The sequence below is a fragment of the Bradyrhizobium iriomotense genome, assembly GCF_030160715.1.
Taxonomy (GTDB): Bacteria; Pseudomonadota; Alphaproteobacteria; order Rhizobiales; family Xanthobacteraceae; genus Bradyrhizobium; species Bradyrhizobium iriomotense.
This window is the reverse complement of the sequence record NZ_BSOW01000033.1, coordinates 1-57671: the sequence shown is the minus strand read 5'-3', so window position 1 is coordinate 57671 and position 57671 is coordinate 1. Positions and strand designations below refer to the sequence as shown.

The following is a 57671-nucleotide window of genomic DNA, read 5'->3' as shown; positions in this document are numbered from 1 at the left end:
CTGCGAGTCGGGACGTCAGTCCGGGCACCCTTGCGTGATCCAGTCCTCAATGATCTTGATCGGATCATCCGGTATAAACGGGCCGCCCTTCGGCATGCGCAGCAGAGGACTGTCTATACCCGTCCTGAGATCGATCACTAGGTTGGCGGCGGCGCCGTTTTGGCCAATGACATCGGGTTGTATGAGGCGCTTTCCATGGCCCGACGCCGCGAGGAGATCGGCCTTGGTGTCCCATTTGAACGTCGCGCCGTGGCCCTGCAAGTTAGCCGGCCTGCCTTTGGCTTGGACCCATGTCGTCATCCCTTGATCGAGGATGCCTTTGACTTGATCGAAACCCATTTCGGTCTCCTTGCTATTTCGAGTCGATGACGAACTTCGAGAAGATGTGGCTGACGTTCAGCTTCTTGGCGTTCAATACGACGTTGGCGTTGCTGTCCGTCACTGCCTGCGTATCGTGACAACTGAAGCAGTTGACGAAGCTATTCTGAGTGAAGGACTCCATCGCCATGCTCGAGAGACCATCTTCGCCGGCGACGATCGCAGCCGGATCGTCTGTATCCATGTCGGCCGGATTTACGATAGGCATGTCCACCGTGAGGAGTTGCGGTTTATCCATCCAGATCGCACCCACGAGCCGATAATTGCGCCGCGGGTCATTCGGAGCGCTCTGCGCAAACAGTGACGTCATAGACGTGTTAAGATCGGTGACGTCACCATCTTCGCCTGTACCCATTCCAACCGACTTTGATCCAGCGAACAACCGATAGACAGACGTTTCAACCGGCTTCCCGCCGCTGAGAAATGTTTGGGATTTCTCATCGAACGAGGCCACCATCGCGTCGTCCTTCAGAAAATGGTTCGCCACCGACGCGAGGGTACCATTTTTGTAAAGCGTGAAGTCCTGTGTACTGATCGGTCCGTCGACACCGCCCGGCAGCCCATTGTCGACGGAAGGTTGAGCTGCAGCAGCCGGTGCCAGATCGCGTACGCCGTTTTCATTCACATGTTCGAAGGTCGCCCAGACGAATTCGGGATGTCCTTCGGGTCTGAACACCACGTGAAGCGCAAGTAGCGCGACAGTTTCAGTCCGAGGCGGTGCGGATTCATCGATTTCCAGATGCTGGCCATTACGCTTTAGCGTTGGAACGCTGGCCTCGGTAACCGTGATATAATTCGACGGAATGCTACCCTTCGGAACGACGCGCCAGGCAGATTTAAGTTCGACCGCTCCCGTTGGAAGTTCGAGGTTGGGGTCGGCGCTCTCGATCTCCGCCTTGGTGGTCAGCTTCTTTGCTCGAACGAAGTCGACGAACGTCTGGTTCATATGTATGGCGTAGAAGATCGGTTGGCCGCTCTGATCGATCAGAAGACCTGCAAATCCCGCTTGACGCACCCCTGCGTTTATGGAGCCGGGGGTGCTCGGTCCCGGGAATCTCATCGCATCAGCAGTGAAGTTGTTCGACCCTTTTAACGCGCGGGGCGCCACAGCCAACAGGTTCAGCCTCTTTGCCGCGAATTTCGACGCGATGGCAGGCCCAAATACATCGCCGATCATCGGGTAGGAGAGAAAGGCCGGATTTCCATTCACAGGTTGGGCAGCGAACAAGAAGTTATGCCAGGCCGGCTTGTAGAAAACGCAATCCGGTGCTGGGTGCGGTGGCGGCCTATCGAAGGTCGGCGCCGGCGTTTGCGGTAGCCACTTCGGATCGGCTGGACAATCGGCAATCGCGGCGTGACCGACGATCGTGCAAAAAACCACAGTCGAGGAAAGTCGCAGCAAAATGTTGTTCAGATTATTCGTCATGAACTTACCTCCCGGAAGGAAGTGAAAGTTTGTTGGCAGTCTACGCCTTCAGTAGTCGCAGAAGGGGCAGCAATGAATCGTTTAAGCGGCCGAAGTTAGCGAAGCCGAGTCTTCAGATGGAGCAATGCGTGACGGATCCAAAAGGGTCCTGCGCTCCTGAGCGAACATCGGTGGACCGTCGCGGCGCTTCGCGTCATTTGATCTCGTAGCCAGTCAATGCCTTATTGGATTGGAGAAGCGCAATGAGCTTTGCGACGTTGACGGCCTTGCTTAACATGTCGCATTTGCCATGCGAGTCCTTCTGAAATCCCAGATGGTGGACGCCTACGACGAGGCCATCGTTGTCCAGTGCCGGTGCGCCGGAGCTGCCCCCTTCGGTATCGCAAAGGTGCGCAAAATCAGATTGGAGATTTACGGTGCCCACCGCGGACGCGGCAGCGGTGATACCTTTGCAGTTGAGCGAAATCTGCTTCGAAAGGGAGGCGGGATGGTGAATGATGGATATGGGCTCATCGTTAAGCGGCTTGTTTCGAAGTACTAGTGCCATCGGCGGTACATCCGTTTGGGCGCCCGTAAGTTCGAGTATGGCGAGGTCGTTCGCTGGGTCGCGAAGCACGGTCCGACACCCAAATTCTCGCTTGATCTGGTCTCCGTCCCAAGAGAAGTCGATGACGGCAGTCTCGCATATTCCGGGCGACCACCGATCTTCGGCGCTCCAAGGGCCCCCGCAATGGTCGTTTGTTACGAAAAGCATCTTCGGTGCGCCGGCGATCAAGAAGCCGCTACAACTCCAAACCTTGAACCCGTTCAAGTTCGAGCCGGAATGCGCGACGAGCATTCCTACGGCGTCACCTTTTCGTCGATGAAATGTGTCGACGGTTTCCAGTGGTGACTCGAAGAGATCGACCCACACTTCTTTGTCACCCTGTATCGAGTAATAGGGTCGTTTAGCCGTCGCCGACATGGCGACATATTCGGCCAGTCTTACCTTGGCGACCGGATCAGTGCTTTCGAGGAAGAAATTGAGTTCATTGGTCGGCAAGCGATCCGTCCAGAACGGTCGATCCTGCGCTACAAAGCTGGACGATAAGGCTTGCAGTGGGCGTCCCTTGGCGTCTCTGATCGTCAGGGTCCATTTTGGGCCGGAAGTCTCTGCCTTCACGGCAACTCTAATCCAACGAATATCCTTTCCGAGCATCAGGGCCGTCGAGGGGGCCGAAGGTTGTAGATTTTTGCCCCAAGTCGTATTAGCGCCGAATTCCGTCGCCATCTTGGGCTCATCTTCGCAAGGTGATGAGGCAAGCGAAGGCTGAATTGCAGCTAAGACAGCTGCGAGTAATGGGCTGATGCCTCGAGCCAAGCTCATCGGCAACCCTGGAAGGCTGGAGGAATGCTGCCACCAGCAAGACCCGGGAGCAGAACTTCGACCTCATCGATCTGAATGGGGCGTGACGGAAGGTCAGTCGAACCCTCGACGTAGAATAGCGGCTTATCGGGGCCCCAGGAAACGTCCGTGACGAAGTTGACCAATGGCGATGTGACAGTTGGCTCGCCTTGTTTCAACTGATACTTGATGCGCCAACCGGACCGATTTCCCGCAATCTCTCGATAGATAGCTCGTATCCGTTTGACTGAAATGGGTCCGATTTCGAGAGCATCCTCGTCTGTCAGGTCTTTGAGACGGATGTTCTCGGCGCAGAACCATAGATTTTTCGCACTCTTCACGGTCTCGCCGGCGAGTTTCAACAGTTGCGTATCGGGATCGCGATACGCAAACGTCGCGTCCACGATGCCGGCGGAAACTTTCGAGGACATGTCCCCCGTTGGAGCGGGTTTCGCAATCGCCTCGAGCCGCTGTTTAAGAAGAGATCCGTTCACGTAGCGTTGCGGGTAGCAGCTCGCCATCTCGGCGAGTAGACCAGCGACTAGAGCTGTCGATTGCGAGGTCCCGTAGGCAAGTCCTAGGCTGCTAGCATCGATAGTTGAGGGGATCTGACGGGCGCCTGAACCGCCGGGTGCTGCGACTGTGACCAACCCTTCCGTCGAATAGCTTGCCCAATCCGGAACCGACGCTCCTGTCGCATAACAATTGTCGCATGCGGTTACGACGACTACATTCTTCTGATCACCCAGGTTCATAGGCGAGTCCGCCGTTTTTCGACCGATATCGACCATCGGCTGCTGCCCGGCCGCGACCACCCATAGGCCTTGGCTGGACAACATATCCTCGACCTGCGGCGGCTTATGCCTACGAGTCTCAGACGTCGTGATCGAATAGTCGTTATTGAACTTGCCTGCGTAGACGTAGATCTTCATCCCCGCCAAATTCGCCTTCGTATCCAAAAGCTTCGTTATTGCGGCATCGGCAATCGCCTGGCTGTCGAGGGAAACATTCGGTGCAAGTCCTCTAAAGCCGGTGGCGGCACCTGCGCTGACCATGATTCCGGCGAGATGGGTGCCGTGGTTTTTCGTCTCGTCGTACTTTTTGAATGGGCACCAGTTGTTCGCAGGCGAAATGTTCGGCTTGCGCAACGCGGTGATTAGATCTGGGTGAGGATCGACGGCCTGGTCAACGAGGACGATCTCAGGGCAACTCGGATTACCAGGTTTCGAGCAAGCTGCCGCGCAACTCGGGTTGTCCGTCGCGTTCAGGAGGGAAATGTAGGGAGGTGCCGCAGTCACTGGGATCGGCGGCGCATTACAGCTTTCGGCCCAGTCGATCGGCGTGTTGCTGTATTTCGGATTGGTCGTCGGGTTGCTTTCTTTTGCCACCGCCCGCGTCTCGAATCGGTCGATGTCCTTGTTGAATTTTTCGACGCCTTCGACCCATTTGTAGTTCTCGGGACTCGTAGGCACTTTCAATTCCACTGCGACGCCCTCGAATCCTAGCGTGCGCTGGGTACCGGCGGCTTTCTCGCCGGTTTTTCGCTTCCTCCAGAGCTCTCGGACTTTCACCAGCCGATCGTTGTCTTCCGGAATCGCGCTGTCGAAGGCGGCGCGCCACGGCACGGATTTGGTTATCGGGAGATCCGGATACAGGACCTCCTGGCCGATGGGCGAGGGAGAGGGGAGGGAGGGGTTGAGCTGTTGGATGACTTCCTTCATTCCGTCGGAGCATCCGAGATGATATTTGTCGAATTGAAGCCGTTGCAATACTGCGTTGCAAGGGTCTTGGCCTTTCTCAAGCGTCAACGTACTCGTCGGCACGTCACCAGTCTTCATCAGCGTCAACACCGTCTTGGCCCAATCGGCCGAGGGGTCTTTGCCAAGAAATTCGATCTGGAACGACGACCCTGCCAGGCTTCCCGCGTCGCTCTGACACGCGGCTGGCTCGATAGCCAAGGCGAGTAGCAACATGGCCAGTACGACGGCGACACGCATCGACCGCTCCTTTGTCGCTTGCGCTAATTGCTAACCGGGCAGGCCTTCCCCGTCTGATAGAGACATCGATGTCCGCGTTTGTCTGCATCCCGTAACGCGAGATCGAGGCTTCCTTTGCCTCCACAGAAATAGTGCATGACCGAGTTAGCCGTGTACGGTGTGATCGGCTTCCAGCTCGTACCTTCGGTCGCACAGCCTGGAATGTTAGCAATGTGCTCGTGCCTATATCCCAGGATATGACCGATTTCGTGCCTCAGAACACCGACCGGGTCGAATTGCAGATCCTGCGCGAGGAACGGCTTGTAAACGTAAAGAAACCTGTCTGAAGGAGGTGAGCTAGGAAAGAACGACATGGCAATCGTCCCGTCCGAAGTCGGCTCATACTTGATCTTGAAGAACGGGTTCTCGGCAACTTCGGTGAAAGTGATCCCGCACTCGGGGCACGCCGCGATCCAATCATCCGCAGCAGCGCGGAATTTCGCGCGCGTAAACTGGACGTTGTCAGCGGTCGGGAAAGACTTCTCATCGAAACCGAACGTCAACTTTCGTTGCTCCGGGTTCTTCCAATAGTCAAATTTGCCACCGACCAGATTGACGATGAGCTCATCAGATCTCGAACTGGCGATATCGGGATTTTTGAGCGATTTTAGGTAATCGACTATCTCCTCGCGGGCGATCGAGATATCACCCTCGACTACGTAGCGCCCGGAACCCGCGGGCGTCTCAACCAGGACCTTTAGAAGGCTTTCCACTTTCGCCGAATTGGATGGTTCGGCGACCGCCTCCTGCAGAAGTCGGCGAGTCAATTCGGTAGGGCTTTCTGCATCGGCGAATGCCGCCGAGCACACCAGAACCGTCGTCAAAGCCAAAGCACTTCCCGAAAACAATCTGCGCATAGCAATACCCTCTACGGCTGACGTTGTCTCAGCCGTTCAAAATGTCGTTGTGTTCAAAAATGGCGATTAAGGCGATAGGCTAGATCGCGCGCGGAGACACGTCAAGGTCGTATGACGGAGAATCGCAACAGCGGATATCGCGTTGCGGCAATGACGCTGACCCAAAATGTCGTCGAGCTTGCTCTCTCGCTGGGGTTGTGCCACCTTATTTGCTTTGGGGGCTCTTTCATATGTTGAAGCAGGTTTTGCTGGCGTCGTGTTGCGCCTTGCTAACGTCGTGCGCCACGATGCCGACGGAGTCGATCGACCACGTATCCCTCGCGGCCGTCGAGGAACGCGTCAAATGCGAGATCGGTGCGGCATTTCTCAAATTGAAGGATGATCGACGGTTTCCGGATCTAAGTACCTGGGCGGCGGGTCTCACGCTGACGCTTGCTGTCGACTCCACGGGAGGAGTGACGCCGTCCACGTCGTTGACCGGACCCTTTGGCAGCGTGAGCCCTCTCGATGTGAGTCTCGGTGCATCGCTCAACGCGAAACGTACGGCTCTACTCAATGTTTATGTTGCATTCGTCGAGGCAGCCACACACACCTGTCCTCCCGCCAGCCCCATACTCCTTGAAGGTCAATTGGGATTGGGTGACTGGATCGTTCGTGTATTCGAGGCCCAATATCTCGTGGATCAGAATTCGACGCTTCACTCGGGCTTCAACAACGACAAGTCGATCGGCTACACCATGGAGTTCCTGGTGACGCTGACCGCGGGCGTTACGCCCAATTTCATTCTGGCGAATGCAACCAATACGAAAGTCACCTTCGGCCTAGACTCCAAGTCGACAAACTCGGTCGACATTGCAATGGTGCAAATGGACCCTGCGGACTTCCGGAAGCGGTTCACAGAGGTTCTAATCAAAGGAAAGACCGAGATGCGTCCGAATCCTGAGTTCGGAAAATTTACAGCGGACGAAGCTCGATCGAAGAACATAAAGGAATTTATACCGGTTCAAGTAACGCCTGATCGGATCGAGCGGCGCCCGGCCGGAGTAGAGGCGCGGATCGGTTTCGCGACGAAACTGAAGCTCGATCAAGTGCTGCAACAACTCAACAGCAAGATCCTCATTCAGAGCTTGCGTAGATAAACAGGTGCCGACACAGAGTTTAGTGCAGATTGTGAATGATTCGGCCTACATTACTTCGTCGGCAAGGCGGGCCGGTTCGATCCCGAGAAGTTTGAGGACCATTATGAGACAGCACTCGTCGACCTCATCAATCTGAAGCGCGCCGGCAAACCTATCACTCCGAAAGAACGGCCGAGGGGCGAGAACGTCGTCGATCTGATGGACGCGCTGCGGAAGAGCGTCGGCGGCGCCGTGGCCGAGACTAAGACATCGAAGAAGCCGGCTAAGAAGGCGAAGAAGGCCTCGGCGAGCCAGAAAGAGATGCTGATGCCGATCGCCGGCAAGAAGGCGGCGAAGGAAGCGGCAGCAAAGAAGCCGGCCGCCGGAGCGCGGCGAAAGTCAGCTTAGTTAGCCCCGTAAAGCCGAGTGACGATCTTCCTTCATGAAATTTGTTGGAATTCGCAAAAAAAATACTACCATAGGCTGATTAGGCTTAGGGAGGTTGCACCGCATGAGACGGCGCGACTTGCTTGTTGGCGGAAGCATTGCTCTAGCGCAGCTCTGGGCAGCGAAGAGCCACGCCGATTGCGGCGTTCCGAACACCCGCGCGGCTGTTTCGATAGGGATCAACAAAGCTGGAACGCTGCCCGTCTTAAAGGCAGCGGTCTCTGGTGCTAAGTCGGTCGCCGATTGGCTTTGTGGAGAGGGCTTCGAAGTCAAGCTCATCGTCGACGATGCCGGTCCCGTGACGGCAAAGATGATCAAGGATACTGTCTTCGAACTTGTTGGGCGCGCAACACTCACTCACTTGGTGATCTATTTCTCTGGTCATGGCGTGTGCGTGGGCTTCAACGAATACTGGCTATTGAGCGGGGCACCGGACGATCCCAATGAAGCAGTGACCTTGAGGGAAAGTTGGGAACTTGCTCATCGGAGCGGAATCCCGAACGTGGTCTTCATATCTGATGCGTGCCGCTCAATTCCCGAATACAACGCGAGCCTTTTGACCGGGACGCTCATTTTCCCTAACTCGCCAGCACCACCTGGCAGGAGTGGGAAAGTTGATCGATTCCTTGCTACGGAACCTGGGCAGTCGTCCATCGAAGCAAAGGTCGCGGCGGACGCTTATGCAGGAATCTATACGTCAGTCTTCTTGGAAGCGTTTCAGCACCCTAGCGAAGAGATGGTGAAAACCATCGATGGGAATTTGGTTGTCCCGAACTACTTTCTTGAAGACTACCTGCGCGTTCAGGTCCCTCTTCGCCTTGTGCAGATAGATCTAAAGCACAGGCAAATTCCCGATACTCGGCTCGAGTGCCGCGACAACTTCTATATTGGCCGAGCCTTGCGGCCTGCATCTCCACCTGGCCCAGGCGCAGTCTTTGGAGAACAAAATGCAAAAATCTCCGATGTCGTCAACAGCGCGCTTGCGACCACACAGGTTGGGTCGCTAGGCCCACTTCACAACATCTACGCACAGACATTGTCGCAAGTCGCAACCGAGTCAGGATTTGCCGAGGCGAAGGCGTCGATCTCAACCGCAAAGGGTGCACGCTCGTTCGAGACCGAGATGGGACTCGCTATCAACGGTACCCGGGTCCTTCGAGCAATGAGTCGAAATGACATGGAGATACTTCGCCGATACACGGATCCCGCGTTGGTCAGAGTCTATCCTGCCGATGAGCGTCCTGCGACCGTGGCGCTGATGTTCGACGATGGGTCTGGCACTGTGATTGCGGCGTTGCCGGGTTTTGTCGGCACTATCACCGTCGAGGCAGGGAAAGTCTCGAGCGTCACATACGCACCGTCAGTTGGCGGAAGTCGGTCGTACGGATCTTATGAAGAGAAAGAGAGGCTCGATAGATTGCATGCATTGGTCGGAGCTGCCGCAAAATACGGCGCCTTCCGCATAGAAGGAGATGAAGAAAGCAGAGCGCGCGCGGCTGAGCGCCTTGCGGACCAGATTAGAGTCATGAAGGGAGTGGATCCCACGCTCGGCATCTATGCCGCTTACGCCTACGCAGATGCTAACTTAATTAACCAGGTGCGGTCGGTGCGGGAATTTATGAGAGGCGATCTCAGGGGCGATCTATTTGATGTCGCTCTTCTGGCCAACGCGCTGTCGGACAAGCATGTAGATAACCCGAACGAAGTCACACCCTTTTGTCCAATGCTGTCGCAAGGCTGGCAGCTGCTGCGCGTAAAGAACGTTGTCTTGCCAACGCTGATAGAACAGGCGCGCTTCGACCTTCGTGACGGATTGTGGACGACATTTGGGCCGAAAGGAATGGAGCTCGTATTCAGCTACATGCAGCAGAACGGATTTAAGAATAGCGGATAGCTCGCGCATCTCTTGCGTTCTTCAACCGAGGAGTACGTTACATGGACCGGCGACGATTTCTATCTATCGCAGGTGCAGGCCTCGCGACGGTCGTCGCAACGAAAAGCTTTGCTGGAGACGACCGTCCGGCTCGACTCGTATTCGTCCATGGCCGCTCCCAGCAAGGCTTGGATCCCGATGTCCTGAAGGCAAGCTGGCTCGACACATTGAAGCAAGGGGCCGCCAAGAATAATCGAACTCTTCCGCCTCAGCTCGACGTCGCTTTCCCATTTTACGGCGACAAGCTCGATGATTTCACGCGAAGGTTCGAAATTCCTCTCACGACGGACATTCAAACGAAGGGGGCCGGCGTCGACGCCGACTTTTTGAGCTTCCAAGCCGAAGTTGCCGAGCAAATGCGAAGCAAGGCGGGTATCAGCGATGCTGAGGTGCAGGAACAATTCGGGACAAATCCAACCGAAAAAGGCCCTCAGAATTGGGCTTGGGTTCAAGCGATTATCCGGGCGATAGATCGAAACGCCGGCAGTGTTAGCCAATCCTTCATCGAGAAGTTCATGCGGGATGTCTACCTCTACACATCACAGCCTGGCGTCCAGGACGCAATCGACAACTTGGTCGCGGAAAAGATCGACGAATCTCCATGCGTAATCGTTGGCCATTCGCTTGGGACTGTTGTTGCCTATCACATTTTGCGCACCGACCGACGAGCACTCAAGGTGCGGGCTTTCATAACGGTCGGCTCACCCCTTGGGATCAGGGCAATTCGCGACCGCTTCCGGCCAATTGGATTTCCGGCGAAAATCAAGGCTTGGTACAATGCTTTCGACCCAAGAGATGTGGTGGCGCTCTATCCGCTCGACGGATCGAGTTTTCCTATAAATCCCTCGGTCGAAAACTATGCGTCCGTTCTCAATGCAACAGATAATAGGCATGGAATTGTGGGTTATTTGAACGATCCCCAAGTGGCTAAACACATTCTGGATGCGTTGGGAGCCTAATCACCCCTCCTTGAAGAGATAGAGGAGTTCGCCTACCCACGTCACGAGGCTCTGCAGCTAGCATGAGGTGTTTGGGTTTGGCGAAGATCTGCTCGATCGGATTGAGGTCAGGGCGGAAGGAAGTTGCGGTGGGCGCGGGCGGGTTGGCGAAGTCGCTTTGCCCTCGTGGCTGATCGTCCCCTTGCCTATCGCTAAGGAGCCCAAGTCGAGGAAGTGCGAGGCGCGCCGCTAGGCGGCTTTCTGGATGAGGGCAGAGTGCTGGTTGTCTTTAAGGCGGATGCGAGTTGGGAGCCAGAGAGATGAAGAAAAATACCGTGATTCTGCCGGTGGTTGTCGTCATCGTTGGCATGCTGTGCGCCGGCTGGGCTACTCTGGATGGCGGATGTTTGGGGCACCCAAAAGCTTCCAAAGCCGGGTGAAGGTGAGGGGCTCGGCGGCTGTCGCCGCTTTAGAACATCCGCGGCAGGCTCGGTACAGCGGAAGGGTGGGTCACGCTGCCTCCAACGCGACGTGCTGCCAACATTGGCAGCGGGTTCCGCACGCATGGGGGCAAGATCTTCCTCGCCCTTTTCGATTTCGGTGACGCTATGAATGCAACTCGAATCGGTCCGGCGAATGACCTATTGCAATACTTCGTTTCTCAATTGCTTGGCCTTGTCGATATTGTTATGTCCCGAGTATCGATCATAGAAGGACACTGCCTCTGGCGTGTAGCCGCCTTGTTTCTCGCAGTCGGCGTTCAGTCGCACGATTTCCGACCTAAACTTCTGCACGACTGCTAGCTCTTTGTCACTCAACCATTCGCCGTTCCTCGGCATGTAGTCGTTCAGCACATCAGTGAGTGACTGCCTTTCCAAGTCAGCGCTTGGATCTTCCTTCTGAGTTCGTTTGCTCCAGGCGGAAATGAGCTCCGAATGCTGCATGGCAGCCGCGCTAGCCGTAGTTGCGCCTTTGGCCTCGTGGACATTCGCAATTAGCTTTTGGTTGAGGATCGTAGCGTATTGGTTGAGGACGCCTCGAAATAGGAAAAAGAAGTCCAGCCGGATCATCTTGACGAAGGGGCGCTGAATATCAGCCAGTTCCTCGGGTGATACCTTCAAGTCGGCGAGCTGATTATCAATCTCATCAAGCATGGTCTGCTTCTCCCTCGCTGGTGGGGTCCCTAGACGATTTCCCCAAGCGATCGTCAGATAGCTTGCGCGAGGGCTGATTGACGCCAGCTTGCGAACTCGACCGATTATCTCCTCGGCGCGATCCAAGGTCTCGCGAAGTTCAACTTGGATCTCCCAGACTTTGAAGGTCTTAATCTGGGATAAGAACAAGAAACACGCCACATGCGACAAATGCAACGCCCAAGGCGGAAGCTGATCCGATTTTCCAGGCCTGAAACACGCAGAGAATTAGCGCCGCCATGTCGAGGGCGAAGCAGACAAAGACGTATATCTCCCGAAGCTTTTCCATATCGACGTCGATCACCTTCCAGCCTCGCCAAATAAGAAGAGCCGAGACTCAGTCCCGGTTAATCGACTCAAGGTAGCATCTCAACGAGGACCCGAGACGGTGGGCGGGATGGCCAGCCTTGACGGCAACTGGCACGGCACGGCCGATGAAGATGGGAATCTATTGCTTCGCCGTTGCCCTATGATGCAGCGGCCAGCCACACGCTGCACCCGACTAACTAATCTGCGAGGGCCTGCGATCCTCCACTCCGCTCCGATTGGAGCGATACTCGTGTCTAACTCACATTCGCCCGGCGCTTCTGAGAACCGCGATCGTCCGCAGTGCGATATTGCGCATCAATCCGATCTCAGTCATATCCCGACCGTCGGCGAGCGCTTTCGCAACGAGCGCGAGCTCACGCCAGCACAGATCGGCCTCCGGAGGCGCCTCGTACATCCATAGGGCCGTGCGCAGAACAGTCTCGGCCCATCTGTCGCGATGCCGCGCAAGGGCGCTCTGCAAGAGATAATTGGCAAGCTTCGCGTGATCGCGACCGCGCGCACCTTCCACCGCTTGTGCGACCTGAGGATCGTCCTCGAACCAAGACAGGGCAACGGCATCGAGGTCGGCCAAATCGTCGCTCTTGCGTAACACCGAAGCGAGCGCCGCGGCCTCGCACATCGTCTTCGGGATATCGGCGATCAGCCCGGCAAGCGCTTCACCGAAAGCCATCCGCGCGGGTTGCCAGTCGGCACCGCCGATCGTCTCGGCAACCTGAAGTAAACCCAACGGCGCGGCTTCCCGCTTCTCTGTGCTGAGCGCCAAATGATGCGCCACGGCGCGGTCGAGATATGATCGGGACACCGCAAGCATAGGGGAAGTCCTCCCCGCGCCGGCCAAGTTCGCCTCGATCCGGCGAACCGATTCCGGTTCGCCGCTCCAAGCATCGGCAATCCCGCCTTTGGTCAGAACCGACGATATCCGCTTCTTCCGTCCGGCCGGCGAAACCAGCAGGAAGCCTTGTGTTGTGGAGCCGTCAATGGCTGAGGCGACAACTGCTTCGATGCTACCGGCCTGCCACTGCGCACAATCGATCCCAGCCGCGCGCGCCTTGCGGATGACGGCGTCGACTTGAGCTCGCTCGTCTTCGGGCCGCCAATTGCGCATCGCAATCAGCCGCCGAACATCCGTCTGCGTCAGCGAGGCGGCGACCTAATCAAGCGCTACAGAGACCGCGCAGCGAACGGCAGCATCCGGATCGAGCAGGAACAGAACTGCATTGGCGCGGCCTTCCGGTATCCCCGCGAGCGCCATGGCTCCTGCCAAAGAGCTTCGGGTTTCCACCGGCATGGCGTGGCTGCTCTCGATCAGCGAGCCGACAATCATGAACGGATCGCCGCCGCAGGCTTCGAGGATATCGCCGAGTGCCGCGCGGACGTCGGTCGGAAGCGGCCCGCCCTCGTCCTCATTGTTGGAATGCCTGGCCGATGCGGCGGCAAGCTCCGGCGATGCCGGTATCTTCGATTGGTGCAGCGCTCCTCCGACGAAGGCGAGCATGCGCGCATCGACCTGTCCCGCCTCAACCCGTGTGACGACGTCGGCCTGAAAATCGGCGATGAGCTTGGCCGCATCCGCATAGCCGCAATCGGTCCGATAGCGCAGCTGCTCGAGCAGCCGCTGCAGCACAAACAAATAACCGATGCCGAGCGCCTCATCCTTGCCGGCCGGAGGCATGTGCCGGGTTGCGCCCGCGAAAGCCGTAAATATTTCGCGTGGGGAACTTTCGCAGTACCGATCGAGGTCGTCACTGAACGGGGGTGGCCGGCCCTTGGCTACGGCGCGCGCAATCAGTCTCGCATAGTCGTCCGTCGACGAAGACTTTGGCTGGACTCGAGCCATCAACGTTACCTCCACGAATCATGCGAGGTTAGCCGCCAGGCGCGTCTCGGCTCCTTCAAAGTCATTGAAATCCACAGCTAATGTGCCCTTGTCAGGGCGCAGCAAACGCGGGCGAACTCCTGGCATAGCCTCGCGCACGTGGGCGCGATTACGCGCCCTCCGGAAAGAATGTCGCAGAAAATCGCGAATTGGCGCGCCACTCAAAACAAAATTGCAATATGATTGGGCGGAGCCGGGAATCGAAACAGCGTTATCGGAAGAGATCGCGTTGCACATCTGCCAATGCCTGCGGCTCGACCAGCAGACCCTGTCGTTCGTAACGGCCGCGGGTCCTGCTGAAGCGCACGACGACAGCGCATCTCGTGCTTCTCGCCTTCACGCGCCGCGTAAGCAAGGCTTCGCCCGCCGGCAGAAATTCGAGATCATCGAGGCCAATGCAGCCCAAGCACGCCGGGCCGCGATTCTCCATCATCAACAGATCGTCGGCGCCGCCACACCGATGGCATCTCCACGCGTCGTTCAATGGCTGGATGACCACCAGTTCTGGAGCATGGCTTGCCTTCTTCACCAGACGCTCGTGCTTCCTCTCGGAGAGCTCCGGCGAGACCCAATGAGTCCGATACGACGCGTCGATTGCAGGATTTCCGCTTCGGCTGAAACGGAGTGTCTGCCGTCGCGGCGTACGCGCGACATACACCGTCTGGCTTGCGTTCAGTCCTCTGGTGGTCGCCCATGATCGGAAAAGCTTCATGGCTTCCGAGATGCGCGGCAGGTTGGTCCGGACGACCCTTTCGAGGTGATCGACCTGCCCGCGGCGCCAGCGCTCCACTGCTTCAGGATCAAGCCAGCCGATCCCGACGAGAACGTCGATGGCGCTCACAAAACTCCGGGCGGCAAGCGCCGCTTCCGCCGCCCTGGCGACGCGATCAGCGAGTGGAACCCGATTCTTCCGGCTCATTCCGTGCTCGAATTTGCTGTTCCCTGCGGGACGAGGGCAATGTCATCCGCCCAGCGCTGAAACATTCTCCAGATCCTGCCGGCGCTGCTTTGCGCGCCGTTCGAAGCTGGCCTGGTTCTTGGTGGCGACCAGCGTGTGGGGGCTGCCGCGCCTTTCGGTCGTGAGGTCAAGGTCGCACGCCGCGCGCCGAACGCTTTGCTCGACATGGGTCCTCCGATCCTGGATCGCCTTCAGGCGCCATTGCTGTTGATCCGGCGCAACCAGGAACGCGCCCAGTCCGCGACAGTCGGCGCACGTGCATTTGAGTGGGTTGGTCCTTGCCCAGTTCCGTGGCGCCTCCAGCGGCAGTGCGATGCGCCTGCGCAGATGATCGAGAGACGTCTCTCGGAGCCGCGCCACTGCCGGCCACGCCACGCTTTCCGCCAGTTTAGCAAACGTGCGAGCGGCGGGGACTAGCACCTCGTCCGGCTTGTATGTCTTCGACCAGGCCAGCAGGTGCTCGATCGCACGCGCCGCGAGACCTGCATCGATCCGGCTCGTCGCCGTCAGAAGATCGACAACGAAGCCGGGCGACATGGGCGTTGGCCGGGTCCTGGTGTCGACCTCCTCCCTGGTCGGGGCGCCCGGCAGGGCGTCGATCAGGGCTGCGCCGATCCGCACCAGGTCGCCCGTCGTACCCATCGGCGCCGCAACGCAGCGCCGCAGCAGATCGCCGCAGGCGCCGAGATGGGCCGGAGCGTTACGGCTGAAAATCCGGACCAGCAGCTCCGTTGCACGCGAGGCCGGAAGGAGGGCGGCCGCACGCACGATCGCCTCGTTGTCGGGCGCGCCGTAAATGCCTTCGGCGGACAGGCCGGCGAGAAACGCGTCGATGCGCGCCACATTGCCGAGCCGGACCAGCAAATTGAGCATCCGGCTCGCGTCAATATTGCCCTCGTCGCGCCACACATGACGAGGCCAGGTGCGCAGCATATGCCCGGAAAGCTCGTCGGCCTCACGCCACAACGGCGACTGGATCTCTGCCTTGCTTGTCTCCCAGCGCGCTGTCAGACCTTCGAGATACGGCTGCGTCGTGCGGAGGCCGGCCTGATTCAGCACCGCGAGCCTCCGCGCAATTGGCCACAACACGAATCCGGCGCGGCGATAGGTGCGCTCGAAGGATGCGCCCTCGTTACCCGTCGCCTCATGAAAAACCTGCTCGTCTGGGGCCAGGTCCTCGAAAGCACCAGGCGGGCATAGCTCGTCCTCGGCGAACGGAAACTCGTCGAACTCGGCCTTGCCGCCATCCGGACGCCGCCACTCGGACAGGATCAGCGCCCGGTCAAAGACCTCGGCAACCTCGAATTCGTCGTCCTCCTCCTCGTCGCTACTCCAGCGGCCCCGGCCGTAATAGCCGGTATGTTCGGCGCTGCCGCTTTCCTCGATCGAGACGAGAGCGAGGTGGAGATCGCAGTCCGCCTCCGCGGCGGCCTCGGCCAAGACTGACGCCACGCCGGCGTCAGCCCCCTTGAGGGCACTGAACGACAGCTCCGCCGGCGTATAGGCGTGCTCCAAGGGCAGGATCAGCTTGTCAGGTTCGTCCTCTGCGCTCGCCCAACCCCGCAACAATTTCACGATCCGGCCGTGCTCTACGTGATAATCGGGCGCTTTTAGCGAGCGTCTCGTGCCGGCGAGCCGCAAGTTGAAGATGAGGGTGACGCGAAATCCCGCCTTGACCGGACGCACTTCGTGCACGCAGTCGGCATAGAAAGCCGCAAAACCGATCTCGGACGGTTCCTCCGGACGTGGGTCGAGCGTCACCTCGCGGCCGAGATGCTTTATGACCAATTCGCCACCGCTCTGCGACGAAGGCAGCACGAGCACCAACGTCGCGAACATGCCGGGGACCTTCTCGGTATCGCGGTGGTCGACGAAGAAGCTGCCGGTATCGTAGACTAGAAGCTTGTAGAAATCGGGCGCTACCTGCTCACCCACACCGAGCCCGCGGGCTACGTCGGCGACGAGTCCGGCCAGGGTTTTCTCCCAGTTACGCCCTCCGATCCGAACTTTGGCGGAATCGATCTGCCAGGTTCTCCGGACTTCGCGATCGACCACCGTCTCCTCGCCCCGCCCATAGGGTGCTGCCTCGGCGATTGCGACAAGCCGCTCGGCTTGGACGGGCAGGATAGGAAAAGCGATCCTGCCCAAGCCGTCGACATCGACCGTCGGCATGGAGATCTCCCGAATTCCGCCGACGCAAAAGTCGGTCGGACGCTTAACGGAACGCAGGCTATCGAGCAACGCGGTACCAATCGACGACATGGAAACTCCCCGGCAAGCTGGTCAGCGTTTCGTGGACGATCGAAAAGTCGGCGTGCTGGGCCGTCTAGAAAAGATACGCAGCGAACGCAGGCGTGGCAAATCGCGATCATACGTCACTGAGGCCGCCGCTTTTCACTCTCGAGAATCTGCGCCCTTGGCGGGCCTCCCGCAATTCGCCTGCACTTATCCGGAAGCGCTGCGTATCGCAACCGGTATCTCATCGGGATATAAAGGCCTTACCTGCGTGTCTCAATGAGATACGTATCGCCCGTGATCAGAAGCTTCAAACGGAAATTTGCCGAGCCGATCCTTCAGGGCCGCATTGTTCCGAACGGTTTTCCGGCAAATCTTGCCAAGGTAGCTCGCCGAAAACTGATCATGGTGGACTCCGCCGACCTTCTTGAGACCTTGAACTCGCCTCCCGGCAAATGCCTTGAAGCCCTTAAAGGCGATTTGGCGGGTAAGCACTCGATCCGCATCAATGATCAATGCGGGTCGTGTTTCGGTGCACCGATGCGGGTCCAGAAGACGTGGAGATAATCGACTATCACTAGCTCAGACCGGCCGGATGCGGCCCACATAGGAGATCGCAAGTGGCAAAGAAGCTTCCGCCGGTTCATCCCGGCGAAACCCTGCGGGAGGAATTTCTCGTTCCGCTCAAGCTGACCCCTTACGCGGTCGCGGCCGCGCTGAACCTGCCGCGCACCCGGATCGAACGCATCGCGCGCGAAGAAAAGCCCGTTACCGCCGACACCACGCTACGGCTCGGCAAGTTTTTCAAGACTGGCGCGGCGTTCTGGATGAACATGCAAGCACGCTTCGATCTTCGAAACGGCCGAAGACGTGCTGGCGCCGCAGATCAAGAAGATTACGTCTTATGAGGGCGGTGTGAGAGCAAATCGCGCGCGCCCGCTATCTTGCAACCCCAGGCTTGATCCCCGCCGCAACATTCAAAGCGCGGTCCGGGCGGCCAGATATCCTTCTCGCCACGAATCGCTGTGACTTTTTGCCGTACCAGGCCCAACCGCGAACGGCATCCGCTCATGGTTCGCAGTTTTATCCTGAATGGTGGCGAAGTGGCGCGCCACGGCCGATGAAGATGGGCCTATTGCTTCGCCGTGGCGCGATAATGCCGTGCGCGAGTCCACGCTGTCCTATCCGACAATTTGCTCGTCCCCGCGCGCACCCCGACGGGAGCGCACGTGCCGCTATTCGCTTTCGGTGTCTTCGAGCCACGTCCCGCGCGTAGGCTGTTTCGCGCTTGTTCGATACGGCGCAGAAAGCGCGGGTCATGTTCGAGGCGGTACTCGAGCCAGTCCTCTTCCGACTCGAAGCCGATCAACACGCCTGGGGGCTTGCCATGGCGCGTGATAACGATCTCCTGCGGCTCGGCTTCTCGAAGAAAGCGAGACAGATCATCCTTGATCTCGGACAAAGGAACTTCCTTCACTCCAGATATCCGAATTGTGCGAGCCATGACTCGGCCTCCGATTTGGGCACTATTGCCAGAACCTCGACGGTCGCGCCGGACACATCGTAGAAGACCCGAACCTCGTCTACCCGCAGCCGATACTGCGGACGCAATTGAAGTAGGTCGCCTGGCTGATCCCGGCCTTACGGCAGATCTCCGCCACCGCAACCCCGTCGCTGCCCTGCTTCAGGATGAACGCCTTCTGGGCGTCCGAAAACTTCGAGGCCTTCATCGTTCGTCGCTCCTCCAGCCGAGGGGATTTACGCAGCGAAAACTCTAGCCAAAACTGGTCCAGTTTGCCGACCTCAGATCATCAACGGGTCCGTGCCGACACTGAGAGATATGTTGTTGCCGCAGAACGAGAGGCCGACTTCCTTCTGCGTTGGTAGCCCGCGAATTCGATCCAATCAATGCGAAAACACAAACGAGCGACGCCCGTGCGGACGGCCTGACGAACTTCAACGTGTCGCTGCTTGGGAATAGCAATCGTGGACATTCGTTTGAGGGTAAAGAAACCGACTTATCGAAGCTGCCGCCTGGCGTCATCGGACCAGAGTTGACCGACGCCGAGCGGCGAGCGCTTGTCGAGTATCTTAAGACGCTGTGAGCTGTCTGTTGCCCGTGAAAAGTCAAAGCCGGACGCTCAAAGTCGGGACCCATTGCGCTGGCGTGACCGGAGAGCTAGGGCTCCCGCAATCCGGTTAAGGGCGTTTTTGCTGGAGATAGGGACACCCTGGGAGAGCGGTGGTGCGACGTTGGCTGCTTCTCGTCGAAGCAGTCATCAACGAACCTGGCTCTTGCCTCGGCAACGGCATGTCTCCCGTATAGATCGAGCAAACCGAAGATGGGATCGACCGGGGACGCTGTTTTCGTCGCAGTCCTTTTCGGTCGGTGGCGAGGGAACGTTGACGGCTGTGACGGTTGTAGGGCGAGGGCCCTGGGCGCAGCCTTGGCAGTAGCCTTACGCATAGACCGTTTGGTTGTCCGGCTGGTTATCGCCGGCGCGTTCATTCGGAGACGTCTTGCGTGAGCTGACAACCTTCCTAGATTGCGAAGCAGCAGGATGCCGTTCTCACCCGGCCGGAGGCGGTTCGACGGCTTGTTGAGATTGCGCTGGGCAAGAAGTGACCCGTGCAAGATGTTTGCGTCGAGCTGGCACTTCGCAGCTTGGTGGGGACCGCGCCAGTTTGTGGAATTGCGATTGGCCGAAAAGGGGCGCCCGACTAAAAGGTGTTCCGCTGGAACGAACCGCGCATATGTGCGGCGGTCGGAGACCGGGGCAGCTTCAAGTTATAGGATTCAGCTTTGTCAGGCCGCGATCGCTTTCCTCGCGGCTTGCGCAAGAAAACCGGATCGAGTGAAACCGTGCTGTTCGGCATAGTGGTCGATCTCACTCAAAACGTCGGCGGGAAGAGTGACGTTGACACGCACACTCTTCACCGCTTCCGTAGGCGCTGGAATCAGCACGGCAACGCCGTCTCTATTCTCGGCGCTCGCCATGACCCCCTCGAGAGAGGAGGGTTCAGGTACGGCTTCGCCGTCCTCCGCCAGTCCCTGCAGATGAAGAGCCAGGGCTTCGGCGGCCATAGCGCGCGCATCATCGAGATCCGTACCAGCGGTGATCACGCCGGGAAGATCAGGAAACGAGACGCCGTAATCGCTGTCAGCGTCCTTATGGATCAGGGCAATGTAGTGTCGCATGAAAGCTCCTCTCCTTGGGTGGGCCGATGGCCCTTTCTATGCGCTGTCAATTCAACTTCAAATCGGCTTGCTTCTCAATGCTCTTGAGCGTTCCGATCGGGATATCCCTCTTGGGGTGCGGGACCGTGACGCGGTTGGGTGCTTGAACTGAATGTGGCTGCCTTTCTGGGCGACCTGTTCCCAACCATCGGCCATCGAGGACAGGGGCTGGTGGCTTGCCCGCAATCTACCGTTCGTCGATCACGTCGCCTTGATGGGGCTAGAAGAGACCGGCTTTGCCCATTGTGCGACGTAGGTTTTTCGGTCACACCGCTCGCTTGCCTGCACTCTTTTGCGGTTTTCGATCCGGTGGCTGTCGCTGGCCTGGGCGCCGCTAGCGGGGTCGTCTCTGCCGATTTGGGCGTCGGTGCGTCGTGGCGCACGATGCCCAGTGGATTTGTCGAGATAGGGGTTGGAGATGTAGGCACCATCCATGTGCCGGGCAAAACTACGGTGCTCGCGCTTTTTTCTTTCGAATGACGCGAAAAAGATTGTTCACCGGGCGCGATAGTAAAGCTGCTCGAACATGGGATATGCGCCGAAATTCCGCGATAGATTGAAGAAGTTAGCGAAATCCTGCGCGACAATGCTGGTGTCGTCGGTGTGCTAACGATGGAGGCTCCAATGGTGTTGGCAGCTCCGATTTGAATCGATCGATCCGACGTGGGAGGCCACAAGGCCGATTGAAGTGTGGTGCGGGAAGGGGGCTGGTTCTTATGAGGCGCGGGTCCTCCACCAGCGCAGCGCCAGCCTGCTGCGCGTCGTCCTCCATCATCTGCGCGTCTCCGGCACCGAGCGACATCTTGGTGCTGTCTACCGTCTTTTGGCAGCGGGGCAGGCGATTCTCGGCCTCCTTGCAGAGGGCCCACGATGACGAGGCGCGCAGCGCGCTCAAGGAAATTGTGCAGGCCAGGGAAAGTTTACTGGGGGTCCAGCTCCCGATGTGCTGCTGAACTTGGATGGAGCGCATCTTCGCGACGAGGTCATCCGGTGCTGGCCTCTGCGATAGTAAGGTAACGCCGTGAACTGATCGCCGGCCAAGTCGCATGAGCTGCACGGGGCGACCTTTGGTTGGGTGGTTTCATATTGGATGCTGATAGAACGTGGTCTGGCGCGGAGGGGGCCGGCAATCGATTGTGGTATTATATTGTGGTAGTCGTAAGACTGTTTGCCGCCGTTCGCGGGTCATGCGAAGGTCAATCCGGGAGCTGAACGGGCGTTGAAACGCCTGGTTGATGGTTGGCATGGGTCGGCGGCGGGGAAAATCTACACAAGGCGGCGAAGCCCTGATGCTCGTTGTGGGGGCGGTGATCGCTGCTGTGGTCGCCATCTACCGCTTCGTGGTTGAGAACGTGCTCGTCCTCGGAACGATCGCAATCGTCTGCGGCGGCATCTATCTCACTATTCGCGCGATCTTCAGAGTAGGACCGCGGAGAGGGCCAGCCGAGGTGCCCGCATGCGGGCCTGAATTCGAGATCAATGTCCCCCCATTGTCGGCCAAAACAAATCCTTCTCGTCAGAACAGTACATTGGCCCGATGGGTCCGCGCAGACGAGCGGGTGAAGCTCGGAAATGTCGAGATTGGGGGAGGCCTTTTCTACCTTGGAGATGGCGTTGCGGTGCCCGGCGGTGTGACCGCGCAATACGCGATCAATCCCAATTTATCTGCTCAAGCTCAACGTGCGGATATCGGCGGAAGCTCGATGCCATATTGGCCTTCCTATGCGGATATGTCTCCCGCGGCCCGTCGAGCGTTCCTCGATTGGATGCTTGGAGGCAGGCGCGACCCCGCTTATGGAATTGGCCTCGTTTTCATCTTTTTCTATGGCCTCGAGCATCGCATGTTCGTTGAGCAGGGTGATGACGCTGCATCGTTGGTCGACGAGGTAAAAAGGCTATTGGCAATCTACGGCGCGAATGGGTCGTTCCATCACTACGCCAATAATTTCCTCGACCTCGCCAATGCTCAACTTTCGGCCCGTATTGATCTGCCGCCTCTTTCGCCAGAGCGCGTCGCTGGCCCAGACATGGACCTCCCTACGCGGCTCTATCTCGGCGCAAAACTGGCTCATTCACCAACGCTGACATCGGCAGATGACGCTCTGCGCTGGGTCTTGGCCATGCCGGATGCTCATCTCAGAACACCGGCCGTGCGCTGCTTCGACGAATTCGCTGCGCTGTGGACAAAGCGCTTTACTGAGCGATATCCGAACGGCCTCCCTGTAAAGACGCAGCAAAGGATATCCCTCCAATATCGCGCTGCGAGCGGTGCATTCAACGTCGCAATTCACGGCCGGCACGAACAATATCCTGACGTATCAGGTCTGACCAAACAGCTCGATACCTTGCGAAACCTTGTTGAGGATTGCACGATCGAACTGGATCCCTTCAGCCGCTTCGTGGGGCGTAAACCAAATCTGCGCAACTCCATCGTGGCAAGGGGGCTATTGCCGGCCGATATCTGGCAGCAATCCGGTTCGCAGGCGATCGCGGACTTTCGCCGACAGGTCGAGACCGTACTGGGAACCCAGGGTCGTGGGAGCGCCACAGCTCAGCACATTTTTGAAATGGCTGGCTTTGAGGTGCCGGCCATTGGAAAGATCCCCGCCACTTCTGCCGAAGTGCTGGGACGTGCGCTCGATGCGATCGACGTGGCTATCGAGCCGGACCTGAGATATGGCAGCAGCATTCCTCGTGCTGACGAACAGGTGTTTGTTTTCAGGGCTGCGAATGGTGGACCCGTCGATCCTGCTCGGGCAACCTTTCGAGCCGCCAGAACTCAGGTCGAAGTGGCGGTTCTTGCAGCTGGCTCCGATGGAGACGCTTGCTATGAAGAGGTCCAGCGGACCATCAACAGAATCCGTGCCACGCCTGACCTGTCCGGTGTCGAGCAAGCTCGCCTGATTGCCTTCGCCGTCACAGCCTTTAACAGTCCCCCCAAACAAACTCGCGTATTCCGTAAGCTCGCGGAAGTAGGGGAAGCTGAACGGCAGGCTATCGCGGACGCAGCTGTTGCCGTGGTAGGGGGCGACGGGAGTATCGACGTCGGCGAGGTTAAATTCCTGGAACGGCTGCACAGAACTCTCGGCCTTCCACGGGAGGCTGTCTATCAGAACCTTCATCAGGCAACTGCAGAAAGGACAGATGAGCCAGTATCTATCAGCGAGGAAGCGCGGAGTGCAGGAATCCGCATCCCGAAGGAGCCGGTCAACTCGCCGCTTGAGCTTGCATCTGGCGAGGGCATAAACATTGACGCCGCCAAGCTTGCTCGGACACGCCGGGAGACCGAGGCTGTATCTGCACTATTGTCAGATATTTTCAGCGAAGAAACGGACCAGCCGCCGACGTCCGAGCGCGATGAGAAGATCGCGCTGCAGGGGTTGGACGGACCGCACAGTGAGCTCGTACAACTGCTCGAACAACGTGGGTCAATGACCCGATCTGAGTTCGACCGCCACGCAAGGGACATGCGATTGCTCCCCGACGGAGCTATCGAGCGTATCAACGATTGGTCCTTTGAGTGTTTTGATGACGCATTGATTGAAGACGGCGAAGAGGTGGTGCTAGCCCCCCATCTGCGCGGGCGCATCTCGGAAATGAAAGATAAGGCTGCATGACCAAGAAGTCGATTAAGCCCAGAGAACGGGATACGATAATTCAGGCTCTTTCCGCAGGCGTCGTCCCTCGTCTTGGCTTGCCACATATCCAGGTCGGTCGCGCAGGAGAAATCGGTGCGCTGGTGCGCGATATCGACAGGATCGCAGATGGCGGGGCCGCCGTCAGATTCGTAATCGGTGACTATGGTGCCGGAAAAACGTTCTTCGCGGGGGTTGTGCGTCTCATAGCCCTTGAGAAGCGTTGCGTGACAATGCATGCCGATCTGTCTCCCAACCGGCGTATTCATGCCAGTAGTGGTCAGGCACGCGCGCTCTATGCGGAGGCCGTCAACAACATGTCGACCCGCAACAAGCCGGAAGGAGGTGCGCTCCAAAGCATTACCGAACGTCTCGTCATGGATGCGGTGAAGGAGGCTGAGGAAAAGGGGGCGGCCGTCGAAAATGTCATCGATCGGAAGTTGGAGGCCGTCACTCAATTCGCGGGAGGTTACGACTTCGCCACAGTGCTGAAAGCCTATTGGCGTGGAAGCGAGGAGTCCAATAGTGCTCTGAAGGAAGCTGCCATCCGTTGGCTCCGCGCCGAGTATTCGACCAAGACAGATGCAAGACGGGACCTTGGCGTCAGAAGCATCATCGACGACGAGAACGTGTATGAATCTCTCAAGTGTCTAGGCTGCCTCGTGCGACTTGCAGGCTATGCTGGGTTGTTGGTCATGTTTGATGAAATGGCCCATATTTACAAGCTTCAGAACGCTCAATCCCGAAAGCAGAACTATGAGCAGCTTCTTGACATCGTGAACGATTCACTTCAGGGCACGACTTCAGGAATTGGTTTCGTCATGTGCGGTACGCCGGACTTCCTGCTGGATACGCGCCGAGGCGTGTTCAGCTACGAGGCGTTGCAATCCAGGCTGGCCGAAAACAGTTTTGCAAGTGGCGGACTTGTTGATTTCTCGGGGCCGGTAATCCGTCTGCAAAGGCTGACTCCGGAAGACCTTCTGATCTTGCTCAGCAACATCCGGATGGTCTTCGCAAGCGGAGATCCCTCGAAGTTCCTGGTGCCCGACGAGGCGCTGACTGCGTTCATGGAGTATTGCAACCGCAAGATCGGAGAGTCGTACTTCCAAACGCCGCGCTCGACTGTGAAAGCATTCGTGCAAATGCTCGCCGTCCTCGAACAGAACCCTGGTGCCAGGTGGCAGGAGCTTCTCGACCGCATCTCAATTGCTCCAGACGCCCCGGACGATGTGGAACCAGCCGAAGAGAGTGGAGACGGCGATGAACTCACCAGCCTCCGACTCAACCCTTGAAGGTGCTTACCACCGGCTCCACCCGACAATCCGTCGATGGATCCACGATCAGGGATGGGATGAGCTTCGCGAAATTCAGGCGCGCACGATTCTCGCTGTTCTGGACAGCGATCGCGATGTTCTGATTGCCGCCGCGACCGCCGCCGGAAAAACGGAGGCCGCATTTCTACCAATCCTAACCCAGGTCGCTGATAGAAGGGCGCTGGGATTTTCTGTCCTGTATATTAGTCCGCTGAAGGCCTTGATCAACGATCAGTTCAAGCGTCTCGACGAACTCTGCGCGAGTATGGAGATCCCAGTCGTTAAGTGGCACGGTGACGCTCCGCAAGGAGACAAGAAGAGGGCGCTATCTAAGCCACAGGGAATTGCGCTCATCACTCCGGAATCGATCGAGGCGATGCTCACCAGGCGCCCGAGTGATGCGAAGCGTCTGCTCTCGTCGGCTGATTTCATGGTCATCGATGAGGTTCACTCGTTTCTTCAGGGGCCCAGAGGGCTTCATCTAGCAAGTCTGCTGCGGCGTATCGATGCGATGTCAGCCCAGCCTGCGCGACGCGTCGGGCTGTCCGCGACCATTGGTGATCTTTTCCAGGCGGCGACATGGCTCCGTCCGACTGCGCCCGAGATGGTCCAGATATTGGAAGCAAAGACCGATTCTCCGGAACTCAGGCTTCAAATACGTGGCTATGTGGAGCCGCCAGAGCTTGACGATCCCGATCATGCCGAGGGTGGGGCCGACGCCGAGCAGGTGTCATTCAGGATTGCGCTGGACGACATCGCTGACCATCTGTTCAAGACCCTGCGCGGTGCCAACAACCTCGTTTTCGGTGGCTCACGTCGCACAGTCGAGTCGGCCGCTGACCGGCTCAGGCGGCGGTCTGACAAGGCAGATGTGCCAAACGAGTTCTTCCCGCATCACGGCAGCCTTTCCAAGACGCTGCGGGAAGAGCTGGAGGACCGCCTCAAGGATGGAAAGCTGCCGACGACAGCGATTTGTACCTCAACTCTGGAGCTGGGCGTTGACATCGGTTCAGTGAAGTCCGTAGCCCAGATCGGTGCTCCTCGCTCGTTGTCTTCTCTAAAGCAGCGGCTCGGTAGAACCGGACGAAGGAGGGGTGTGCCATCCGTTCTTCGTATCTACGTGCGCGAGCCGAACATCGACCGAAAATCCGGTTTGATCGACCGGTTAAGACCGAACACGATCCGATCGGTGGCGGTCATCCAGTTGCTGTTGGACAAGTTTGTCGAGCCGGCCGGCCAGATTCCAGAGGTGGCCTCGAGCCTGATTCACCAGATCCTGTCTGTGATAGCCGAACGGGGCGGGATAAGAGCACGGCCCTTGTATGACTTGCTGTGCGGCCCTGGCCCTTTCGCCGCGATATCCGTGAACGAATTCGCTGACCTCCTTCGCCATCTGGCGTCGGACGCGATCCGCTTGATTGAGCAGTCGAATGATGGGCTCATCATGCTTGCCGAGAAGGGAGAGCACACGGTTCAATCACGAAGTTTCTTCGCCGTCTTCGAGTCCGCGGAAGAGTGGCGATTGACAATCGAGGGCAAGACGCTCGGGACTTTGCCGATATCGTTCCCGGTCCATAAGGATGGCCTCGTCGTATTTGCAGGCCGCAGGTGGATCGTTAACGACGTAGACGAAAGGACGAATACGCTCTTCGTGGCCCCCCACCCGGGTGGGGTCGTGCCCCGATTCGAACGCGCCGACGGCGAGCGTCTGCACGACCGTCTGGCCGCCGAAATGCGGAACGTCTATCTGTCCACCGATGAGCCGCCGTATCTTGACGACAAGGCGAAAGAGCTTTTGGCCGAAGGGCGGGAAACGTTCCGCAAGTTCGAGCTCGACAAGCGAAGGGTTATCGAAGAAGAGCGGGATCTACATCTTTTTCTCTGGCGCGGTTCTCAGGCGACGGCGGTGTTTGGGGCTGCCGCAGCTATGGCTGGGCTTCCAGTTCAAGTCCATGACCTTGGGCTGACCCTTGCCAAGACGACGGAGGCCGAGGCTTTGCCGAAATTGAGGCGGCTCAGTTCAGTTGATCGCTCCAGAGCGATCCAGGTTTCCGACTTCGTTGAAAATATCGCAGCCGGCAAATTTCGGGACCAGGTGCCGCTTGCCTTGGCTCGGACCCTATGGACTAGACAAAACGCTGCGGAGCTGGGCAATATATCGGAGATTGCAAGAGAGCTCTGACGCAGCTTTCAAGATGGTGATGAGGGATAATGCAGAAGATTGGAGTCAAGCTCAGCCTTAGCGCGCGCGATCTCCTCGGCCACTTGAACTGCCGCTACCTGACAAACCTCGATCTTAAGGTTGCCAACGGTGAATTGGCCAAGCCGAAGATCTGGGATCCTGTCCTTGAGACGCTAGCCGCGCGGGGATCTGAGCATGAGCAGGGCTTTATAGACCATCTGAAATCAAGCGGTTTGCCAGTCATCTTGATCGACGGAATCGGCGTCGACAATGCGGCGCTGACTGCCACGCTCGAGGCCATGGAACGCGGCGACGCTGTCATCGCTCAGGGCGCTCTCCAGGTTGGCAACTGGAACGGTCGAGCCGACATTTTGCGCCGCGTGGAAACGCCGAGCAAATTCGGTGCGTGGTCCTACGAGGTTACGGATACGAAGCTCGCCAGGGAAACCAAAGGCAATACGATCCTTCAGATCAGCCTTTATTCCGATCTGCTAGCGAACATGCAGGGAGCAGCTGTCGTTTCCGCTTGTGTCGTGACGCCGGGAACAAATTTCGAACCGGAAGTATATCGAGTCGCCGACTACGCGGCCTACTATCGACACGTTAGAGGTAGCTTGGAGCGTGCGGTAGCTACGCCGGCAGCTACAAGCGCCTACCCTGAACCCATTGAGCACTGCGACGTCTGCAGATGGCGCCGGCACTGTGACGAAAAGAGGCGCGCGGACGATCATATGTCGCTCGTCGCCGGTATCAGCAAGTCTCAGATCGGAGAATTTGAGAAGCACGGTGTCGGTACGATGGCCGCGCTAGCCGCCTTGCCAATGCCTCTGCCCTGGAGGCCAGATCGCGGTGCCACTCACAGTTATGAGAAGGTTCGTGAACAGGCGCGAATTCAGGTCGAGGGGCGGATCGCAGATGCAATGTTGCACGAAGTCTTGCCGCTTGAGCCGAACTTTGGGCTCTATCGTCTCCCGGAGCCGTCAGCAGGCGACATCTTTTTCGACTTCGAGGGGGATCCGTTTGTCGGTGATGCCGGGCTCGAGTTCCTGTTTGGATATCTCTACGCAGATGAGAGGGGGAGCTGGCAGTATACCGGTGATTGGGCGTCTACTCGCCACGAAGAGAGGATAGCTTTCGAGCGTTTCATCGATTTTGTTACGGAACGGCAGAAGGTCCACCCCAATCTTCATATTTATCACTTCGCTCCGTACGAGCCGGCTGCGCTCAAGCGGCTCATGGGGCGATATGCGACGCGCGAGAATGAGGTGGACAACCTTCTGCGCGGGGAAGTGTTCGTTGATCTCTATTCGGTGGTACGCCACGCAATTCGCGCCAGCGTCGAAAGCTATTCTATCAAGAAGCTCGAACCGCTCTACGGATTCGGTCGATGCGTCCCTCTGGAGCTGGTCGGGGCAGTCCTAGCCAGGACCCAGGCGCGGCTGGAGATGGCCGATCCGGAAGGGATTCCAGAAGAAGATAAGGTCGCTGTCAAAGGCTATAATCGTGACGACTGCGCGTCCACGGAAGCGTTGCGACGCTGGCTTGAGGCCCTTCGGGCCGACCAAATCGCAAAGGGGGCGACAATCGATCGTCCAGGCGCGGTGACGGTTGAAGTCAGTCCCGAGCTGGACGCATGGCAACAGAAAGTGGCTGCGCTCGCGGCTCAGCTCCTCGAAGGCGTCCCGGATGACGCAAATGAGCGGACAGAGGAGCAGAAGGCGCGATGGCTGCTTGCGTCCATGCTGGATTGGCACGGTCGCGAGAAGAAAGCCGTATGGTGGGAGTATTTTAGGCTGAGGGATCTTTCGGCCGAGGATCTCCTGCACGAGCGCAGCGGCCTTGCGGACTTGGCATTTGTTGGGGAGGCAGGCGGAACGGCCAAGGCACCCATCCATCGTTACCGGTTTGCCCCGCAGGATACCGACATCCGGACGGGTGACGATCTACGCAGCCTCGGAGGCGAGAAGTTTGGAAATGTCACGGCGATATCACTCGAAGAGCGAACGATTGATATCAAGAAGCGTAAGGATACCGCGGATGTTCATCCTACGGCAATCTTCGCCCACAGCTTTGTCGACACTCAGGTGCTTGCCGAGGCCGTGGTGCGGCTCGGCGAATATGTGGCAAGTCACGGCATCGAGGGGAACGGCGACTACCGTGCAGGCCGAGATCTGATCCAGGCTATGGCGCCACGCCTCCGGGGACTGCCGCTTCAACAAGATGGTGAATCCACGCTCGCCACCGCAATACGGGCGGGGCTTACTCTCGATCAGAGCATTTTCCCTCTGCAAGGGCCTCCAGGAGCAGGAAAAACCTTTACGGGCGCCCGTATGATCTGCGCCCTGGCAAAGGAGGGAAAGCGGATTGGTATCACGGCAAACAGCCACAAGGTCATCCGCAACCTGCTTGATGAGGTGATCAAGGCGGCCAGGGCAGAGAAGCAGGTCATACAGTGCGTGCAAAAGGTATCCGACGATGAGGATGACTTACCCAGTTTAACTTTCCTCAAGGACAATGACGAATTCCTCGACGCGCTCAGTGGCGCCGGTCGGGTCGGCGGCGCGACCGCCTGGTTCTGGGCCAGGTCAGACGCTTCGCAGTGCGTTGACGTCCTCTTCATCGATGAAGCTGCCCAAATGTCCCTTGCAAACGTCCTTGCAGTATCTCAATCAGCGAAGAGCATCGTGCTGCTCGGTGATCCGCGGCAGCTTGAGCAACCAATTCAAGGAAGTCATCCGGACGGCGCTGAGGCGTCAGCGCTGGATCACATCCTTGGCTCGCATGCCACTATTCCAGCCGATCGGGGCTTGTTCCTGCCGGAGACCTGGCGGCTACATCCCGAAATCTGCGCGTTCAATTCGGAGCTCTTTTACGAGGGCAGGTTGTTTTCTCGACCAGGTCTGGAGAGGCAACAGATCAGGTCACCAGGGCGGCTGGTAGGGGCGGGGCTTCGCTATCTTCCGATCGAGCATTCCGGCAACCAGAACTCCTCGCGAGAGGAAGCCGACGCCATTCGTGAGCTCGTGACCAATATCCTGGATAGTGGCACGACTTGGGTCGATCGAGATGGCGCCGAGGCCATCATTAAGCTCGAGGATATCCTGATCATCGCGCCCTATAACGCTCAGGTGTTCGAGTTGCAGGAGCGAATACCCGGTGGGCGTATTGGCACGGTCGACAAGTTTCAAGGACAGGAGGCTCCGATCGTCATCTATTCCGTGACCACATCGAGCCATCTCGACGCTCCACGCGGTATGGAATTTCTTTACAGTGCCAATCGCCTTAACGTCGCGACCTCAAGGGCCAAGTGCATCTGTGTTGTAGTTGCCTCGCCACGCGTCTTTGAAGCTGAGTGCCGAACGCCAAGGCAAATGCAACTTGCCAATGCTTTCTGCAGATATCTTGAGATGGCAACCCCCTTGTGATGTTAGTCGCGGATATCGCGCCAGGGGACATCGAAGCCCTAACGCCTACGGGGAATTAGCGAGGAAGCCGAGCTAACCGCCGTGATCGGAGGACAAGCGCGGTATGCCTCGGCAGGGGACGCGCTGAATTGTGTCGCTAGATGCACAATTACAAGTGCCAGACGGGGCCAATCAAGACGCGGGCCGCCGAACGCCGTTTCCGGCAGCGCTGCTTGAGCGTCTTATCGCCTCTCCGGGCGGCAAGCTGAACGCTTGGCAATAACGTAACTCGTCGTAAGCTCGAGATGATTTTGAAAGGCAACAGAAGGATCGAATGGCCGGCATAGATGGTGGTCGTGCCACGTCGAGGCTTTTCGTATGCCCGTCTTCTTCCAGGCTTTGGCTATCAAAGTCTTCGCGGTGTCTGCCATTGTTCGCTATCAGCTCGGAATACGGTCGTCGTGATATGGAGAAAATCAACCCGTTCGGCGTCCTTTGATAAACGCTTCCGTCGACAGGATAAGCTCGCGCCCATACGTACGAGCCGCAGCTATCACGTTCCGCTTCTTGACGCCAAGAAGAAAGTAGAGCGCGTGAGCAGCTGCAACGATGAGAACCACCAGAACACGCTTTGCCATGTTGCTGCTCATATTGAGAGGCCAGGCGCACCAGAGGACTGCGCTGCAGATCAGCACGACCAGCGCATTCAATGCAAGCGCAGGCCATTTCACGCCGAGCAGGTTGCGGCGAAAGCCGTAAGCGCAGTTCTCGTTGAAGAGAATTGGAAATTTCTTGGTGTCGCGTGTGTTTGTACGCAGCCAGGTGCCGGCGAGTTCGTAAAACGCGTCAGCTAGGGCAGGGGCGTCTTGCTCATCTGCTTCCGTTGGCTCGGCCTGCTTGATTTTCGTTGCGAGAAACGTGCGGTAGCGATCCTTTGATAGAGGATCGAGCGTATTGTCCGATCGATGCATCATGGTGATCGATGGTTTCCCGCCGATTGCGTTGTATAAGCCGGGTTCGATGGCTTGTCCCTGCTTCCTGGCCCAGTCAGACAACGCGTAGAGGAGGCCCAACGTGGCTATCGTCGTGATAACCACGTAAAGATCGAAGTCCTTCCAAGGGATAAGAAGGAAAACGGCCGCGAGCGCGGGTGCTACCCCGAGAATCGCGGGGATGAACCGCGCTCGGACCGTGTAGGCGTCGAAGAATTTAAGCATCGACGCGCCAGTGTTGCCAAATGTGCTCATGCTGCGGACTTGGCCTTGTCTTCAACTTCCTGCGCGAGGGGCAAGGGAATCGACGGGCTCCAACCTCGACCTGGAGAGCCGGATTGATGCATCTTTTGGACGCCGCGAGTGACGTGGACCGGATAGCCGCGACGCAGGAAGGCGTTGCTCACCTGACCACGCGGGTAGTCCGTCTTGTTGTCGCCAACAGAGCAGTAGGCGATACCGAAACTCATTCCGTTGGCCATTTTTGTGCCGAGCCAGCGATCAAGAACAGAGGGCGTCACGTTGCGACGGCTTCCGTGATGGGGAACTTGAACGAAGCTCGGTGGCTTGAGCAGGCCCAATCGCGCGGCATAGTCGGCAGCTTCGTTGAGGCCATCGGGTCCTACGTCCGCGGTCAGCAGGATATGAGAGCCGTCGAGGACGCCCAGTTGCACGACACTCGTTTCGTTTGAAGCCGAGGTGGGGTCGGGATCGTTAGAGAGGGTTTCGATGTCCCAGGTCTCATAGAGATAGTCGCGTGCCTTTTTCAGAGCTTCGACGAGGTAATTCGTGAGGGAATCCGCAGCGCTGTGCCGTGTCGGTGTTTTATCAAGATCCGGAATCAGGCGGACGTAGCGTTCGCGAGATGGCGCCAGCACGGTAAAGTTGCCGATCTGAGCTCCCTGGAATACGTCGTGGATCATCGTGCCCTGTTGTGCGGCAAGATTTTCGAGATCCACCAAGTAGGGGTGCATCTCGCGCATCTTCTTCACGAGGCCATCAACCGTGTAGAGGCCGTGGAAATGCTGCAGAGTTTCTGCCGCATAGAGCCAAGGGCGGTTCATCCAAAGATTTTGAACCTTCATGTTCTTCATCACCTCGACCAGGCCGGTCGCGTGGTCATTGTCTGCATGCGACAGGACCATGTGGTTGATAAAGAAGTTCGCGCCGTAATATTGTCTAATGTGTTCGACGATTTTTGTGCCCGTTTCAGTATATGCACCGTCCACGACGTGGACGAGTACGCCGCCGGGTACGCTATATTGAAGGCAGATGGCATCTCCGTTGCTATTGCCAACGGGCAGGAAGTCGATCTCGTACATCTTGGTTTCGCTCGCTATTGAAGGTGAATGAAACGGATTGGGCTCCTCGCCACGCCGGAGTTCCCCAGCGCGGTCTACCTGGCCCAGTGACCGAGCACCCATTCCCATTGACGCCGATCGTAGTCGTAGCGCCAATGAGCCTTGATCCACTTCGTTTTGCCGATGGGCTGGATCGTTTTCAGATTTTGAAGACGATCAATCGGCTCGGGCGGACGAGGTGGTGGATACGTTTGAAAGGCGCCATTGCAATCTTTCCTTAGCTGACGGTGTAGCGCTTCCAGGGAATGCGCGACGGTGAGATGCGCGAGAGGAAATTCGTGATGTCGCGTCGGCCGTAGTACGTGGCTCGCCCACGACTATCCTGAGCCATCAAGACAACGGGCAGACCCGGAAAGGCCGGCGCAAAGCCGGAGATGGTGCGATTTGCCTCCAGCGTTGTGGTCAACACGTGCGGCTTCACAATCACGATTGCGAACGTGACGCCTTGCTCGCGGATAACGGCGCCGTCGAACTGCATGCATGTCCTCCTTCAATGCTGCGGCGGATGCAGATCGTTGCCGCCGCGGGCGCCGATCTGGCCTTGCCGGTTGCTCGCAGTGCTGCGGACCCGGCATCGATGGCGTCGCTTTGCCGCCTGTGAGCTGCGGCAGCGAGCGAGCCGCCGACAGGTCCCGACAGTCCCAGATGAGAAACGGCATGCTGGCTTTTGGCCATTTCGGGGCTCCTCAACCTTCAATTAATGGCCAGTATATATATAAAAAATAATTGTGCAATAGCCATAAAATGATCTATTTTTATTGACATGGGACGAATCGCGAACTATTTTCCGGTGGAGGAGGAAGGCGATGAACGCAAAAAGGACCATGACCCTGAATCTGACGGACGCCGAGATGTCGGCGCTCGAACAGATGGCTGTGGCCAAAGATCTGACCAAGACCGGTGTTTTGCGGCAGGCGCTAAAGCTGTATCAGCTCATTGACGCTCGCATCGCGAGCGGCGAAAAGGTATTCGTCGAGAATGCCCTGACAAAGGAAAAAGCGGAACTCGCTATCCTATGAGCTCGTTGATAGGCACAGTTAAACTACGGGAAACCGCAACAAATGCGGGGGTCGTCGCGGAAGTTTACGATGGTGTCGATCAAAGCCACTTGGCGAATTGGCAAACCAAATGGAAGCCAATCATCGAGGCAACGCGCCTTCGGCTCGAGCAACAGGGTGCCAAAAGCGCTCTCCCGCAAAGCAGCCATTGGGAATGGGACAAGAAGGCGGCGCACTTCCAGAACTTGCTCGCCTATCGAATGTTCGTGGTCGTTTGTCAGGGCGATACGCAAGGTCTGATGGCCGTGGCAACCGATCCCCGGCATCGTACCCGCGTGGCAGATGACAAGGGCAGGACCGGTCTCGGCCTCGCTTATGTCGACTACCTCGAAAGTGCGCCTTGGAATCGCCCCGAACACGTTGCGCAGCCAAGGTTTAGAGGCGTAGGCAGCATCCTGATCGCCACGGCGGTTCAGCTCAGCCTGGACGAGAGCTTTAAGGGTCGGGTCGGCCTGCACTCTCTTCCACAATCAGAAGACTTCTATCGGACTAACATCGGTATGGCTGATCTCGGCCCAGACAACACCTACGCTAATTTCCCGCTCCGCTACTTCGAGATGACGGAAATCGCTGCGCGAGCCTTCATTCAAGGAGGGAAAAATGAAATTGAATCTCAGTGATGAATGGTGCCTGGCCGCCGCGGATCGTGAGGGTGATCAAGAAGTTGGCGCCGGCTTCGTAGCTTTTGATCCGCTCGCCAGCATGGCAGTAAAAGCCGAACCGTTGATCGATAGGACGACTGAGACAGCGCATTTAGCTTTTGGTCGTCTCGTCAATTTACTACGCAGACAACAATCATACACGATAGAGAGACTAGCCCAACGTGCGCGTGTCGATGTAGATGAGCTATTGTTGATCGAAAAGGATCACGAATTCCGACCTGAGCCTCGCACTGTGCACCAACTCGCCGAAGTTTTTCATTTGCAGCCGCGAGCTCTATTGTTGCTTGCAGGATCGTCCATACCACGAGGCGATCTACTTCAAGAGGCCGTTAAATTCGCCGCTAGTTCTGAACCAGTGGCCAAGCTTACAAATGAAGAAGCAACTGCCGTAGAACACTTCGTGGCTGTTCTAACGGAATGGGCAGAGAAGGATTCGCGTGAAAAGTGAAGAATGCATTTTTAAGAAGACATACTGCAGAAGACATAGACGGCCAAATTGCTAAAATTCTTCGAGGTCTTGGCAACCCTGAGCCTCCGCTCCGCATCGAGGATGTGCGCGAATTATTGCGGCTCGATACCAAGTTTTACAGCTCGACTGACTCCGGCATTTTCCGGGAGACGATCAGTCGTATGTTCGTTGGTGCCAAGCAGGTCATCAATCGACCATCGCTGCTCGGCGATGCGCTGACCAAGTTTCAACTCAAAGCGCTGTGGCTGCCGGATCACAAGCGCATCCTGATCGATAACAGCGTACCGAAGATCAAGCATCGCTGGATAGAGGCGCACGAAGTGACGCACTCGGTGCTGCCATGGCACCGCGACTGCCTCTTTGGCGATACGGAGCAAACGCTCACGCCGTCCTGTCACGAGAAGTTGGAGGACGAGGCCAATTTCGGCGCAGGCCGGCTGCTGTTTCTGGGCGAGCGATTCTTGCGAGAAGGCGCAGATTTCGCCATCGGCCTCGATGCCGTAAAAACGCTTTCAAAGCTTTACGGCAATACCCTCACTTCGACACTATGGCGCTTTGTCGAATGCATGGGCGACGAGCGCCCCCTGGTCGGGCTCGTTTCTATCCATCCACATCGTCCCGTGCAAAGTGCGGTCGCGGTGCCGGTGTGCCGGTATTTCATTCGTTCTCGGGCGTTTGACGAGCAGTTTCCGCATGTGAACGAGAACGACGTATTTGAAATCGCGAAGCTCTATTGCGGACGTCAGTCCGGCGGGCCCCTGGGCGAGGCCAAAATATCCCTGACAAACGTTCGTGCTGAGAGCTGCGCCTTTAAGTTCGAAACGTTCTACAACGGCTACGATGCCCTAACGCTGGGCGCATACAGTTAGCTCTCGAGCCACCGGCTACGATAATCAGCGCAGCCATGAGCAACAGCAGACCTTGACTGAGAGGTATGCTTGGGGGGGCACGGGAGGACGCCTTAGATGATGATCGAAATGGCCGGCCGCGGTGAGCCAAATAGCTGTCGTCCATTCATTTTTCAAAATCGCCGGAAGTGGCGAAGGGCGCGAGTTCGCTTCGCGCCTTCGTGGACTCGCTACCGACGCTTCCGCTGCAAACGATAAGTCAATCGGGCAGTTCCGGCTTGAGGCCAGGGCGCAGGAATCGATTGCCGAAGAGCTCACCTTGCAGGATATCCGCAGAGCTCGTCCACCATGCGAAGCTACGTTGAGGCTATGGGCGGCTCGCTAGAAGTAGTCGCCCGCTTTCCGAAGCGGCCCCCAGTTATAATCAAATCAATGGAAGACGTTGCCTCTGCGCCGAAAGGCCATCAAGCGCAAGAAGCCAGAGCTTGTTCGCGCCTGAAGGGCTGTATGTAACTGCAGGCTTAGGCGGAGCGCGAACTGCACTCCTAAAGGGCAGCCCCTTTGACATGCTCAGATCTTCTACATTCGTCCGAACCTCCTCAACTGCACAGGCGGCAACAGCCTCTCGGTTCAACTGATGGCTTTGCTCCTGCGCCGTTACACGAATGGCAGTTCGATCGCCGAGAGATAGCTCGGCGATGTTCAATGGTAGTCCTGTGTCTCTTAGTGCGTCTGTCCAAAGCCAAAAGATTTCGACGTCGGCTTTGGCTTGCCGTTTCGCCTGCCACGGCCGAGCCCACTCACCTACTCCTCTAACGATTCCGTCGGCAATCGACTTGGTGGCGCCAGAGATTCCGAAAAAAGATCCTTGATTTGCACTAGCGCGGGCGATGCATTTTCGCTTCTATGGTGTCTGACACAGCGGCTCCCTGCACAGAAAGGCTTGTACAAGTTTTCAGCTACCACAACATTAAGAGTTGCTTCTTGCCCACTTGTGGCCGTTCTGAGGCCCTCCTAATTATCGCAGGCCGCAATGGTCCCGGCACGGCGGGTACGCGCAATGTTTGCGTCCGTTTTTAGGGGGAAGGCTGGCGCCTTGGAGGCTTTGGTCGCAATTCCTGACCCGTTGAGCGACAGCGCGTTCGCTTCTCTCAAGCAGGATAGAAATTCGCCTCGGTATTTCGTTCTTTGAAACGAATTCGAGAAGGCGTTTGTCGTCTTCTTTGGTCCATCGTCGAGACCAATTCCTGAGCATGCGTCACTCGCCGGGTCATCTATCTCAGGTAGCTTAAGCCGATCTTGGCCAAGTAGTTCCATTCGAGCTCCGATCCGCGCGCCGGGCTTTGCGTTGCGAATCGCGACGCGACTTAGATGGCGCCACATTCCCCTCGTGATGATTTCCTGCACGATGGGGGTAGCGAAGCTCAGGAAATACGCGCATAGCAACCGTCGACGGTGCCGTGCTGATACCAAAGGTTGATGCCGCGCTCGCGTATGGCTTTTTTGCGCACGCGCGCTGACGCTATTGGGCGCTCGCTCTGTTCGCCGCCGGCGTCAGTCTGACGCCGGCCAAATCCGCCTACATCAATGTCACGCGGCCGCTGATCGACTATTTCTGATGCTGTCCCGCTTTCGCGCTGCGCCCGCGTTTGCCGGGTTCATCGCGAGCATTGCACTCATGTCGGTTATCGCAAGCGGTGTGAATATGGCGTAACCGGAGGCGCAAGCGAAAGCACGCGAGCCCTACGATGCATTGGTCGAACCTCTAATCGGCGCAAAGCGCAGATGCGGCCTGCGGTGAAGGACGTTAGCCTGAACGTTGAGGCGGGGCGAAGGGTGCGGGCAACTCCGACAGCGCGAGCTCGCCTTTCCTTTCTTTCGCTACGCCAGACTACGCTTCCGAGTTTCCCGCGTTGAAAGCAGCAGCCCTCCTGCCCTTTGTGTCGTCCCATCGTCGGTGAGGCAATCACGTCATTTCTAACCGATTTCACGCGCGCTCAGTCATGGGCGCGATGGACCTTTTCTGTATCCGGGGAGAGCCGAGCATGGCCTTCAACACAGCAATTGACGAGGCGAGCGGGCCAAAGTTGGAAAAACACGATACTGCCGAGCGAACAGGGCAGCAAAATACTGCAGCAACGAGAAAGATCACGGTTCAGCTTTCCGAAAAGATTGTCCGCCGTCTCGACGTTGCAACTGACCGTCCCGGCCTCGGCAAGAGCATGGTTGTGGAGGCCGCTCTTGAACGCTTCCTTGACCCAGCGCCGCCGATCGAAGGTCTCATTCACGAGGCGCTCGATCGGATCAACAGGCAACTTGAACGTCTGGACAGCGACGTCCGCACGATCGCCGAGACGGTTGCGCTGCACGCCCGCTATCATCTCACCGTCACGCCTCAGATGCCGCAATCGCAGCAGCCTGAAGCGTGTGCGCTCGGACAAGAGCGATTCAAGGCCTTGGCCGAACAGGTTGACCGGCGCGTGCGCTCGAACCGACCCTTGCTGAGGGAGACGATCGACCAAATAAATGCCTCACGGGATTCTGGTCATGCGGTCGAAGATGATTCGCAAGTTTCTGCGGAATCTACCCAGGAAGGTCCTGCGGCCATCATTCTAGACGCAACCGCCGACACGAGCGCTGCCGCCGAGGAGGGCGGCAGCAACCGCAACTTTCAAATTCTACCAAACGCGTTCTGCTAAACCGGCTGTTGACGGCCGGATCCGCACGCAAGATTTAAAAAGACGCCCATCCAATCTCAATCCTTCCGCATCCTCAGAGGGGCGCGGGCTTCCGACTTGGCGCTTGATCGGCTGTGTTTTCCTCCCTTTCGTCGCCGGTTACTACCTTTCCTATCTGTTCCGGACCATCAACACGCTGATCTCGGGACAGCTTTCAGCTGACCTAGGTCTCGATGCTGCCAATCTTGGCCTGTTGACGTCGGTTTATTTTCTGGTGTTCGCCGGCGTCCAGATTCCGATTGGGACGCTGCTAGATCGATTTGGCCCGCGTCGGGTCCAGAGCGTGCTCCTGCTTGTTGCCGGCGGCGGGGCGGCTCTATTTGGAGCGGCTAGCGACTTCAAGGCGCTTCTTGTTGCGCGTGCGATGATCGGCATCGGTGTCTCGGCTGCAGCAATGGCAGGGCTGAAGGCCATTGTCACCTGGTTCCCGAGGGAACGCGTCGCCTTGGCAAACGGCTACATGATCATGCTCGGTGCACTAGGTGCGGTGACCGCAACAACGCCAACTCAGTGGCTGTTGGCATACACAGGGTGGCGTGGGCTATTTGAACTCTTGGCCCTTGCAACTTTCGCTGCGGCCCTCCTGATCTTCTGGGTGGTTCCCGATGCCGCGCGACCACAGGCGACGCAGCCTGCCGGCGTAAAAATGAGTGCGATCTACAGAGATCGGGGGTTCTGGCGGATAGCACCGCTGTCGGCAAGCTGTATTGGGTCAGCCTGGTCAATGCAGGCCTTGTGGGCAGCATCTTGGCTGACGAATGTCGAAGGACTCGATCGCGAATCCTCGATCACACAGCTCTTCATCATGGCACTTGGAATTAGCGCCGGGGCGTTGCTACTTGGCACGTTGGCTGATCGGCTACGCCGACGCGGGATCGGGTCAGAAGTTCTGTTCGCGGCGGTGACGGTGTTGTTTGTCGTGGCTGAGCTTGCATTGATCTTGCGCCTGCCGTTGCCATCGCTATTGCCATGGCTCGTCATCTCAATTCTCGGTGCAGCGACGGTCCTCAGCTATGCGATCTTAGCGGAGTATTTCCCAAGAGAGCTCACCGGCAGAGCAAATGCCGGCTTGAACGTTCTTCACTTCGGCTGGTGTTTCATCGTCCAATACGGGACTGGACTCATCCTTGACCAATGGCCCGCTCAGGACGGCCACTATCCGATTATTGCCTACCAGGTTGCGTTCGCATCCGCCGTTGGAGTGCAGATTCTGGCGCTAGGCTGGTTTGTGATCCCGTGGCTTGGCCTTTTGAGCAAGCGAGTTGCCAAGTTCTTCTTCTTCCGCCATCCCGAAACAAATACAGACCCGGTTGATGTCTCCGTGACATCAGCAGAAGCTGGCGTACACGAGCCTGAAGACGAGGAATGGTAATGCGAGCGTATCGGCTAACTCCACTTCGGCGCCTAATCCGTGAGAGCATCAACAACTGCGCGCGCGCCTTTCTGGTTCGATCTTTCTTTTTCTACGCCAACATACGATCACCGCGCGTCGCGCGTTGCGCCAATGAAGGACCTGCTTTTCTAATCATACCCATCTGAGGCCGCTTGGGGTGCCTCAGCTCTTGGGACCTCAATGACAATCCAACGCTTTCAGCCGGAGGTGATCTCGCGCGGGGCACGCATGCTGCGCACTGCCCTTGGCCCCGCCATTACGTGCTTTCTGGAAGATCCCGAGATTGTCGAGGTGATGCTCAACCCAGACGGTCGGCTATGGATCGATCGGCTGTCGAGTGGCCTGACCGAGACCGACAAAAGCCTGTCCGCTCCCGACGGAGAACGGATCATTCGGCTAGTCGCTCACCACGTCGGCGCGGAGGTTCATGCGGGTGCACCGCGTGTCTCGGCCGAGCTACCGGAGACGGGGGAGCGATTTGAAGGTCTGCTGCCCCCCGTCGTTGCCGCCCCCGCATTCGCGATCCGCAAGCCAGCCGTGGCAGTATTCTCTCTCGAGGACTATGTCGCCGCCGGGACCATGACCATGGAGCAGGCCGGCGCTCTTCGAACAGCCGTCGCTGCTCGCCATAACATCCTGGTCGCGGGCGGTACCTCTACCGGGAAAACCACCCTGACAAATGCGCTTCTTGCGGAGGTCGCCAAGACGGCAGACCGCGTGGTCCTCATTGAAGATACAAGGGAGCTTCAATGCAAAGCGCCGAATCTCGTTGCGCTGCGCACCCGGGACGGCGTGATCTCTCTATCAGATCTTGTTCGCGCCTCGCTGCGCCTTCGGCCCGATCGTATTCCGATTGGTGAGGTACGCGGAGCCGAAGCTCTCGACCTCCTTAAAGCCTGGGGGACAGGCCATCCGGGCGGGATCGGAACCATACATGCCGGGACTGCACTCGGGGCATTACGCCGGCTCGAGCAGCTCATTCAGGAGGCCGTGGTCACCGTCCCGCGCGCGCTTATTGCTGAAACGATCAACGTGATTGCCGTTCTTGTTGGCCGCGGCGCCGATCGGCGGCTCGCCGAGCTTGCTCGCGTATCAACGCTCGGACCGTCCGGCGACTACAGCCTTTTACCAATAGGAGATCAACCTTGAGCTTGAGATCGCCCCGCAACACGGCCCTCGTCGCGATCGCGGCACTGGCGCTCCTGTTCTCCGGCGCGCTTCCTGCATCGGCCGCTGGCTCGAACATGCCATGGGAGCAGCCGCTCAACCAGATCCTGCAATCGGTTGAGGGGCCCGTCGCCAAGATCCTTGCGGTCATCATCATCATCGTGACCGGGCTGTCGCTGGCATTTGGAGATACCTCGGGCGGATTTCGCCGTCTGGTGCAGATCGTATTCGGTCTGTCGATCGCTTTTGCCGCCTCGAGCTTCTTTCTCTCGTTCTTCTCCTTTGGCGGCGGAGTGATGATCTGATGGAGGAGGTCCCAGGTTTTGTGGCACCAGTCCATCGCGCCTTGACGGAACCGATCCTGATGGGCGGTGCACCGCGTTCCGTTGCGATCCTCAACGGCACTTTGGCGGCAGCACTTGGATTGGGTTTGCGGCTCTGGATCGCAGGCCTCCTGCTCTGGTTCATCGGCCATATGGCCGCCGTCTGGGCCGCCAAGCGCGATCCGGATTTCGTCGAAGTCGTGCGCCGCCACGTCCGCATTCCCGGTCACCTTAACACGTGAATTGTCCCATGATGAATCTTGCTGAATACCAGCGCTCAAACACGCGTCTTGCCGACTTTCTGCCCTGGGCGGCGCTGGTTGATGAGGGGGTGGTCCTCAATAAGGATGGCTCGTTTCAGCGGACGGCCAGATTCCGGGGACCAGATCTCGAAAGTGCCGTGCCGGCCGAACTTGTCGCGGTTGCCGGCAGGTTGAACAATGCGCTGCGCCGTCTCGGATCCGGCTGGGCGGTGTTTGTGGAGGCGCAGCGCCATGCCGCAGGCGCCTACCCTCCAGACACCTTTCCCGACGTGGCTTCGGCCCTGGTCGACGCCGAGCGAAAGGCCCAATTCGAAGAGGAGGGCGCTCACTACGAGTCGAGCTACTACCTGACTTTCCTCTATCTGCCGCCAGCTGAAAGCGTCGCGGTCGCAGAACGGCTGCTCTATGAGGGCGGCCAGCGGACGGTTGGCGAAGATTCGCGAGAAATACTGAGCGGATTTCTCGATCGCACCAATCGCGTTCTCCAACTCATGGAAGGGTTCATGCCGGAATGCGGCTGGCTCGATGACGAGGCCACCCTAACCTACCTGCATTCCACCATCTCGACGAAGCGGCATCGGGTCCGAGTGCCCGAGATTCCCATGTATCTCGACGCCTTGCTCGCCGATCAACCGCTAACCGGCGGGCTCGGGCCGATGCTGGGTCAAGCCCACATCCGCGTTCTGACGGTGGTCGGATTTCCAAGCGCTACGACGCCTGGGATTCTGGACGATCTGAACCGCTTGGCATTTCCATATCGCTGGTCGACCCGGGCCATCATGCTCGACAAGGGCGACGCGACAAGGCTCCTCACAAAAATCCGCCGTCAGTGGTTTGCCAAGCGCAAGTCGATCGCGGCGATCCTGAAAGAGGTGATGACCAACGAGGCGTCAGCTCTTCTTGATACTGATGCGAACAATAAGGCCATCGATGCTGATGCGGCCCTGCAGGAATTAGGCTCCGATCAGATCGGCGAAGCCTTTGTCACCGCGATCGTCGCCATCTGGGATACCAATCCGCGCGTCGCCGACGAAAAGCTGCGTCTGGTCGAAAAGGTGATCCAGGGCCGCGATTTCACCTGCATGATCGAAACTGTCAATGCAGTCGAGGCTTGGCTTGGCAGCCTGCCCGGACACGTCTACGCCAATGTCCGCCAGCCGCCGATTTCGACCCTTAATCTGGCTCATATGGTCCCGCTATCGGCCGTATGGGCAGGGGAGGTGAGAGACCATCACTTCAAGGCGCCACCTCTATTCTTTGGCAAGACCGAGGGATCGACGCCGTTTCGGTTTTCACTGCATGTCGGCGACGTCGGGCACACTCTTATTATAGGGCCAACCGGCGCCGGTAAGTCCGTTCTCCTGGCGATGATGGCTCTGCAGTTCCGCCGCTACCCGGAGGCACAGATCTTTGCCTTCGACTTTGGCGCCTCGGTCCGGGCCGCGGCCATCGCCATGGGCGGCGACTGGCATGATCTTGGTGGTGCGGTCGCGGGAGAATCGTCCGAATTTGTTGCACTGCAACCGCTCGCAAAGATCGACGAAGTCTCCGAACGCGGTTGGGCGGCCGACTGGATTGCCTCGATCCTGTCCCGCGAGCGGGTCGAGGTCACGCCTGAGGTTAGAGAGCACATTTGGTCTGCGCTCACGTCCCTGGCTTCGGCGCCTGTTCTTGAGCGCACCCTGACGGGACTATCGGTGCTTCTCCAGTCCAATATGGTGAAGCGCGCGCTGCAGCCCTATTGTCTGGGCGGTCCATATGATCGCTTGCTCGATGGGGAAAGCGAGCAACTTCGCGCCTCCTCTGTCCAGGTGTTTGAGACCGATGGGCTGATCGGGACGGCTGTCGCCCCTGCCGTCCTTTCCTATCTGTTTCATCGGATCGAGGACCGTTTTGACGGCCGTCCGACCCTTCTCATGATTGATGAGGGTTGGCTCGCACTCGATGACGCCCATTTTGCCGGGCAACTCCGGGAATGGCTGAAGACGCTTCGCAAGAAGAACGCCTCGGTTGTCTTTGCGACCCAGTCGCTTGCGGACATTGATGGCTCGCCCATTGCGCCAGCGATCATCGAAAGCTGTCCGACCCGAATCCTGCTGCCAAACGACCGCGCCATCGAACCGCAGATCACGGCAATTTATCGCCGCTTTGGCCTCAATGACCGGCAGATCGAGATCCTGGCACGCGCAACACCGAAACGCGACTACTACTGCCAGTCCCGTCGGGGCAATCGTCTGTTCGAGCTGGGCCTCGGCGAGGTCGCGCTCGCTTTCACAGCCAGCTCTTCGAAGGCCGACCAGGCCCTGATTGACCGTGTCCTAGCCGAGCACGGAAGGGAAAATTTCGTGACGGGCTGGCTCAAGGCGCGCGAGCTCGCCTGGGCCTGCGACCTCATTCCGCAACTTGCAAAGGCAGGGAGCCTCTGATGAAACGTCTAACTCAGCTCGTAGCGGCAGGCTTGATTGCTGCTGCCGTTTTCCAGGTGCCCCGAGAGGCCAGGGCCCAGTGGATCGTGTTCGATCCCAACAACTACGCGCAAAATGTGCTGACTGCTGCCCGCGAATTGCAGCAGATCAATAACCAGATCACATCGCTGCAAAACCAGGCGCTGATGCTGGTCAACCAGGCCAAAAATCTGGCGAGCCTACCGTATTCTTCGCTGCAGCAGCTTGAGCAGTCGATCCAGCGTACCCAGCAGTTGCTCAGTCAGGCGCAACGCATCGCCTATGATGTGCAGCAGATTGACCGCGCGTTCTCATCCACCTACGCACCAGCCTCTTCAAGCCAGCCCGCCCAGGCGCTGATCGCAAATGCGCAAACACGCTGGCAGAACGCTATTGCCGGCTTGCAGGATGCTATGCGCGTGCAGGCGACCGTGGTCGGCAATCTCGACACCAACCGCACCCAGATGTCGGCCGTCGTGAATGCGAGCCAGGGCGCCAGTGGTGCGCTGCAGGCGAGCCAAGCCGGCAATCAGCTGCTTGCCCTTCAAAACCAGCAGCTCGCCGATCTCACTGCGGCGATTGCCGCGCAGGGGCGTGCTCAAACTTTGGAGCAGGCAGAGCGAGCGGCCGCCCAGGATCAGGGCAGGGAGCAGCTCAGGCGTTTCTTGAGCCAGGGACAAGGCTACCAATCCACAACAGTGCAGATGTTTCACTAATGTCGACAAACAGATTTGAACGAATTCCGATGCTATTGGCGGTGGCGCTTGCCATCCTGGTTGTTGTTGCTTGCGCGATCCGGCTGCGGGGCGATCAAGATCAGGCTCTGCCCGAAGCCTCGATCGCGCAAGGGTCCTTTGAGGCGACCGCCTCAAAGCTCGAGCAATGCCGCACGGTCGAATACGAGCAGACAGATGCTTTGCTCGCGTGCCGAAAGCTCTGGGACGAGAAGCGTCGTGAGTTCTTCGGCTTTCGCCGCGGATCCTCAGGGGCTGGTATTAGCGAAACTAATCCAGACGCATCATCGCCTGTGCGCGGCAAGGATGAGAGCCGTCTGCCGTCCGGCTATCCCACCCTTCCCAACAATGAGGAGTGAACGATGGGCGGTACTGGCGTCATCGACCAATTTCTGGAGACCTTTACCCGTTATATCGACTCCGGATTCGGGCTGGTTGGCGGCGAAGTCGGATATGTGGCGACCACGTTAGCTGCGATCGACATTACGCTCGCCGGCCTGTTCTGGTCCTGGGGCGCTGATGAAGAAATCATCGCCCGACTTGTCAGAAAAACGATGTTTGTCGGTGTCTTCGCGTACCTCATCGGCAATTGGAATAGCTTAGCTAGGATCGTGTTCGAGAGCTTCGCTAGCCTTGGACTGAAAGCATCCGGCACCGGCCTTTCCTCAGTGGACTTTTTCAGGCCAGGAAAGATCGCTCAGGTTGGTCTCGATGCTGGGCGGCCGATCCTTGAATCGATCTCGGGTCTGATGGGCTATGTCAGCTTCTTCGAAAACTTCGTTCAGATCACAGTCCTGCTGTTCGCCTGGATCGTGGTGCTGCTCGCCTTCTTCATCCTGGCGATCCAGCTGTTCGTCACGCTGATCGAATTCAAGCTGACAACACTTGCCGGCTTTGTGCTGATCCCATTTGGGCTGTTTGGGAAGACCGCCTTTGCTGCCGAGCGGGTGCTCGGCAACGTCATTTCGTCCGGAGTCAAGGTCCTGGTGCTCGCGGTCATCGTCGGCATCGGATCGACCCTGTTTGCACAGTTCACGGCCGGCTTTGGAGGCAACCAGCCAACGGTCGAGGATGCGATGGCGCTGGTCCTTGCGGCATTGTCGCTACTGGGCCTCGGGATCTTCGGCCCCGGCATTGCGAGCGGCATTGTTTCCGGTGGACCGCAGCTTGGTGCTGGAGCTGCCGCAGGCACGGGACTTGCGGCAGGAGGATTGGTTGCAGCTGGCGCCGGACTTGCTGCAGGTGGAGTTGGACTTGCCAGCGGCGCAATCGGAACTGCGGCAAGGGCTAGCTCAGCAATCGCGAGCGGAGCCTCTAGCGCATTCCGGGCTGGCGGCCTCTCCGGTGTCACTGATGCGGGCGCCTCTGCCGCGGCAAGTCCTTTGCGCATCCTCGCGGCTCGTCTTGGCGGGAGCGCGGCGTCTCGTAATGTGAGTGCGCTAGACGCCTCAGGGGCGACATCTCAGGAGGTGCCTAGCTGGGCGCGCCGCGCAAAGCGCGCACAAGCGATCCACCAGGGCGCGACAGCCGCGACGAATGCGGTTCGTGCCGGCGATCACGCAAGCGGTGGCGCATCGGTCGATCTCAAAGAGCAAGAATAACGATGCCAGCTGAAGGCGTCCTTCACCCTTTCTGCCCCCGGCGGCACTCATGGCGGCACCTGTAGTTTCAAGGAGCTCACTTTCATGTTCAAACGGTCGGCTGTCCACTATGGCCGCACGCCCGAGCCGGTCACCCCCTATCAGAGGGCAGCCCAGGTCTGGGACGACCGGATCGGCTCGGCGCGTGTGCAGGCCAAAAATTGGCGCTTGATGGCGTTCGGCTGTCTGTTCTTGTGCGCGGGATTTGCCGGTGCCCTCGTTTGGCAGTCGGCGCAGGGAACGGTTACGCCCTGGGTCGTCGAAGTTGATCATCTGGGCGAGGCAAAAACCATCGCCCCGGCAAATGCTGCCTACGAGGCGAGCGATCCGCAGATCGCCTTCCATCTTGCGCGCTTTATCGAGCATGTGCGTGGCCTTCCGCTGGACGCCATCGTGCTGCGCCAGGATTGGCTGCGTGCGTATGACTTCACCACCGATCGTGGCGCTCGCGCGCTGAATGACTATGCCCGCAACAACGATCCCTTCGCCAAGGTCGGGCAAACCCAAGTCGCTGTCGAGGTCTCGAGCGTCATTCGGGCCTCCGTGGACAGCTTCCGCTTAACCTGGACCGAGCGGCATTACCAGAACGGGCAGTTAGCGGCCGCCGAGCGGTGGAGCGCGATCCTCACCATCATCGTTGAACCGCCCCGCGATATCGAGCGGCTTCGTAAGAACCCGCTCGGCATTTACGTCAACGCGATCAACTGGTCGAAGGAGTTCGGATCGTAATGCGTCAAATTCTCGTGGCGAACCTCCAGAGATTCCGACAGAGCGGCGTGTCCGCACTCTTGGTCAGTTTATGCATCCTTGGTGGCTGCACCACATTCAAGCCGCCGCAGATCAGCTATGATGACGAAATCCCACCCTCTCCCGATTTGCCGGCATTGGCGGATGACCGTCCAAAACCGCTTCACGTGCCGCCTGTCTGGACGCCGGCGCGCGGTGGCAAGAAGCTTGAGGCCAAGGAACCCGTCGATCGGATCGAGAGCGCCAACGACGCTGCCCGCGTCGAGCCTCGTAAGGCGGGGTATTTCAACGCGGTGCAGGTGTTTCCCTATAGCCCCGGCGCGCTTTACCAGATCTACGCGGCGCCCGGACAGATCACCGATATCGCCCTCGAACCGGGGGAGCAACTGATCGGCTCAGGTCCCGTCGCCGCCGGCGACACCGTGCGCTGGGTGGTGGGCGATACTGAGAGCGGCGGCAGTGATGAGCGCCGCGTCCACATCATGGTCAAGCCAACGCGCCCCGCGATTACGACCAATCTCGTCGTCAACACCGACCGCCGGACTTATCTCATTGAGCTCCGCTCCCGAGAAAAACCCTACATGCCTTCGGTTGCCTGGTTTTACCCCAAACCTCGAACCACTCCCGGTCAAAAGGTGCCGCCGGCGCCGTACATTCCGGATCCAGCCGAGCGCCGCTATCGTTATTCGATTGGCGGAGATAGCCCGCCCTGGCGCCCGGTTAACGCGTACGACGACGGACGCAAGGTCTACATCGAATTCTCGGCAGGGATTACTCAGGGCGAGATGCCGCCGTTGTTTGTCATTGGACCGGACGGCAAGACCGAGATCGTCAACTACCGCGTCTATGGCAATGTCCTCATCGTCGATCGGCTGTTTGCGGCCGCCGAACTGCGGCTCGGCGGTGAGGGCCAGCAGAAAGTGCGTATCGCAAGAACCGACGGGAGGTCGCTGTGAGCAATACCAGCGGAGATCCCGCGGGGCGCGACCCGGCCCAAGCTGGTGCCCCCGCGGACATTGCCCAGTCCTTGCGGCTGCGCCCCGAACGGCCGCGCGTGATGCGCCTCTCCCGAAAGGCGCTACTTGCTGGCACTGGTCTAGCTCTGGCCGTAGTCTCCGTCGCCGTATTGTGGGCGCTGCAAAGACCTGAAAAGCGCCCCGCGACCTCTGAGGAGCTTTATTCGACTGACCACCACACCGTTGCGGATCAACTTTCGACGCTCCCTAAGGATTATGCCGGAATACCCCACGACGTGCCACGGCTCGGACCACCCTTGCCCGGCGATTTGGGGCGACCGATCCTCGCAGCTCAAGCCCAAACGCAATCCGGCTCGCTTGCAGCTGACGCTGAACAACAGCGCATCAATCAGGAAACTGAGGCGGCGCGCACCAGCAAAGTATTCGCCACGACTAACATCCGCCCATTGGCGGCAACAACACCGTCCAACGAGACATCTGCGAACCCGACGACGTCTTCCGATGAAGCATTTGCGCAAAATGGGCAGGATCGCAAGCTTGCGTTCGTGAACGCGACTGTGGATCGACGTACCACAAGCTCCGATCGCCTGGTCAGGCCAGTATCGCCCTTCGTGGTCCAGGCGGGAACAGTCATTCCGGCCGCTCTCATTACCGGAATCCGCTCTGATCTGCCGGGCCAGATCACAGCGCAAGTGACCGAAAGCGTCTTTGACACTCCGACCGGCAGGGCTCGGCTGATCCCCCAAGGCGCGCGACTGATCGGGATCTACGATAGCCAGGTCGCGTTCGGACAGTCGCGCGTGCTCCTCGTCTGGACGCGTCTGATCATGCCCAATGGACGTTCCATCGTGCTCGAACGTCAGCCAGGCGCGGACGTAGCTGGTTACGCCGGCCTTGAGGATGAGGTCGACAACCATTGGAAGGAACTATTGGGAGCCGCGGCGCTATCGACTTTGCTCGCCGTTGGGACCGAGGTTAACTCCGGGGCAGACGCCAATAGCTCCAACAGTGACATCATTGCGGCGCTGCGACGCGGAGCCGGGGACTCCCTTAATCAGGCCGGACAACAGATAGTTCGGCGCAACCTCAATGTTCAGCCGACATTGACCATCCGGCCGGGATTTCCGGTGCGGGTCATTGTCAACCGCGATCTCGTGCTCGAACCATATAGAGGATGAAATGACCAAACTGAAGATTGGAACGATTGCAGATGACAAACCCGTTCGGATCGCCATCGACTTGCCCGCTGCAGTGCATCGCGATCTGATTTCGTACGCGGAGATTCTCTCCCGTGAAACTGGCCAGAAGATCAGCGACCCCAATAAACTGATAGGGCCGATGGTGGCGCGCTTCATGGCGACTGACCGAGCCTTTGCGAAGGCCCGAAAGCGGCTTCACTCCAAAGATGATGAAGGGTAGCGCTCGGCCAGCAACCTGAGGAAATCGGCCATTTTCGTTATCATTGCGCCACACCGCAGAAAAGCCAACGCGCGGCTTGGTCCCATGCCGTCCCGCAATTCCGATAGGCCAAGCCAGAAGAATTGGCCCCAACGTCGGGTTCCAGCGCGAGGCTGATCCCGGGCCCATCTTTTGACGACCCCCGACATCGCAACGCTCAGTCCGCGCCCCGCCGTTGCAGCGACGACCTTTGTAATTAGCACTCCTCCGAGTCCGGGTTGGTGATTCGGCAACACGGCTGTGCTTTGGATCGCATGCGAACCTTGCTGTGGGTACCTGTTCGCTTGAATACTGCGTTTGACTCCCAATAACCGCTGGATTTCGCCGCGATTGCCTTTGTCTGCGTCGCTGACTTCTGCAGCTCCTCCGATTAAAACACTGGGATCGCAAATACCGTGTCGGCCTCACGCTTGGAGTTGTCCGCAGGAAAGAAGGTCGATGCAAACGGCACAAGGGCTACGATTCTAGCATCCCGACCAGCGCTCTGTGTAGCGCGACGACAGAGGGATCGAGGATCAAGGAAAAGACGAGGGTAGGTTCGGTGAGTCCCGAACCGGAGTCCCGAAAAACATTGCTAATCGTGGTTGAGTTTACTTATTTGTCCTGGGGGAGGGCATGGCTCGGGGCCCAAAGAAGCAGCGGCTGAACATATTTCTCATCAAGCCAGGCGTTGGAATCGATCAAGTTGTACGAGATGATGTGGGGCCATTAGATCGGCGCGCTATCCGGAAGGGTCTAAACTTTAGTGGAATAATTTTCACAAAGGGGACCCCAGCAAATCCGCCTTCTTGGACACGTTTCGTTCAACAGGGAGCGGAAGAGGCGCTCGGTCTGCTGTTCAACCAGAGTGCTTCAGGTCTGATCATCTTGACCGCTGCTGGTCGCATGTTCGCAATTGCTTTTGGTTTCGGCAGACATTGGATTGAAGAGGCGCAAATTGTTCGTCGTTTTGGAATGATAGTAAGCTTGAATGTCGTTCATCCTGACCGCATCAGAAGTGTAGACCGGGAGGAGTTTGATACAATCCAGCGGAAGACACGCAGTCAGACATCCATAAGTTCTAACATCGATAGCTTCGGGCTCAACATCCAACGTGATCTCGTGCGCTCGGTTACCGGGCAGCCCGAAGATACAAGTTTCGCCGCGCACGTAACCGGCGCGGACAATTTGATCATGAGCGTCGCCCTAACTTTTGAACAACTTGGAGATAAGTGCGCGCAAGCGCTCGGCTATTTCAGCAGCAATCGCTATCGCGATAGGTATGCATGGATCGACAATTTCAACCGGCTCGCCGACCCAGTCAAGGTCGCCGAACTTGATGCAAGGCTCGTCGAGGAAATCAGGACCGGCGCCCCCGAAAACGCATACCTTACACCACCGGATACACTGGATACTCAGGAACACAGAGGTTTTCTTTACCCTAGGGAGCGCAAAGGCGTTGAACTACACCCAGATCTACGCATGGAAGAGTGGCTTTCAGCGATAGACGATCCTCGCGCAATAACACTTGAGTACCTGAGGAGATGGAAGTTTCGTGAATTCACGGTCAGTGAAGAGATCCCTCGACAATTCACCGTGTACGACGCGATCATTTATGAAGTTACTCAAGGTACAAAACTTTATGTGTTGTCATTCGGAGAGTGGTTCGAGATAGCGCAGGATCATGTTGCAACAGTAAACGGACAGGTAGCGCAAATTAGAGAACATTCCGAGTTGAATATGATTGATGCTCGTTCTGGCGAAACAGAAGGCGAGTATAACAGAAGGGCAGCCGCATCCAGCAATGGAGAATTTGTTCTGCTTGATGCGAAGTCCGTAGCCTATGGGGGAGGGCGAAGCTCAATTGAGATATGCGATTTGTTATCGCTGCAGCGCGTATTCATTCACGTCAAGGCGAAGACTAAATCTGCGACATTGAGCCACCTTTTTGCGCAGGGCCTTAATTCGGCGCAAGCATTTCGCGATCACAGCTTTCGTCAGCTCGCAATTGCAAAATGCCCGAATTCGCACCAAGCTCTGCTCAGCGGAGAGCCGCGCATCGACGAGTTCACCGTAACTTACGCAATTATCACTCACGCGAGAGGTAATCTGAGAGACGCTCTGCCGTTCTTTAGCAAGCAAAGCCTAGCTAATGCGGCGCAGCTGTTGCGAAACATGGGCTACCAAGTACGCCTCAAAAAGATCGCCGTGATCTGATACGTCGTCCGTTAAGAAGCCGAATTGAGCGCGGCGGGACCGGGCGAGCGCTCGCCATCCCAGTCCCAGAGCAGGTCCAAGAATTGTCTAAGCGAGGCGAAGATGCAGCGGAAGTTGTGACCGACTGCTGAAAGGATGATGTTGGCGGCATCGCCGACACGGCCTCGGAGTGCGAACGCCTCCTAACAGTGCGCGCGACTGAAGGGGATCTGCGACAGCCAAGTCGCGTTCCGAGCCGTCGCGCGTGCATCTGCAAGCGAGCGTTCCATGCCTCGAGTGACAGCACAGAGCCGAGGTCGCGGAATACGCTGGCCAGGGGTATGAGGTCGAGAGAGATTGGAAAGAGCTGCTGGAAGCGGCGACCATATCGACATTGCTCGTCATTGGGACTGAGGTAACTCCGGGACAGACGCTCCAACGGTGACATCATTCAGGCCGCTGCGTGGAGCAGGAGGCTCCCTCAATCAGGCGCGCATCGGCGGTCTACTGCAACGACATTCAGCCGATATTGACTCTCGGGCCGGGAACCTTGGAGCGGTCTCAGAACGAGAGCCCGTTCGAAGCGCCACCGAATTGCGTTGCCATGAATCCGGATCTGATTTCCCGGAAACTCTTTCCGTGATAAATCAGCGCTCCAGATAAACTGATAGTGCTGACGCCTTTGTCAAAGCCTAAAGCGACTTAGGCCAAAGATGACGAAGGGTAGCGTTCGGCCAGCAATTTGAGGAAATTGACCAGAGCTGGATTTTCGTTGTCATCACGCCAGACCGCGGAAAAGCCGATGCGGCTTGGTCCCACGCTGTCGCGCAATTCCCGATAAACCAAGCCGGAACAATTGGCCCCCACGTCGGATTCCAGCACGAGGGTGATGCCGAGGCCCATACTAACGAGATTCTGGATCTCTGCGCGGCTGACATCGCGATGCTCGATCCGCGGGCCCTCCGTCGAGATGATGAATTTTGCATTTAGCAACGCTTCGAGGTCGCGCCCCCAATCGTGTTGGCTCATCAAAACGATTTGGTTACGCAAATCGGTCCATGAGATACCATTCTGCAGAGCCAGGAGATGATCGTGAGGAAGAGCAGCAAAGACCCGCTCGCTCCACAAGGGAGTGCTTGCGCTGCTGATATCGAATGAATCTCCTGCTGCAACATAGAAGTCAACCATGCCATTGCGAAGCGCGGTTGCTAATCGGGGCCGAGATCGTTCGACGATTCCAAGCCTTACCTGCGGAAATCGCGAACAGTATTCGAGCAGCGTCGCACGCAGGTGACCAGCGGTAAGAGATGTGGAGAATCCAATGACGAAGCGGCCGCATTCCCCACGGTCGGTAAGCTTGGCCCTCGCGACGAGTCCATCCATCTGTTGAAGAATTGAGCGCGCTGTTCGAAGAAAATCAAGTCCCGCTGGTGTTGCTGTAACCCCCGCACGCGATCGCTCGAAGATGATTATTCCAATTGAGTATTCCAGGAGCTGAATAGAGCGACTGAGCGTCGATTGTGTGATGGAAAGACTATCGGCAGCTCGGCGAAAGCTCCCATGCTCCGCGGCCGCAAGTGCCAGCTGAAGTTGACCGAGGTCCAAATTGAGGCGTCGGATTCCCGCCGCCAGATCGGCAAAGCTTGTACGACGCACCATTGCAGCACCTTAAATTTCAGAAATCGAGCAAATGGAGTTGCTCAGAAAATGAAAGGATCACCGGCCGGTTGATCGTGGTCAGGAGGACGAATGGCTTTCCTTGCGCGTTCGTTTCTTATTTCTTGATGCGCGTGGGCGGCATGTTGGGTGAACATCGTCGTGTCTCTGCTTGCGATTGTGGCTCGCTGCCGATCATGTGGACCCGTGCTTCTCCGTCTTCCCGGGATGCCGATGCGAGATTTACGATTTCTGAGAGCGCAAATCTGACGCGCGCGCGAGCCGCGACGGCGCTCTCGTTCATGCTGGGCGTGGGGGAGACGACTCGGCGAGTTCAGTCGGGCGGGGAAGTGGGGTACTCAGGCGGCCTCTAACAAGACTGGTGTCCAGAGCACAAGCCCATCGAGACCGCCAGCAGCGCGTACTCTTTGAAGAGCTCCTGGTGAAATTTCCAGGTGTCCTGCCACAGCCATGGTATTTCCGATGTTGCAGGGAGAGGCGATACGGCAGAGCGGCCAGCCTGCGCGTTTCAGGATTCTCTCCATCCGAACGTCGGTAACCGTGACGATGTTGTTAAGTCGTCTCGATAGTCCGAATTCGATCATCCCCGCGAAAAGCTCGTAAGTCGACTTGGCGAGCCCGTGTTCGCCCTTCGGAGCATTGGGAGAAGCATCAACCGCGAACCGGCTGCTCTCCCAGACCAGCGGGTCTGCCGGAGCAGGAAGCCCCCCAAGAACCATTGGAAACGTATCGCGCACCATCGTCGGCCCCAGAGTCGGCAAAAGACGAACCGAACCTTCCACATGACCCTCAAGAGACGTTTGGACGAGGTAGGCCGGATGCAGCGCATCGAAATCGTCCATTTCCATGTCGCCGGAGGTCTGAACGCTCCACTCCAATCGCTGCTTAAAAACGCGATAGCGTAACTTATACATGGATGCTAACGTGCAGGAAAACGCACTGTAGGATGACTCCGTAATAAGCTGAATCATGGTCCCCTCCCAAAGGAGAGGAAATTCTGGAGGAGCTGCGCGTCAACATCATCCCCTATAACTATGCGGGATCAGGGTCTTAATCTCGCCCATCTCGTTTGGCAGCGGCCAATCGCACTGCGGCCTGAACGACTTTACGAACTCCCAGCTTGTCTCTCGCGCTCCTTAAGTAATGAGCCACGGTATTGTGGGATATGCCGAGGATCCGTCCAGTTTCCCAAACGCTTTTGCCCTTTGCGGCCCAGTCCAAACATTCGACTTCGCGGGGAGACAGTACGATTCCGTCGATTGTCAGTTGATGTAAGAGCGTGCGGCGCACATGAAAATGAAAGCATCTCGCCATTAGCTGAAGGACAGGGGCATTCAGATCGATGCACTTTTCGAATTGTGGACGCCTTTGGTCGGCGGCAAAGGTCAGAGCAGCAACCGAGCCGTCTTCATCGTGAATTGGGACTGTGAAACCTAGCCGAATTCCGAATTCGCTAGCTTCGTCGAAAAATCTTCGTTGCGCCGGAGAGATTGGTCTCAAAGGTGCGTCTAAACCCCATTGAAATGGGTCAGTGCTCTCTAACGAACGTTTGATAATCGGATCCAGGCGTTCGTAGTGACTGCGCACATAATGTGTGACCCAGTTGTTCGGATACGTTGATATGACCAATGGCTTTTTGCCGGCCCGCTGCGGCACCGCAAGATATGCAAAACAAGACAGATCAAGCTCGCTCGCGGTGATCGCCATGGCTTCTGCGAAGGCATCCGCGTGTTCGGCGCTGAAAAGAAGCTCAACGTATCTTTGATATATGCGATGCATGGTGATGGGCGATAACGGCTTTGCGGGACCAAAAGGGCCCGGAACGTTCCTAACGAGACGAGTGGTTGAAGGATTTTTCCCGCGGAGCGAGAGCTCATTCGTGTGAAGGTCGTCAAACGGGCCTAGGTCAGCTATCCTTCGCATTCCAGTGCAGTATCGGCGCAATCCCCTTCTGCCTGGGGTCAACGCGGTCAGTTTCGCGCGCCGGTTCAGTTTCCTAATATAAATATATTTCTCCGTTGCTCCAATGGTAGTACGGTAATTGCACAGAATTCGTTGTTTCGGCATCAACTTCCGTTATGGGGGCGCCGATGCCAGAAGATTTCCTGTTTGGTGGGTCTGAGCCGAATGCTCCCAAGAACGCGTTCGGCGGCGGTTCCGTTTGAAGCAGCTAGGTGTTTAGTCCCGTCAGGAGCGGGTTGAGTTTGAGCCTCTGACTGGGAAGTCCAGCATCTGCAGATGTATTCGTAGGGTGTGTGGCCCTTCAGCCGCCGAGCGTAACTGGGGGCGGTGATGAAGTCGGCAAGGTGAGCTTCGAGATGATCGTGTCGATCGTAATGGTAGCGTTGGACGGTCTCTTCGGTTCATGCGCTCGACCTGGGCATTGGTCAAGGATGGTTGATCTTGGTCAGCCGATGTTCGATCCCGTTTTCCTCACTTATGTCGGGCCCGTCCGCATAGCGAGGCGGGAAGGTGGACTGGATCCGTGCGCGCCCGATAGGGCGCGCAGGCGCGAGGACGGAAGCCCCAATGCTTCGCGAAAGCGATGAGCTTGTCGTTAAACTGAACCGACCGGCTCACCGCATCATGGCGCGCCGCGAGCTCGCGTGGGATTGTCCACCAGCACTTCCGGCACGCCGAAGGTCGTGAATGCACTCTCGAGCCCGGCGAACCGGTGCTTTTGCTTCTCGGCCCGGAACGCACGCACATGCAGCCGTCGCGAATGCCCCAGCGTCGCCACGAACACGAATGCTTTGACTTTGATCCCGACCGCAAGATCCGCGTCCTGCCGCCGATTGGAAAGCGGAAGCGCTATCCCGCTCTATCCCTTACGGTGGTCCATGCCGAAAAGCGCAGGACCCCGAAAACGGAAAGAAGATCAATTGGGAGCTGATCACCGATCTGCCTGTTCGCTCCCGCACCGACGCCGTTGAGAAGCCTGAATGGTATGCTTTGCGATGGAAGATCGAGGTGTTCCACATCGTCAGCAAAGCTGAGAAGTCGAAGCTCAGGACCGCCAGCGTCTGACCAATCTGATCTCGCTCTTTTGCATCCGGAGTTGACGAGTCTTTTGGCTGACGCTGCTAACTGTTCCGCCCCAGATGCGCCGTACGCATACGACGAAGACCGCCTGACTGACGCATGCGTGCGGGCACGGCGAGCTCTATGATGGCGTTGCGTGAAGGTCAGGCGGCCTGGTGATCGGCGGGCTTGTCGGCTTGGCGCAGGAGCTTCCATTCCCAGGGCAGCAGTTCGCGCAGGCGCGATGCGAGAAGATTGGCGATACGGGCGAGGACGTCGGCGAGCCAGGCCTAGGGATCGACGTCGTTGACGCGACAGGTCGTGATCATCGCCAGCACGATGGCGGCGCGGTCGGCGCGCCGCGCTGGCTGCCGGCGAAGGTCCAGTTGCGCCTTCCCAAGGCGCCTCTCAATGCGCGCTCAGCACAATTGTTGGTCAAGCAGATCCTGCCATTGTCGAGGAAGCGGGCGAAGTCGTAGCGCCTGAGCATGTAGTTGATCGCCTTCAGGACCTCGGAGGAGCGCGAGAGGGTTTCGCGCTCACGCATGAAGCAGAAAAGATCGCCGCCATGGGGTCGCGCTGAGCACCTCCTGCACGCGGAGAGCCAGGCTCGGAAAGCCGCACCGCATGTCGGTGTGGCCCG

At 58.0% G+C, this 57671-nt stretch carries 48 protein-coding genes and 7 pseudogenes; 29 read left to right on the top strand and 26 right to left on the bottom strand.

The features are described 5' to 3' along the window. Positions 1-15 precede the first annotated feature (15 nt). The 5 genes from QQL28_RS35585 to QQL28_RS35565 all read right to left on the bottom strand — a co-directional run bounded on the left by QQL28_RS35585 (position 16) and on the right by QQL28_RS35565 (position 6081). Positions 16-339 carry a hypothetical protein gene (locus QQL28_RS35585; RefSeq protein WP_284273237.1) on the bottom strand — a complete coding sequence of 108 codons (324 nt, stop codon included), beginning with the start codon at positions 337-339 and terminating at the stop codon, positions 16-18. A gap of 13 nt (positions 340-352) precedes the next feature. Next, positions 353-1804 (bottom strand): hypothetical protein, encoded by a 1452-nt coding sequence (locus tag QQL28_RS35580; RefSeq protein ID WP_284273236.1) that lies wholly within the window; start codon positions 1802-1804, stop codon positions 353-355. Between the two features lie 193 nt (positions 1805-1997). After that, positions 1998-3074 (bottom strand): trypsin-like serine peptidase, encoded by a 1077-nt coding sequence (locus tag QQL28_RS35575; protein ID WP_284273235.1) that lies wholly within the window; start codon positions 3072-3074, stop codon positions 1998-2000. A 92-nt stretch (positions 3075-3166) separates the two neighbouring features. Next, positions 3167-5185, bottom strand: a complete 2019-nt coding sequence (locus QQL28_RS35570) for a S8 family serine peptidase (RefSeq protein WP_284273234.1) — start codon at positions 5183-5185, stop codon at positions 3167-3169. A 23-nt stretch (positions 5186-5208) separates the two neighbouring features. Continuing rightward, positions 5209-6081, bottom strand: a complete 873-nt coding sequence (locus tag QQL28_RS35565; protein WP_284273233.1) for a zinc metalloprotease — start codon at positions 6079-6081, stop codon at positions 5209-5211. A gap of 230 nt (positions 6082-6311) precedes the next feature. On the opposite strand from QQL28_RS35565, the gene QQL28_RS35560 reads away from it, so the two are divergent. From QQL28_RS35560 to QQL28_RS35545, 4 genes and pseudogenes are all read left to right on the top strand, one after another. Then, positions 6312-7220, top strand: a complete 909-nt coding sequence (locus QQL28_RS35560) for a hypothetical protein (RefSeq protein ID WP_284273232.1) — start codon at positions 6312-6314, stop codon at positions 7218-7220. 48 nt (positions 7221-7268) lie between these two features. Continuing rightward, positions 7269-7607: pseudogene (locus QQL28_RS35555) on the top strand (non-homologous end joining protein Ku); the annotation flags it as partial. 103 nt (positions 7608-7710) lie between these two features. Next, positions 7711-9540 carry a caspase family protein gene (locus QQL28_RS35550; RefSeq protein WP_284273231.1) on the top strand — a complete coding sequence of 610 codons (1830 nt, stop codon included), beginning with the start codon at positions 7711-7713 and terminating at the stop codon, positions 9538-9540. Positions 9541-9581: 41 nt separating this feature from the next. After that, a complete protein-coding gene (locus tag QQL28_RS35545) occupies positions 9582-10538 on the top strand; it encodes a lipase family protein (protein WP_284273230.1) in 957 nt (318 codons plus the stop codon). Between the two features lie 620 nt (positions 10539-11158). Here the strand turns inward: QQL28_RS35545 and QQL28_RS35540 are convergent. From QQL28_RS35540 to QQL28_RS35515, 7 genes and pseudogenes are all read right to left on the bottom strand, one after another. Further along, on the bottom strand, positions 11159-11671 hold the full coding sequence (locus tag QQL28_RS35540) for a hypothetical protein (protein WP_284273227.1): 513 nt from the start codon (positions 11669-11671) through the stop codon (positions 11159-11161). Between the two features lie 169 nt (positions 11672-11840). Continuing rightward, positions 11841-12014, bottom strand: a complete 174-nt coding sequence (locus tag QQL28_RS35535) for a hypothetical protein (RefSeq protein WP_284273225.1) — start codon at positions 12012-12014, stop codon at positions 11841-11843. Positions 12015-12278: 264 nt separating this feature from the next. Then, entirely contained in the window at positions 12279-12851 is a 573-nt protein-coding gene (locus QQL28_RS35530; RefSeq protein ID WP_284273223.1) for a hypothetical protein, read from the bottom strand. Positions 12852-13085: 234 nt separating this feature from the next. After that, positions 13086-13178, bottom strand: a pseudogene (locus QQL28_RS46465) (hypothetical protein); the annotation flags it as partial. A gap of 12 nt (positions 13179-13190) precedes the next feature. After that, complete coding sequence (locus QQL28_RS35525) at positions 13191-13712, bottom strand: hypothetical protein (RefSeq protein WP_284273221.1); 522 nt, start codon at positions 13710-13712, stop codon at positions 13191-13193. A gap of 415 nt (positions 13713-14127) precedes the next feature. Beyond that, positions 14128-14757, bottom strand: coding sequence for a hypothetical protein (locus QQL28_RS35520; protein WP_284273220.1), 630 nt, complete (start codon positions 14755-14757; stop codon positions 14128-14130). 120 nt (positions 14758-14877) lie between these two features. Then, a complete protein-coding gene (locus tag QQL28_RS35515; protein ID WP_284273218.1) occupies positions 14878-17046 on the bottom strand; it encodes a 2OG-Fe(II) oxygenase in 2169 nt (722 codons plus the stop codon). A 360-nt stretch (positions 17047-17406) separates the two neighbouring features. Between QQL28_RS35515 and QQL28_RS35510 the strand changes: the two genes are divergently transcribed. Both QQL28_RS35510 and QQL28_RS35505 read left to right on the top strand, forming a co-directional pair. Continuing rightward, complete coding sequence (locus tag QQL28_RS35510) at positions 17407-17676, top strand: type II toxin-antitoxin system RelE/ParE family toxin (protein WP_431309699.1); 270 nt, start codon at positions 17407-17409, stop codon at positions 17674-17676. Positions 17677-17729: 53 nt separating this feature from the next. After that, positions 17730-18017, top strand: a complete 288-nt coding sequence (locus QQL28_RS35505; RefSeq protein ID WP_284273216.1) for a HigA family addiction module antitoxin — start codon at positions 17730-17732, stop codon at positions 18015-18017. A gap of 224 nt (positions 18018-18241) precedes the next feature. Here QQL28_RS35505 and QQL28_RS35500 read toward each other — a convergent pair whose 3' ends face one another. The 4 genes and pseudogenes from QQL28_RS35500 to QQL28_RS35485 all read right to left on the bottom strand — a co-directional run bounded on the left by QQL28_RS35500 (position 18242) and on the right by QQL28_RS35485 (position 20503). Further along, the gene (locus QQL28_RS35500) at positions 18242-18571 is read right to left on the bottom strand and encodes a type II toxin-antitoxin system Phd/YefM family antitoxin (RefSeq protein ID WP_284273214.1); all 330 of its coding nucleotides are present in this window, start codon (positions 18569-18571) and stop codon (positions 18242-18244) included. A gap of 148 nt (positions 18572-18719) precedes the next feature. Beyond that, positions 18720-18839, bottom strand: a pseudogene (locus tag QQL28_RS35495) (transposase); the annotation flags it as partial. Between the two features lie 1076 nt (positions 18840-19915). Then, entirely contained in the window at positions 19916-20308 is a 393-nt protein-coding gene (locus QQL28_RS35490; RefSeq protein ID WP_284273212.1) for a type II toxin-antitoxin system HicB family antitoxin, read from the bottom strand. A gap of 46 nt (positions 20309-20354) precedes the next feature. Beyond that, positions 20355-20503, bottom strand: a pseudogene (locus QQL28_RS35485) (type II toxin-antitoxin system HicA family toxin). Between QQL28_RS35485 and QQL28_RS35480 the strand changes: the two are divergent. The 5 genes from QQL28_RS35480 (at position 20447) to QQL28_RS35460 (ending at position 30902) form a co-directional block, all read left to right on the top strand. After that, the gene (locus QQL28_RS35480; protein ID WP_284273293.1) at positions 20447-20827 is read left to right on the top strand and encodes a hypothetical protein; all 381 of its coding nucleotides are present in this window, start codon (positions 20447-20449) and stop codon (positions 20825-20827) included. The pseudogene QQL28_RS35485 and the gene QQL28_RS35480 overlap by 57 nt on opposite strands. Positions 20828-21582: 755 nt before the next feature. Next, entirely contained in the window at positions 21583-23964 is a 2382-nt protein-coding gene (locus QQL28_RS35475; RefSeq protein WP_284273282.1) for a tellurite resistance TerB family protein, read from the top strand. Next, positions 23961-25274: an ATP-binding protein gene (locus tag QQL28_RS35470; protein WP_284273210.1), complete on the top strand. Its 1314-nt coding sequence runs from the start codon at positions 23961-23963 to the stop codon at positions 25272-25274. The genes QQL28_RS35475 and QQL28_RS35470 overlap by 4 nt, the downstream gene beginning before the upstream one ends. Further along, on the top strand, positions 25243-27477 hold the full coding sequence (locus QQL28_RS35465) for a DEAD/DEAH box helicase (protein WP_284273208.1): 2235 nt from the start codon (positions 25243-25245) through the stop codon (positions 27475-27477). Before QQL28_RS35470 ends, QQL28_RS35465 begins: the two co-directional genes overlap by 32 nt. A gap of 29 nt (positions 27478-27506) precedes the next feature. After that, complete coding sequence (locus tag QQL28_RS35460; protein ID WP_284273206.1) at positions 27507-30902, top strand: TM0106 family RecB-like putative nuclease; 3396 nt, start codon at positions 27507-27509, stop codon at positions 30900-30902. A 455-nt stretch (positions 30903-31357) separates the two neighbouring features. Here QQL28_RS35460 and QQL28_RS35455 read toward each other — a convergent pair whose 3' ends face one another. The 3 genes from QQL28_RS35455 to QQL28_RS35445 form a co-directional block, all read right to left on the bottom strand. Continuing rightward, positions 31358-32128: a hypothetical protein gene (locus QQL28_RS35455; RefSeq protein ID WP_284273204.1), complete on the bottom strand. Its 771-nt coding sequence runs from the start codon at positions 32126-32128 to the stop codon at positions 31358-31360. Then, entirely contained in the window at positions 32125-33195 is a 1071-nt protein-coding gene (locus tag QQL28_RS35450; protein ID WP_284273203.1) for a ComEC/Rec2 family competence protein, read from the bottom strand. Before QQL28_RS35450 ends, QQL28_RS35455 begins: the two co-directional genes overlap by 4 nt. Before the next feature lie 256 nt (positions 33196-33451). Then, complete coding sequence (locus QQL28_RS35445; protein ID WP_284273202.1) at positions 33452-33712, bottom strand: hypothetical protein; 261 nt, start codon at positions 33710-33712, stop codon at positions 33452-33454. A gap of 328 nt (positions 33713-34040) precedes the next feature. Between QQL28_RS35445 and QQL28_RS35440 the strand changes: the two genes are divergently transcribed. From QQL28_RS35440 to QQL28_RS35355, 18 genes are all read left to right on the top strand, one after another. Then, the gene (locus QQL28_RS35440; protein ID WP_253595214.1) at positions 34041-34253 is read left to right on the top strand and encodes a transcriptional regulator; all 213 of its coding nucleotides are present in this window, start codon (positions 34041-34043) and stop codon (positions 34251-34253) included. Then, complete coding sequence (locus QQL28_RS35435; RefSeq protein ID WP_284273201.1) at positions 34250-34912, top strand: GNAT family N-acetyltransferase; 663 nt, start codon at positions 34250-34252, stop codon at positions 34910-34912. The genes QQL28_RS35440 and QQL28_RS35435 overlap by 4 nt, the downstream gene beginning before the upstream one ends. Then, a complete protein-coding gene (locus QQL28_RS35430; RefSeq protein ID WP_284273200.1) occupies positions 34893-35402 on the top strand; it encodes a helix-turn-helix domain-containing protein in 510 nt (169 codons plus the stop codon). Before QQL28_RS35435 ends, QQL28_RS35430 begins: the two co-directional genes overlap by 20 nt. After that, positions 35399-36292: an ImmA/IrrE family metallo-endopeptidase gene (locus QQL28_RS35425; RefSeq protein ID WP_284273199.1), complete on the top strand. Its 894-nt coding sequence runs from the start codon at positions 35399-35401 to the stop codon at positions 36290-36292. Before QQL28_RS35430 ends, QQL28_RS35425 begins: the two co-directional genes overlap by 4 nt. Before the next feature lie 2024 nt (positions 36293-38316). Then, complete coding sequence (locus QQL28_RS35420; RefSeq protein ID WP_284273197.1) at positions 38317-38970, top strand: hypothetical protein; 654 nt, start codon at positions 38317-38319, stop codon at positions 38968-38970. A 103-nt stretch (positions 38971-39073) separates the two neighbouring features. Beyond that, positions 39074-40381 carry an MFS transporter gene (locus tag QQL28_RS35415; protein ID WP_431309698.1) on the top strand — a complete coding sequence of 436 codons (1308 nt, stop codon included), beginning with the start codon at positions 39074-39076 and terminating at the stop codon, positions 40379-40381. 201 nt (positions 40382-40582) lie between these two features. Continuing rightward, positions 40583-41551 carry a P-type conjugative transfer ATPase TrbB gene (gene trbB, locus QQL28_RS35410; RefSeq protein WP_284273195.1) on the top strand — a complete coding sequence of 323 codons (969 nt, stop codon included), beginning with the start codon at positions 40583-40585 and terminating at the stop codon, positions 41549-41551. Positions 41552-41586: 35 nt separating this feature from the next. Next, entirely contained in the window at positions 41587-41874 is a 288-nt protein-coding gene (locus tag QQL28_RS35405) for a TrbC/VirB2 family type IV secretion system protein (RefSeq protein ID WP_284273278.1), read from the top strand. After that, the gene (locus QQL28_RS35400; RefSeq protein WP_284273276.1) at positions 41871-42134 is read left to right on the top strand and encodes a VirB3 family type IV secretion system protein; all 264 of its coding nucleotides are present in this window, start codon (positions 41871-41873) and stop codon (positions 42132-42134) included. The genes QQL28_RS35405 and QQL28_RS35400 overlap by 4 nt, the downstream gene beginning before the upstream one ends. A gap of 8 nt (positions 42135-42142) precedes the next feature. Continuing rightward, positions 42143-44581 (top strand): conjugal transfer protein TrbE, encoded by a 2439-nt coding sequence (gene trbE / locus QQL28_RS35395; protein WP_284273193.1) that lies wholly within the window; start codon positions 42143-42145, stop codon positions 44579-44581. Further along, positions 44581-45315, top strand: a complete 735-nt coding sequence (gene trbJ / locus QQL28_RS35390; protein ID WP_284273191.1) for a P-type conjugative transfer protein TrbJ — start codon at positions 44581-44583, stop codon at positions 45313-45315. The genes trbE and trbJ overlap by 1 nt, the downstream gene beginning before the upstream one ends. Before the next feature lie 29 nt (positions 45316-45344). Beyond that, the gene (gene trbK-alt, locus QQL28_RS35385; RefSeq protein ID WP_284273190.1) at positions 45345-45692 is read left to right on the top strand and encodes a putative entry exclusion protein TrbK-alt; all 348 of its coding nucleotides are present in this window, start codon (positions 45345-45347) and stop codon (positions 45690-45692) included. Positions 45693-45695: 3 nt separating this feature from the next. Beyond that, positions 45696-46934 carry a P-type conjugative transfer protein TrbL gene (gene trbL / locus QQL28_RS35380; RefSeq protein ID WP_284273189.1) on the top strand — a complete coding sequence of 413 codons (1239 nt, stop codon included), beginning with the start codon at positions 45696-45698 and terminating at the stop codon, positions 46932-46934. Positions 46935-47018: 84 nt separating this feature from the next. Continuing rightward, positions 47019-47702 carry a conjugal transfer protein TrbF gene (gene trbF, locus QQL28_RS35375; RefSeq protein WP_284273188.1) on the top strand — a complete coding sequence of 228 codons (684 nt, stop codon included), beginning with the start codon at positions 47019-47021 and terminating at the stop codon, positions 47700-47702. Next, positions 47702-48676: a P-type conjugative transfer protein TrbG gene (gene trbG, locus QQL28_RS35370; RefSeq protein WP_284273186.1), complete on the top strand. Its 975-nt coding sequence runs from the start codon at positions 47702-47704 to the stop codon at positions 48674-48676. The genes trbF and trbG overlap by 1 nt, the downstream gene beginning before the upstream one ends. Continuing rightward, positions 48673-49875 (top strand): TraB/TrbI/VirB10 family type IV secretion system protein, encoded by a 1203-nt coding sequence (locus QQL28_RS35365; protein ID WP_284273184.1) that lies wholly within the window; start codon positions 48673-48675, stop codon positions 49873-49875. The genes trbG and QQL28_RS35365 overlap by 4 nt, the downstream gene beginning before the upstream one ends. Before the next feature lies 1 nt (position 49876). Continuing rightward, positions 49877-50116, top strand: a complete 240-nt coding sequence (locus QQL28_RS35360) for a DUF2274 domain-containing protein (RefSeq protein ID WP_284273182.1) — start codon at positions 49877-49879, stop codon at positions 50114-50116. Positions 50117-50770: 654 nt separating this feature from the next. Next, entirely contained in the window at positions 50771-52351 is a 1581-nt protein-coding gene (locus QQL28_RS35355; RefSeq protein ID WP_284273180.1) for a DUF6119 family protein, read from the top strand. 11 nt (positions 52352-52362) lie between these two features. On the opposite strand, the pseudogene QQL28_RS35350 reads toward QQL28_RS35355, so the two are convergent. From QQL28_RS35350 to QQL28_RS35320, 7 genes and pseudogenes are all read right to left on the bottom strand, one after another. Beyond that, positions 52363-52521: pseudogene (locus QQL28_RS35350) on the bottom strand (IS5/IS1182 family transposase); the annotation flags it as partial. A 511-nt stretch (positions 52522-53032) separates the two neighbouring features. Beyond that, the gene (locus tag QQL28_RS35345) at positions 53033-53989 is read right to left on the bottom strand and encodes a LysR family transcriptional regulator (protein WP_284273178.1); all 957 of its coding nucleotides are present in this window, start codon (positions 53987-53989) and stop codon (positions 53033-53035) included. A 356-nt stretch (positions 53990-54345) separates the two neighbouring features. Further along, the gene (locus QQL28_RS35340) at positions 54346-54978 is read right to left on the bottom strand and encodes an acyl-homoserine-lactone synthase (RefSeq protein WP_284273176.1); all 633 of its coding nucleotides are present in this window, start codon (positions 54976-54978) and stop codon (positions 54346-54348) included. A gap of 79 nt (positions 54979-55057) precedes the next feature. Further along, a complete protein-coding gene (locus QQL28_RS35335) occupies positions 55058-55786 on the bottom strand; it encodes a LuxR family transcriptional regulator (RefSeq protein ID WP_284273174.1) in 729 nt (242 codons plus the stop codon). A 391-nt stretch (positions 55787-56177) separates the two neighbouring features. Next, positions 56178-56430: pseudogene (locus tag QQL28_RS35330) on the bottom strand (IS481 family transposase); the annotation flags it as partial. A 161-nt stretch (positions 56431-56591) separates the two neighbouring features. After that, positions 56592-56753, bottom strand: a complete 162-nt coding sequence (locus QQL28_RS35325) for a hypothetical protein (RefSeq protein ID WP_284273172.1) — start codon at positions 56751-56753, stop codon at positions 56592-56594. Between the two features lie 439 nt (positions 56754-57192). Continuing rightward, a pseudogene (locus QQL28_RS35320) lies at positions 57193-57671 on the bottom strand (IS66 family transposase); the annotation flags it as partial.

What these genes read in the sequence shown, in the direction of transcription:
- QQL28_RS35585 (WP_284273237.1), bottom strand. Translation starts at nt 339, where the DNA reads ATGGGTTTCGATCAAGTCAAAGGCATCCTCGATCAAGGGATGACGACA.
- QQL28_RS35580 (WP_284273236.1), bottom strand. Translation starts at nt 1,804, where the DNA reads ATGACGAATAATCTGAACAACATTTTGCTGCGACTTTCCTCGACTGTG.
- QQL28_RS35575 (WP_284273235.1), bottom strand. Translation starts at nt 3,074, where the DNA reads ATGGCGACGGAATTCGGCGCTAATACGACTTGGGGCAAAAATCTACAA.
- QQL28_RS35570 (WP_284273234.1), bottom strand. Translation starts at nt 5,185, where the DNA reads ATGCGTGTCGCCGTCGTACTGGCCATGTTGCTACTCGCCTTGGCTATC.
- QQL28_RS35565 (WP_284273233.1), bottom strand. Translation starts at nt 6,081, where the DNA reads ATGCGCAGATTGTTTTCGGGAAGTGCTTTGGCTTTGACGACGGTTCTG.
- QQL28_RS35560 (WP_284273232.1), top strand. Translation starts at nt 6,312, where the DNA reads ATGTTGAAGCAGGTTTTGCTGGCGTCGTGTTGCGCCTTGCTAACGTCG.
- QQL28_RS35550 (WP_284273231.1), top strand. Translation starts at nt 7,711, where the DNA reads ATGAGACGGCGCGACTTGCTTGTTGGCGGAAGCATTGCTCTAGCGCAG.
- QQL28_RS35545 (WP_284273230.1), top strand. Translation starts at nt 9,582, where the DNA reads ATGGACCGGCGACGATTTCTATCTATCGCAGGTGCAGGCCTCGCGACG.
- QQL28_RS35540 (WP_284273227.1), bottom strand. Translation starts at nt 11,671, where the DNA reads ATGCTTGATGAGATTGATAATCAGCTCGCCGACTTGAAGGTATCACCC.
- QQL28_RS35530 (WP_284273223.1), bottom strand. Translation starts at nt 12,851, where the DNA reads ATGCTTGCGGTGTCCCGATCATATCTCGACCGCGCCGTGGCGCATCAT.
- QQL28_RS35525 (WP_284273221.1), bottom strand. Translation starts at nt 13,712, where the DNA reads ATGCCTCCGGCCGGCAAGGATGAGGCGCTCGGCATCGGTTATTTGTTT.
- QQL28_RS35515 (WP_284273218.1), bottom strand. Translation starts at nt 17,046, where the DNA reads ATGCCGACGGTCGATGTCGACGGCTTGGGCAGGATCGCTTTTCCTATC.
- QQL28_RS35490 (WP_284273212.1), bottom strand. Translation starts at nt 20,308, where the DNA reads ATGCGACACTACATTGCCCTGATCCATAAGGACGCTGACAGCGATTAC.
- QQL28_RS35475 (WP_284273282.1), top strand. Translation starts at nt 21,583, where the DNA reads ATGGTTGGCATGGGTCGGCGGCGGGGAAAATCTACACAAGGCGGCGAA.
- QQL28_RS35470 (WP_284273210.1), top strand. Translation starts at nt 23,961, where the DNA reads ATGACCAAGAAGTCGATTAAGCCCAGAGAACGGGATACGATAATTCAG.
- QQL28_RS35465 (WP_284273208.1), top strand. Translation starts at nt 25,243, where the DNA reads ATGAACTCACCAGCCTCCGACTCAACCCTTGAAGGTGCTTACCACCGG.
- QQL28_RS35460 (WP_284273206.1), top strand. Translation starts at nt 27,507, where the DNA reads ATGCAGAAGATTGGAGTCAAGCTCAGCCTTAGCGCGCGCGATCTCCTC.
- QQL28_RS35455 (WP_284273204.1), bottom strand. Translation starts at nt 32,128, where the DNA reads ATGAGCACATTTGGCAACACTGGCGCGTCGATGCTTAAATTCTTCGAC.
- QQL28_RS35450 (WP_284273203.1), bottom strand. Translation starts at nt 33,195, where the DNA reads ATGTACGAGATCGACTTCCTGCCCGTTGGCAATAGCAACGGAGATGCC.
- QQL28_RS35445 (WP_284273202.1), bottom strand. Translation starts at nt 33,712, where the DNA reads ATGCAGTTCGACGGCGCCGTTATCCGCGAGCAAGGCGTCACGTTCGCA.
- QQL28_RS35440 (WP_253595214.1), top strand. Translation starts at nt 34,041, where the DNA reads ATGAACGCAAAAAGGACCATGACCCTGAATCTGACGGACGCCGAGATG.
- QQL28_RS35435 (WP_284273201.1), top strand. Translation starts at nt 34,250, where the DNA reads ATGAGCTCGTTGATAGGCACAGTTAAACTACGGGAAACCGCAACAAAT.
- QQL28_RS35430 (WP_284273200.1), top strand. Translation starts at nt 34,893, where the DNA reads ATGAAATTGAATCTCAGTGATGAATGGTGCCTGGCCGCCGCGGATCGT.
- QQL28_RS35420 (WP_284273197.1), top strand. Translation starts at nt 38,317, where the DNA reads ATGGCCTTCAACACAGCAATTGACGAGGCGAGCGGGCCAAAGTTGGAA.
- trbB (WP_284273195.1), top strand. Translation starts at nt 40,583, where the DNA reads ATGACAATCCAACGCTTTCAGCCGGAGGTGATCTCGCGCGGGGCACGC.
- trbE (WP_284273193.1), top strand. Translation starts at nt 42,143, where the DNA reads ATGATGAATCTTGCTGAATACCAGCGCTCAAACACGCGTCTTGCCGAC.
- trbJ (WP_284273191.1), top strand. Translation starts at nt 44,581, where the DNA reads ATGAAACGTCTAACTCAGCTCGTAGCGGCAGGCTTGATTGCTGCTGCC.
- trbK-alt (WP_284273190.1), top strand. Translation starts at nt 45,345, where the DNA reads ATGCTATTGGCGGTGGCGCTTGCCATCCTGGTTGTTGTTGCTTGCGCG.
- trbL (WP_284273189.1), top strand. Translation starts at nt 45,696, where the DNA reads ATGGGCGGTACTGGCGTCATCGACCAATTTCTGGAGACCTTTACCCGT.
- trbF (WP_284273188.1), top strand. Translation starts at nt 47,019, where the DNA reads ATGTTCAAACGGTCGGCTGTCCACTATGGCCGCACGCCCGAGCCGGTC.
- trbG (WP_284273186.1), top strand. Translation starts at nt 47,702, where the DNA reads ATGCGTCAAATTCTCGTGGCGAACCTCCAGAGATTCCGACAGAGCGGC.
- QQL28_RS35360 (WP_284273182.1), top strand. Translation starts at nt 49,877, where the DNA reads ATGACCAAACTGAAGATTGGAACGATTGCAGATGACAAACCCGTTCGG.
- QQL28_RS35355 (WP_284273180.1), top strand. Translation starts at nt 50,771, where the DNA reads ATGGCTCGGGGCCCAAAGAAGCAGCGGCTGAACATATTTCTCATCAAG.
- QQL28_RS35345 (WP_284273178.1), bottom strand. Translation starts at nt 53,989, where the DNA reads ATGGTGCGTCGTACAAGCTTTGCCGATCTGGCGGCGGGAATCCGACGC.
- QQL28_RS35340 (WP_284273176.1), bottom strand. Translation starts at nt 54,978, where the DNA reads ATGATTCAGCTTATTACGGAGTCATCCTACAGTGCGTTTTCCTGCACG.
- QQL28_RS35335 (WP_284273174.1), bottom strand. Translation starts at nt 55,786, where the DNA reads ATGCATCGCATATATCAAAGATACGTTGAGCTTCTTTTCAGCGCCGAA.